At 66.7% G+C, this 55627-nt stretch carries 51 protein-coding genes, 7 tRNA genes and 2 pseudogenes (1 of these 60 cut by a window edge); 28 read left to right on the forward strand and 32 right to left on the reverse strand.

What is annotated here, in order from left to right; genetic code table 11:
* The first annotated feature begins 297 nt into the window (after positions 1 to 297).
* The 4 genes from imuA (at position 298) to ACM0PB_RS00185 (ending at position 6036) form a co-directional block, all read left to right on the forward strand.
* A complete protein-coding gene (gene imuA / locus ACM0PB_RS00170) occupies positions 298 to 912 on the forward strand; it encodes a translesion DNA synthesis-associated protein ImuA (RefSeq protein ID WP_053499642.1) in 615 nt (204 codons plus the stop codon).
* Between the two features lie 9 nt (positions 913 to 921).
* Positions 922 to 2331, forward strand: a complete 1410-nt coding sequence (locus tag ACM0PB_RS00175; RefSeq protein WP_005417086.1) for a Y-family DNA polymerase — start codon at positions 922 to 924, stop codon at positions 2329 to 2331.
* A gap of 6 nt (positions 2332 to 2337) precedes the next feature.
* Positions 2338 to 5448 (forward strand): error-prone DNA polymerase, encoded by a 3111-nt coding sequence (locus ACM0PB_RS00180; RefSeq protein WP_171955499.1) that lies wholly within the window; start codon positions 2338 to 2340, stop codon positions 5446 to 5448.
* A gap of 81 nt (positions 5449 to 5529) precedes the next feature.
* Positions 5530 to 6036: a hypothetical protein gene (locus tag ACM0PB_RS00185; RefSeq protein WP_005417089.1), complete on the forward strand. Its 507-nt coding sequence runs from the start codon at positions 5530 to 5532 to the stop codon at positions 6034 to 6036.
* A 30-nt stretch (positions 6037 to 6066) separates the two neighbouring features.
* Here the strand turns inward: ACM0PB_RS00185 and ptsJ are convergent, their stop codons facing one another.
* On the reverse strand, positions 6067 to 7353 hold the full coding sequence (ptsJ, locus tag ACM0PB_RS00190) for a MocR-like B6 salvage transcription factor PtsJ (protein ID WP_053499651.1): 1287 nt from the start codon (positions 7351 to 7353) through the stop codon (positions 6067 to 6069).
* A 76-nt stretch (positions 7354 to 7429) separates the two neighbouring features.
* On the opposite strand from ptsJ, the gene ACM0PB_RS00195 reads away from it, so the two are divergent.
* The 7 genes and pseudogenes from ACM0PB_RS00195 to ACM0PB_RS00225 all read left to right on the forward strand — a co-directional run bounded on the left by ACM0PB_RS00195 (position 7430) and on the right by ACM0PB_RS00225 (position 10947).
* Entirely contained in the window at positions 7430 to 8203 is a 774-nt protein-coding gene (locus tag ACM0PB_RS00195; protein ID WP_065185754.1) for a YggS family pyridoxal phosphate-dependent enzyme, read from the forward strand.
* The gene (locus tag ACM0PB_RS00200; protein WP_005417093.1) at positions 8200 to 8901 is read left to right on the forward strand and encodes a glutamine amidotransferase; all 702 of its coding nucleotides are present in this window, start codon (positions 8200 to 8202) and stop codon (positions 8899 to 8901) included. The genes ACM0PB_RS00195 and ACM0PB_RS00200 overlap by 4 nt, the downstream gene beginning before the upstream one ends.
* Complete coding sequence (locus tag ACM0PB_RS00205) at positions 8898 to 9122, forward strand: hypothetical protein (RefSeq protein WP_005417095.1); 225 nt, start codon at positions 8898 to 8900, stop codon at positions 9120 to 9122. The genes ACM0PB_RS00200 and ACM0PB_RS00205 overlap by 4 nt, the downstream gene beginning before the upstream one ends.
* A gap of 108 nt (positions 9123 to 9230) precedes the next feature.
* Positions 9231 to 9737: a hypothetical protein gene (locus ACM0PB_RS00210; protein ID WP_005417100.1), complete on the forward strand. Its 507-nt coding sequence runs from the start codon at positions 9231 to 9233 to the stop codon at positions 9735 to 9737.
* A gap of 125 nt (positions 9738 to 9862) precedes the next feature.
* Positions 9863 to 10069 (forward strand): annotated as a pseudogene (locus ACM0PB_RS00215) (RNA polymerase sigma factor); the annotation flags it as partial.
* A gap of 1 nt (position 10070) precedes the next feature.
* Positions 10071 to 10241 (forward strand): annotated as a pseudogene (locus ACM0PB_RS00220) (ChaN family lipoprotein); the annotation flags it as partial.
* A complete protein-coding gene (locus ACM0PB_RS00225) occupies positions 10234 to 10947 on the forward strand; it encodes an energy transducer TonB family protein (protein ID WP_005417103.1) in 714 nt (237 codons plus the stop codon). The pseudogene ACM0PB_RS00220 and the gene ACM0PB_RS00225, both read left to right, overlap by 8 nt.
* 216 nt (positions 10948 to 11163) lie before the next feature.
* On the opposite strand, the gene ACM0PB_RS00230 is transcribed toward ACM0PB_RS00225, so the two are convergent.
* The 7 genes from ACM0PB_RS00230 to ACM0PB_RS00260 all read right to left on the reverse strand — a co-directional run bounded on the left by ACM0PB_RS00230 (position 11164) and on the right by ACM0PB_RS00260 (position 20604).
* Entirely contained in the window at positions 11164 to 12066 is a 903-nt protein-coding gene (locus ACM0PB_RS00230) for a cation diffusion facilitator family transporter (protein ID WP_005417104.1), read from the reverse strand.
* Positions 12067 to 12094: 28 nt separating this feature from the next.
* On the reverse strand, positions 12095 to 14383 hold the full coding sequence (locus ACM0PB_RS00235; protein WP_053499657.1) for an Orn/Lys/Arg family decarboxylase: 2289 nt from the start codon (positions 14381 to 14383) through the stop codon (positions 12095 to 12097).
* Between the two features lie 20 nt (positions 14384 to 14403).
* Positions 14404 to 15756 carry an arginine/agmatine antiporter gene (gene adiC / locus ACM0PB_RS00240; RefSeq protein WP_414604882.1) on the reverse strand — a complete coding sequence of 451 codons (1353 nt, stop codon included), beginning with the start codon at positions 15754 to 15756 and terminating at the stop codon, positions 14404 to 14406.
* A 76-nt stretch (positions 15757 to 15832) separates the two neighbouring features.
* Positions 15833 to 17263, reverse strand: a complete 1431-nt coding sequence (locus ACM0PB_RS00245; RefSeq protein WP_065196105.1) for a DcaP family trimeric outer membrane transporter — start codon at positions 17261 to 17263, stop codon at positions 15833 to 15835.
* Positions 17264 to 17777: 514 nt separating this feature from the next.
* Positions 17778 to 18620, reverse strand: a complete 843-nt coding sequence (gene dsbG / locus ACM0PB_RS00250; RefSeq protein WP_065178513.1) for a thiol:disulfide interchange protein DsbG — start codon at positions 18618 to 18620, stop codon at positions 17778 to 17780.
* 30 nt (positions 18621 to 18650) lie between these two features.
* A complete protein-coding gene (locus ACM0PB_RS00255) occupies positions 18651 to 19454 on the reverse strand; it encodes a TlpA disulfide reductase family protein (RefSeq protein ID WP_065185759.1) in 804 nt (267 codons plus the stop codon).
* A gap of 82 nt (positions 19455 to 19536) precedes the next feature.
* Positions 19537 to 20604: a GlxA family transcriptional regulator gene (locus tag ACM0PB_RS00260; RefSeq protein ID WP_414604883.1), complete on the reverse strand. Its 1068-nt coding sequence runs from the start codon at positions 20602 to 20604 to the stop codon at positions 19537 to 19539.
* A gap of 186 nt (positions 20605 to 20790) precedes the next feature.
* Here ACM0PB_RS00260 and ACM0PB_RS00265 point away from each other — a divergent pair, with 186 nt between their 5' ends.
* From ACM0PB_RS00265 to ACM0PB_RS00295, 7 genes are all read left to right on the forward strand, one after another.
* Positions 20791 to 21189 (forward strand): heavy metal-responsive transcriptional regulator, encoded by a 399-nt coding sequence (locus tag ACM0PB_RS00265; RefSeq protein ID WP_049415383.1) that lies wholly within the window; start codon positions 20791 to 20793, stop codon positions 21187 to 21189.
* 103 nt (positions 21190 to 21292) lie between these two features.
* Positions 21293 to 21368: transfer RNA gene (locus tag ACM0PB_RS00270), tRNA-Ala, on the forward strand.
* A 54-nt stretch (positions 21369 to 21422) separates the two neighbouring features.
* Positions 21423 to 21498, forward strand: a tRNA-Glu gene (locus ACM0PB_RS00275).
* Between the two features lie 185 nt (positions 21499 to 21683).
* Positions 21684 to 21759 (forward strand) — tRNA-Ala (locus ACM0PB_RS00280).
* 49 nt (positions 21760 to 21808) lie between these two features.
* A tRNA-Glu gene (locus ACM0PB_RS00285) sits at positions 21809 to 21884 on the forward strand.
* A gap of 44 nt (positions 21885 to 21928) precedes the next feature.
* Positions 21929 to 22004: transfer RNA gene (locus ACM0PB_RS00290), tRNA-Ala, on the forward strand.
* 47 nt (positions 22005 to 22051) lie between these two features.
* A tRNA-Glu gene (locus ACM0PB_RS00295) sits at positions 22052 to 22127 on the forward strand.
* Between the two features lie 95 nt (positions 22128 to 22222).
* On the opposite strand, the gene ACM0PB_RS00300 is transcribed toward ACM0PB_RS00295, so the two are convergent.
* Positions 22223 to 22639, reverse strand: coding sequence for a GNAT family N-acetyltransferase (locus tag ACM0PB_RS00300; RefSeq protein WP_053500686.1), 417 nt, complete (start codon positions 22637 to 22639; stop codon positions 22223 to 22225).
* A 76-nt stretch (positions 22640 to 22715) separates the two neighbouring features.
* Between ACM0PB_RS00300 and ACM0PB_RS00305 the strand changes: the two genes are divergently transcribed.
* Positions 22716 to 23672 carry an SOS response-associated peptidase family protein gene (locus tag ACM0PB_RS00305; RefSeq protein ID WP_065178515.1) on the forward strand — a complete coding sequence of 319 codons (957 nt, stop codon included), beginning with the start codon at positions 22716 to 22718 and terminating at the stop codon, positions 23670 to 23672.
* 123 nt (positions 23673 to 23795) lie between these two features.
* Here the strand turns inward: ACM0PB_RS00305 and ACM0PB_RS00310 are convergent, their stop codons facing one another.
* Positions 23796 to 24176, reverse strand: a complete 381-nt coding sequence (locus ACM0PB_RS00310; protein WP_005417125.1) for a response regulator — start codon at positions 24174 to 24176, stop codon at positions 23796 to 23798.
* A 132-nt stretch (positions 24177 to 24308) separates the two neighbouring features.
* Here ACM0PB_RS00310 and ACM0PB_RS00315 point away from each other — a divergent pair.
* Positions 24309 to 24394: transfer RNA gene (locus ACM0PB_RS00315), tRNA-Leu, on the forward strand.
* A gap of 504 nt (positions 24395 to 24898) precedes the next feature.
* Here ACM0PB_RS00315 and ACM0PB_RS00320 read toward each other — a convergent pair.
* Complete coding sequence (locus tag ACM0PB_RS00320; protein ID WP_279946192.1) at positions 24899 to 26725, reverse strand: methyl-accepting chemotaxis protein; 1827 nt, start codon at positions 26723 to 26725, stop codon at positions 24899 to 24901.
* Positions 26726 to 27257: 532 nt separating this feature from the next.
* On the opposite strand from ACM0PB_RS00320, the gene ACM0PB_RS00325 reads away from it, so the two are divergent.
* Together ACM0PB_RS00325 and ACM0PB_RS00330 are read left to right on the forward strand one after the other, a co-directional pair.
* Positions 27258 to 28346 carry a DUF5694 domain-containing protein gene (locus ACM0PB_RS00325; protein ID WP_065185760.1) on the forward strand — a complete coding sequence of 363 codons (1089 nt, stop codon included), beginning with the start codon at positions 27258 to 27260 and terminating at the stop codon, positions 28344 to 28346.
* Positions 28347 to 28407: 61 nt separating this feature from the next.
* Positions 28408 to 28698 carry a putative quinol monooxygenase gene (locus ACM0PB_RS00330; RefSeq protein ID WP_065185761.1) on the forward strand — a complete coding sequence of 97 codons (291 nt, stop codon included), beginning with the start codon at positions 28408 to 28410 and terminating at the stop codon, positions 28696 to 28698.
* Here ACM0PB_RS00330 and ACM0PB_RS00335 read toward each other — a convergent pair.
* The 15 genes from ACM0PB_RS00335 to ppsR form a co-directional block, all read right to left on the reverse strand.
* On the reverse strand, positions 28640 to 28942 hold the full coding sequence (locus ACM0PB_RS00335) for a hypothetical protein (protein ID WP_032954271.1): 303 nt from the start codon (positions 28940 to 28942) through the stop codon (positions 28640 to 28642). The two genes, ACM0PB_RS00330 and ACM0PB_RS00335, sit on opposite strands and share 59 nt — an antisense overlap.
* A gap of 62 nt (positions 28943 to 29004) precedes the next feature.
* Positions 29005 to 31194, reverse strand: a complete 2190-nt coding sequence (locus tag ACM0PB_RS00340) for a PAS domain S-box protein (protein ID WP_065178518.1) — start codon at positions 31192 to 31194, stop codon at positions 29005 to 29007.
* Positions 31195 to 31402: 208 nt separating this feature from the next.
* Positions 31403 to 33790 carry a Tex family protein gene (locus tag ACM0PB_RS00345; RefSeq protein ID WP_414604899.1) on the reverse strand — a complete coding sequence of 796 codons (2388 nt, stop codon included), beginning with the start codon at positions 33788 to 33790 and terminating at the stop codon, positions 31403 to 31405.
* 207 nt (positions 33791 to 33997) lie between these two features.
* A complete protein-coding gene (locus tag ACM0PB_RS00350; RefSeq protein ID WP_005417149.1) occupies positions 33998 to 34213 on the reverse strand; it encodes a hypothetical protein in 216 nt (71 codons plus the stop codon).
* 385 nt (positions 34214 to 34598) lie between these two features.
* Entirely contained in the window at positions 34599 to 35003 is a 405-nt protein-coding gene (locus ACM0PB_RS00355) for a hypothetical protein (RefSeq protein ID WP_088123871.1), read from the reverse strand.
* Positions 35004 to 35047: 44 nt separating this feature from the next.
* A complete protein-coding gene (locus ACM0PB_RS00360; protein WP_194430536.1) occupies positions 35048 to 35206 on the reverse strand; it encodes a PspC domain-containing protein in 159 nt (52 codons plus the stop codon).
* Between the two features lie 112 nt (positions 35207 to 35318).
* Positions 35319 to 35687, reverse strand: a complete 369-nt coding sequence (locus tag ACM0PB_RS00365; RefSeq protein WP_065178532.1) for a YfeK family protein — start codon at positions 35685 to 35687, stop codon at positions 35319 to 35321.
* Positions 35688 to 35721: 34 nt separating this feature from the next.
* Positions 35722 to 36789 (reverse strand): class III poly(R)-hydroxyalkanoic acid synthase subunit PhaC, encoded by a 1068-nt coding sequence (phaC, locus tag ACM0PB_RS00370; RefSeq protein ID WP_005417157.1) that lies wholly within the window; start codon positions 36787 to 36789, stop codon positions 35722 to 35724.
* Positions 36786 to 37835 (reverse strand): class III poly(R)-hydroxyalkanoic acid synthase subunit PhaE, encoded by a 1050-nt coding sequence (gene phaE / locus ACM0PB_RS00375; protein WP_065178521.1) that lies wholly within the window; start codon positions 37833 to 37835, stop codon positions 36786 to 36788. The genes phaC and phaE overlap by 4 nt, the downstream gene beginning before the upstream one ends.
* 22 nt (positions 37836 to 37857) lie before the next feature.
* Positions 37858 to 38472: a CDP-alcohol phosphatidyltransferase family protein gene (locus ACM0PB_RS00380; protein WP_019660264.1), complete on the reverse strand. Its 615-nt coding sequence runs from the start codon at positions 38470 to 38472 to the stop codon at positions 37858 to 37860.
* A gap of 529 nt (positions 38473 to 39001) precedes the next feature.
* Positions 39002 to 40363: an MATE family efflux transporter gene (locus tag ACM0PB_RS00385; protein ID WP_065178522.1), complete on the reverse strand. Its 1362-nt coding sequence runs from the start codon at positions 40361 to 40363 to the stop codon at positions 39002 to 39004.
* 117 nt (positions 40364 to 40480) lie between these two features.
* The gene (locus ACM0PB_RS00390; protein WP_065185766.1) at positions 40481 to 41095 is read right to left on the reverse strand and encodes a DUF2239 family protein; all 615 of its coding nucleotides are present in this window, start codon (positions 41093 to 41095) and stop codon (positions 40481 to 40483) included.
* 143 nt (positions 41096 to 41238) lie between these two features.
* Complete coding sequence (locus tag ACM0PB_RS00395) at positions 41239 to 41727, reverse strand: NUDIX hydrolase (protein WP_005417168.1); 489 nt, start codon at positions 41725 to 41727, stop codon at positions 41239 to 41241.
* Between the two features lie 42 nt (positions 41728 to 41769).
* Positions 41770 to 42279, reverse strand: coding sequence for a DUF1249 domain-containing protein (locus ACM0PB_RS00400; RefSeq protein WP_032954273.1), 510 nt, complete (start codon positions 42277 to 42279; stop codon positions 41770 to 41772).
* A 177-nt stretch (positions 42280 to 42456) separates the two neighbouring features.
* Positions 42457 to 43278, reverse strand: coding sequence for a posphoenolpyruvate synthetase regulatory kinase/phosphorylase PpsR (gene ppsR, locus ACM0PB_RS00405; RefSeq protein WP_005417170.1), 822 nt, complete (start codon positions 43276 to 43278; stop codon positions 42457 to 42459).
* Positions 43279 to 43422: 144 nt separating this feature from the next.
* On the opposite strand from ppsR, the gene ppsA reads away from it, so the two are divergent.
* Both ppsA and ACM0PB_RS00415 read left to right on the forward strand, forming a co-directional pair.
* Positions 43423 to 45801: a phosphoenolpyruvate synthase gene (ppsA, locus tag ACM0PB_RS00410; protein ID WP_053499806.1), complete on the forward strand. Its 2379-nt coding sequence runs from the start codon at positions 43423 to 43425 to the stop codon at positions 45799 to 45801.
* Positions 45802 to 45946: 145 nt separating this feature from the next.
* Positions 45947 to 46846, forward strand: coding sequence for a mechanosensitive ion channel family protein (locus tag ACM0PB_RS00415; protein WP_065186198.1), 900 nt, complete (start codon positions 45947 to 45949; stop codon positions 46844 to 46846).
* A 132-nt stretch (positions 46847 to 46978) separates the two neighbouring features.
* Here the strand turns inward: ACM0PB_RS00415 and ACM0PB_RS00420 are convergent, their stop codons facing one another.
* The 4 genes from ACM0PB_RS00420 to tadA all read right to left on the reverse strand — a co-directional run bounded on the left by ACM0PB_RS00420 (position 46979) and on the right by tadA (position 50492).
* The gene (locus ACM0PB_RS00420) at positions 46979 to 48094 is read right to left on the reverse strand and encodes an alkene reductase (RefSeq protein ID WP_065178524.1); all 1116 of its coding nucleotides are present in this window, start codon (positions 48092 to 48094) and stop codon (positions 46979 to 46981) included.
* A gap of 208 nt (positions 48095 to 48302) precedes the next feature.
* Positions 48303 to 49175, reverse strand: a complete 873-nt coding sequence (locus ACM0PB_RS00425; protein WP_005417175.1) for an EcsC family protein — start codon at positions 49173 to 49175, stop codon at positions 48303 to 48305.
* 144 nt (positions 49176 to 49319) lie between these two features.
* On the reverse strand, positions 49320 to 49892 hold the full coding sequence (orn, locus tag ACM0PB_RS00430) for an oligoribonuclease (protein ID WP_065178525.1): 573 nt from the start codon (positions 49890 to 49892) through the stop codon (positions 49320 to 49322).
* 75 nt (positions 49893 to 49967) lie between these two features.
* Positions 49968 to 50492, reverse strand: a complete 525-nt coding sequence (tadA, locus tag ACM0PB_RS00435) for a tRNA adenosine(34) deaminase TadA (protein WP_005417177.1) — start codon at positions 50490 to 50492, stop codon at positions 49968 to 49970.
* A 184-nt stretch (positions 50493 to 50676) separates the two neighbouring features.
* Here tadA and ACM0PB_RS00440 point away from each other — a divergent pair, with 184 nt between their 5' ends.
* The gene (locus tag ACM0PB_RS00440; RefSeq protein ID WP_065186149.1) at positions 50677 to 51114 is read left to right on the forward strand and encodes an acetyltransferase; all 438 of its coding nucleotides are present in this window, start codon (positions 50677 to 50679) and stop codon (positions 51112 to 51114) included.
* Positions 51115 to 51148: 34 nt separating this feature from the next.
* On the opposite strand, the gene ACM0PB_RS00445 is transcribed toward ACM0PB_RS00440, so the two are convergent.
* Positions 51149 to 51655, reverse strand: coding sequence for a GNAT family N-acetyltransferase (locus tag ACM0PB_RS00445; protein ID WP_065186199.1), 507 nt, complete (start codon positions 51653 to 51655; stop codon positions 51149 to 51151).
* Positions 51656 to 51901: 246 nt separating this feature from the next.
* Here ACM0PB_RS00445 and ACM0PB_RS00450 point away from each other — a divergent pair, with 246 nt between their 5' ends.
* The 3 genes from ACM0PB_RS00450 to ACM0PB_RS00460 are packed head-to-tail and all read left to right on the forward strand — an operon-like array spanning position 51902 to position 54595.
* The gene (locus ACM0PB_RS00450) at positions 51902 to 52573 is read left to right on the forward strand and encodes a hypothetical protein (protein WP_262219862.1); all 672 of its coding nucleotides are present in this window, start codon (positions 51902 to 51904) and stop codon (positions 52571 to 52573) included.
* 43 nt (positions 52574 to 52616) lie between these two features.
* Positions 52617 to 53270, forward strand: coding sequence for a hypothetical protein (locus ACM0PB_RS00455; protein WP_065196095.1), 654 nt, complete (start codon positions 52617 to 52619; stop codon positions 53268 to 53270).
* On the forward strand, positions 53267 to 54595 hold the full coding sequence (locus tag ACM0PB_RS00460; RefSeq protein WP_414604870.1) for an XVIPCD domain-containing protein: 1329 nt from the start codon (positions 53267 to 53269) through the stop codon (positions 54593 to 54595). The genes ACM0PB_RS00455 and ACM0PB_RS00460 overlap by 4 nt, the downstream gene beginning before the upstream one ends.
* 54 nt (positions 54596 to 54649) lie before the next feature.
* Here the strand turns inward: ACM0PB_RS00460 and ACM0PB_RS00465 are convergent, their stop codons facing one another.
* Positions 54650 to 55627, reverse strand: the 3' portion of a protein-coding gene (locus tag ACM0PB_RS00465) for a hypothetical protein (protein ID WP_414604871.1). It continues 291 nt past the right edge of the window; 978 of the gene's 1269 nt are visible here — the last part of the coding sequence; its start codon lies off the right edge, out of view; its stop codon occupies positions 54650 to 54652.

The following is a 55627-nucleotide window of genomic DNA, read 5'->3' on the forward strand; positions in this document are numbered from 1 at the left end:
TGCCGACCTTGGTCGGCACCGCGCTTTACCGCTATCCACGCATGGCGTGGATCTACCAGGCTGCGGCATGGATTTGCCGTGGCTCTCCAGTAGATCCACGCCATGCGTGGATGCTTTCCCCCTTCAGCAACCTGAAACCGGACCCTCCGATTTCATTAGTAATTCTACTTACAACGCGAGTAGCATGTCTGGTCTCAGCCCCTGATACCGGCCCGTCGATACTCGCGCCATGCCTGCCGTTTCCGCCCGTTCCTGCCGCTTCCAGCCCACCCGGCGCCTCCCCTGGAGGGCTGACTGATGGGTGCCGTCGTCGCCCTCGACCGGCTGCTGGACGGGCGCCAGCTGTGGCGTGGCCCGGCCCGCCAGGGCCCCGCCAGCGACCATCTGGCCAGCGGCCATCCGGCACTGGATGCACGCCTGCCCGGCGGCGGCTGGCCGGCCAGCGGGCTGTGCGAGGTACTGCAGGCGGCGCCCGGCGTTGGCGAACTGGCGCTGGTCTGGCCGGCACTGGCCAGGCTGAGCCAGCGCGACCGCCCGATCGTGCTGGTCGCTCCGCCCTATCGCCCGCACGCTCCGGCCTGGGCAGCGGCCGGGCTGGAACTGGCCCAGCTGCAGGTCATCCAGGCCACGCCGAAGCAGGCACTGTGGGCCGCCGAACAGTGCCTGCGCTCTGCGGCCTGCGCGGCGGTACTGTGCTGGCCGCATCAAGCCGACGACCGCGCCCTGCGCCGCCTGCAGGTGGCCGCCGACAGCGGCCAGTGCCTGGGCTTCGTGTTCCGCGAGGCGCAGGCCGCGCGCAATCCCTCCCCGGCCAGCCTGCGCCTGCAGCTCGACCACGGCCAGGTGCGGGTGCTGAAGTGCCGTGGCGGCCTGCCGCCGGCACAACCGTTGCCGCTGGCCATCGCCCACTGAGGACGCGCCATGCACTGGGCCTGCCTGTTGTTGCCGCAGTTGGCGCTGGACAGCGTGCTGCGCCTGCAGCCCGACCCACAGCGGCCCTTGGTGCTGCTGCAGGGGCCGGCACAGCGACGCGTAGTGCGTGCAGTCAGCCCGTCAGCACGCGCCGCGGGGTTGCGCCCGGGCATGCTGCTGTCGGCTGCACAGGTACTGGTGCAGGACATGCACCTGCACGACTACGACCCCAATGCCGAACAGCACACCCGGCAGCTGCTGGCCAGCTGGGCCTATGCCTACAGCTCGCAGGTCAGCCTCGATTTTCCGCATGCGCTGGTGCTGGAAATCGGTGCCAGCCGCGCCCTGTTCGGTGACTGGCTGACGATCCAGCAGCGCCTGCGCAACGAACTGCACGAACTCGGCTTCCGCCACCGCCTGGTGGCCGCGCCTACCCCACATGCCGCGCGCGTGCTGGCCAACGTCCACGATGGCCTCGGCCTTGATGCGCAGCAGCTGCCGGCGGCGCTGGCGCAGCTGCCCCTGGCGCGCTGCGGCCTGCCCAGCGAGGCGGTGACGGTGCTTGGCCGTTCCGGCCTGCGCACGTTGGGCGCGGTGCTCAAGCTGCCGCGCGACAGCCTGGCCCGGCGCTTCGCCCCCGAGGTCCTGCAGCAGCTGGATGCATTGCGCGGGCTGCCCACCGCGCCATTGCGCTACTACCAGCCACCGGACCGTTTCGATGCGCGCATCGAATTCGAATACGAGATCGAATCCAGCCAGGCCCTGCTGTTCCCGCTGCGCCGCCTGCTGCTCGACCTGGCCGCGTTCCTGTGTTCGCGCGATGGCGGCGTGCAGCGCTTCGACCTGCATTTCGAGCATGACCTGTTGCCGGCCAGCGTGCTGACCATCGGCCTGTTGGCGCCCGAACGCGATCCCGCGTTGCTGTTCGAGATCGCGCGCAACCGCATGGAAGCGTTCGCCCTGCCGGCCGGCAGCCGCGCACTGCGCCTGCAGGCCGAACAGCTGCCGCCGTTCGTGCCCGCCGCGCGTGACCTGTTCGATACCCGTCCGGCGCAGGCGATGCCGTGGAACCAGCTGCGTGAGCGCCTGCGCGCGCGGCTCGGCGATGACGCCGTGCAGCCGCTGGCAGTGCAGGCCGACCATCGCCCCGAACGCGCCAGCGGCACCCAGCCAGCAGCCAGGCCACCGGCATACTGGCCACTGCGCCCCGGTTGGCTGCTGGACGCTCCACAGCCGCTGCGTGACCCGCGCCTGCGCATCATCGCCGGGCCGGAGCGGATCGAATCGGGCTGGTGGGACCAGGCTGACGCGCGCCGCGACTACTACGTGGTGGAAACCGCGCATGGCCAGCGCGGCTGGGCCTTCCGCGCGCGCAACGATCCGCATGCGCCGTGGATGCTGCACGGCTGGTTCGGCTGAGCCGCCATGCGCAGCGAACTGCCCGGCTACGCCGAACTGCACTGCCTGTCGGCCTTCAGTTTCCAGCGCGGTGCTTCGATCGCCGAAGAGTTGTTCGCGCGCGCCGCTGGCCAGGGCTACCGCGCGTTGGCGATCACCGACGAATGCTCGCTGGCCGGCATCGTGCGTGCCTGGCAAGCGGCGAAGGCGCATGGCGTGGCGCTGATCGTCGGTGCCGAATTCCAGGTCGAGGACGGGCCGAAGCTGGCCCTGCTGTGCACCGACCAGGCCGCCTATGCCGGGCTCTGCCAGTTGATCACGACCTGCCGGCGGCGGGCTGCCAAGGGCGAGTACCTCTGCCTGCGCGAGGACCTGCTCGGCCTGCCCAACGGCCTGCTCTGTCTATGGCTGGACCGGCAACCGGCCGCTACCGACCTGGAACTGCTGCGCACCGGCTTCAATGATCGGCTGTGGCTGGCGGTGGAACTGCACCGCGAACACGATGACGCACGCCGCCTGCAGCAGCTGCAGGCCTTCGGCGAACGCCACCGCCTGCCCCTGGTCGCCAGTGGCGACGTGCACATGCACGTGCGACGCCGCCGCGCCCTGCAGGATACGCTGACCGCGATCCGCCACCGCTGCAGCGTGGCCGAGGCCGGCTGGCGCCTGTTTCCCAATGGCGAGCGCCACCTGCGCCCGCGTACCGCGCTGGCCCAGCTGTATCCGCCCGAACTGCTGGCTGAAACCCTGCGCATCGCCGAGCGCTGCCACTTCACCCTGGAACAGCTGCAGTACACCTATCCGCGCGAGCTGGTGCCCGAAGGACACGATCCGGACAGCTGGCTGCGCGTGCTGGTCGAGCGCGGCATCCAGTGGCGCTGGAAAGGCGGCATCGAAGCGAAGCAACGCACGCAGATCGAGCACGAACTGGCGCTGATCAAGCAGAAGAACTACGCCTCCTACTTCCTCACCGTGCAGGACATCGTGCGCTTTGCGCGCAGCCAGGACATCCTCTGCCAGGGCCGTGGCTCAGCGGCCAACTCAGCGGTGTGCTTCGTGCTGGGCGTGACCGAGATCGACCCGGCACGCAGCAACCTGCTGTTCGAGCGCTTCATCTCCGCCGAGCGCGACGAACCACCGGATATCGACATCGACTTCGAGCACGAGCGGCGCGAGGAGGTGCTGCAGTACGTGTTCAAGCGCTACGGCCGCGAGCGCGCCGCACTGACCGCGGTGGCGATCAGCTACCGTGGCCGCAGCGCGATCCGCGACGTGGCCCGCGCGCTGGGCCTGCCGATGGACCAGGTCAACGAACTGGGCGCGGCGATGGACCACTGGGGCGGCAACATCCCGCTGCCGGAAACCCTGCGCGAGCGTGGCTTCGATCCGGACACGCCGTTGATGCGGCGCCTGCTGGCACTCACCGCAGAGCTGATCGATTTTCCGCGCCACCTGTCGCAGCACCCGGGCGGTTTCGTGATTTCCGAGCATCCACTGTCGACCCTGGTACCGGTGGAGAACGCGGCGATGGCCGACCGCACCGTCATCCAGTGGGACAAGGATGACCTGGATGCCACCGGCCTGATGAAGGTCGACTGCCTGGCATTGGGCATGCTCACGGCCATCCGCAAATGCCTGGCGATGCTGAAACAGCATGGCCTGCACAGCGGGCGCATGGATGCGATCCCCGACGAAGACACCCCCACCTACGACATGATCAGCGCCGCCGACACCATCGGCGTGTTCCAGATCGAGTCGCGCGCACAGATGGCGATGCTGCCGCGCATGCAGCCACGCAACTTCTACGATCTGGTGATCGAAGTGGCGATCGTGCGTCCCGGCCCGATCCAGGGCGACATGGTGCATCCCTACCTGGAGCGGCGCCGGATCCTGCGCGAACAAGGCCCGGACGCGTTGAACGACCCGGACAACCCGCTCTACCCACCGCAGCTGGAACGCGTGTTCGCGCGTACGCTGGGCGTGCCATTGTTCCAGGAGCAGGTGATGCAGCTGGCGGTGGATGCGGCCGGCTACACCCCGGGCGAGGCCGATGCCCTGCGCCGTTCGATGGCGGCCTGGAAGCGCCGCGGTGGGCTGGAACCACATCGCGAGAAACTGCTGGCCGGCATGCTGAGAAACAACTTCAGCCGCGAATACGGCGAGCACCTGTTCGAGCAGATCAAGGGATTCGGCGATTACGGTTTCCCGGAAAGTCATGCCGCCAGCTTCGCCCTGCTGACCTATGCCAGCTGCTGGCTGAAGTGCCATCATCCCGCCGCGTTCACTGCCAGCCTGATCAACAGCCAGCCGCTGGGTTTCTACAGCCCTGACCAGCTGCTGCAGGACGCGCGGCGGCATGGCATTACCGTTCTTCCCGTGGACGTACGCCACAGCGACTGGGACTGCACGCTGGACTTCAGCAGGGGGCCGGCGGCGATCCGTCTGGGCCTGCGTCTGATCGACGGCTGCAACGAAGATGCCGTGCAGGCCATCATGCGCGAGCGCGCGCGGCGCCCGTTCGACGACGTCGGCGACCTGTGCCAGCGCACCGCGCTGGACCGCCGCCAGCAGGGCCTGCTGGCCGATGCCGGCGCACTGCGCGGGCTCAGTGGCCATCGCCATCGTGCACGCTGGGATATCTCGGGCGTAGAGAACCGGCTGCCGCTGTTCGACCAGGCCCGTGCCACTGCCGAAGCCCGCGTGCCCCTGCCACTGCCCAGCGCCTGGGAGGACATGCAGGCCGACTACCGCAGCACCGGCACCACCCTCGGCCGCCACCCGATCTCGTTCCTGCGCGCGCAGCTGCGCAGCCGCGGCTGCCTGGATGCCGCGCAGCTGGCCGGGCACGGCCATGGCCGCCGCGTGCGCATCGCCGGACTGGTGCGCATGCGCCAGCGCCCGCAGACCGCCAGTGGCGTTACCTTCCTCACCCTTGAAGACGAGACCGGGATGGTCAACGCCGTGGTCTGGCGCCACCTGGCCGACCGCCAGCACCGGGTGCTGGTCGACACCCAGCTGATGCAGATCGATGGCCGCCTGGAGCGCGTTGATGGCGTGCAGCATGTCATCGTGCAGCGCATGCACTGCCTGGATGAGCTGCTGCAGGGACTGCGCAGCCACAGCCGCGATTTCCACTGACGATACAGATCGTCACACAACGAACTGGCCTTTGCCCGCTGGCATCCGCTATCGTCGGCCTATCCAAGGAAGGACGACCCGATGCCCCGTGTGCTGCTGCTGACCACCCTGGTGGTATCGACCCTTGCCCTGCTCGTTTCCGGCTGGACCGCCTGGAGCCTGCATCGCAGCCAATCGCCTGAGCGGATCATCGAAGCGCGCGGCCTGGTCATCCACGATGGCACTGGCCAACCACGGCTGATCCTCGGTGCGCCGGTGCCGGACCCCCTCAGCAGGGGCCGCACCCAAGGACCGCGTGCAACCGCGCTGTCCGGCCTGATCCTGCTTGGCCCCGACGGTTCCGAGCGCGGCGGTTATGGCACCAGCGACCGCGGGGGCGAAGCCCTACTCACTCTGGACGATGCCACCGGCACCACCGAAGTCTTCAAGGTCGTCGCCAATCCGGACCGTGGCGCCAGCCTGATGGTCAAGCACCAGAACAATACCGGCGCCATGCTCACGTCCTGGCAGGGCAAGCCGGAGCTGATGTTCGTCGATGACAGTGGCCAGTCCTACTACGTGCGCCCCAACGCCAACGCCGCGCCCTGATCTGCTTCTAGCGTCGAGCATGGCTGGGCGCTATACCCCACACACCGCCGCCAGGTCATCGGCCAGCTGCCGCAGCTGCGCCGCCCCCAGCGCCGCGCAGGTGATGCGCAGGCCATGCGCTGGTGCAGCCACCGCAAACACTTCGCCAGCACGCACATGCCATCCGCGCGCAGCCAGCGCCAGCACCTGTGGATGGCTGTCGGCCGGCAACGGCAGCCACAGGTTCAATCCCTCCATCGGCAACGGCGTCGGCACGCCACGCACGCGCAGCAGTTCCTGTAGCGACTGCAGGCGCTGCTGATACCGCTCGCCTGCCGAGGCGATCTTTGCCCGCTGCGGCGCCGATGCCAGCACCGAAGTGGCGGCATCCTGCAGCAGATGACTGACCCAACCGATGCCGGACGCCAACCGCAACCGCAACCGCATCGCGGTCTCGTCATCACAGGCCAGCCAGGCCAGGCGCAGGTCGGGGCCGAGCGGCTTGGACAGCGAACGCAGCAGCGCCCAGCGCCGGCCATCCAGCGGCAGTACCGAGTGGTAGGCCTGCTGCGAGAGCAGTGCGTAGTGGTCATCGATCAGCACCGCCACCTGCGGATAGGCCGCCAGCAGCTGGCGCAACGCCCGTGCCCGCTTCGCATCCAGGCTGGCCCCGGTCGGATTGTGCGCCCGTGGTGTCAACAGCACCGCGCGTGCACCGGCCTCCAGCGCCTGTCGCAGCGATTCGACCTGCATGCCATGCGCATCCATCGTCACCGGCAACGGCGCATGGCCGACGGCATTGAGCACATTGAGGCTACCGAGGAAGCATGGATCCTCCACCGCGATGCGATCGCCCGGCAGCAGCCATGCCGCCAACAGGCGCTCGATGCCATCGACCGCGCCATGGGTCAGCTCCAGCGCGTACCCCTCGGGGCAATCCGCATCCAGCGAGGCGCGTGCCAACGCCTGCAACCTCGGGTCGACCGTGCCCACGCCATACAACCGCGGTGCCGCCGCGGCCAGGCGCAGGCTGGGCAACAGGCGCGGATCCGGGTTGCCACCGGCCAGGTCCTGCAGCGCCAACCCCGGCGTACTGCCCTCGCGCGCCAGCATCGGCGGCAGGCCACGCACCACCGTGCCGCGCCGGCCTGCGGTGCTGGCCAGGCCGGCCGCGTCCAATCGCTTGTAGGCGGCGGCCACGGTGTTGCGATTGACCCCCAACTGATCGGCCAGATCGCGAACCGGCGGCAGCACGCTGCCGGCCGGCAGACGGCCTTTGCCGATGCCATCGCGGATGCTGTCGAAGATCGACTCGGCGCTATGCCCGGTGATTTTCATTTTGTCCTATGCCAAAATAATTCTTGTCCTGTGCCAGTGTATCCCACCCTGGCCGCCCTGCATTGGAGGTGCCCGCATGCCCCTTGCCGCCGCCGACTGGCCCGTCGCCCAGTCTGTTGAACAGATCGCCGCCAACCTGGTCACGGTGCGCCAACGCATCGCCGATGCGTGTGCCCGCGTCGGCCGGGACCCGGCCAGCGTGCGCCTGCTGCCGGTCAGCAAGACCGTCGATGACGCCCGCATCCGCATGGCGGTGGCCGCCGGTTGCCGCGAGCTGGGCGAGAACAAGGTGCAGGAGGCGCAACGCAAGGCCGAGACGATGGCCGATCTGGGCGTGCACTGGTCGGTGATCGGGCATCTGCAGACCAACAAGGCGCGCTACGTGGCGCGCTTCGCCAGCGAGTTCCAGGCGCTTGACAGCCTGCGCGTGGCCGAAGCGCTGCAGCAGCGCCTGCAGCTGGAAGACCGCACGCTGGATGTTTTCGTGCAGGTCAACACCTCCGCCGAACCCAGCAAGTACGGACTGGAACCCGCTGCCGTCGAGGCATTCGTGCAGCAGCTGCCAGTCTTCGACCGGCTACGCGTGCGTGGCCTGATGACTCTGGCCATCTTCACTCCCGAAGTCGAACGTGTGCGCGCGTGCTTCGTGCGCCTGCGCGAACTGCGCGAGCAGCTGCAGCGTACCGCCCCACCCGGCATCGACCTGTCGCAGCTGTCGATGGGCATGTCCGGCGACTTCGAAGTGGCCATCGAGGAAGGCGCCACCGTGGTCCGTGTCGGCCAGGCCATCTTCGGCGCACGCGCCACCCCGGACAGTTTCTACTGGCCCAGCAATGGAGCCCCGGCATGAAGCACGCGGTTGTCCTGCAACACGTTGCCTTCGAGGACCTTGGCACCCTGCAACCGTTGCTGCTGGCCCAGAGCTGGCAGCTGCAGGTGCTGCAGGCGGGTGTAGATGCACTCGATCCGGCCGAAGCGGCTGACCTGCTGGTGGTGCTGGGTGGCCCGATCAGCGTCAACGATGTTGATGTTTACCCGTTCCTCAACGATAGCATCGCGCTGTTGCAAGGGCGTTTGCAGCAGCAGCGGCCCACGCTGGGCATCTGCCTGGGCGCGCAGCTGATGGCACGTGCACTCGGTGCCGATGTCGCCGCCAGTGGTGGCAAGGAGATCGGCTTTGCGCCACTGCTGCTCACCGATGACGGTCAGCGCTCGCCACTGCAGGCCCTGCAGGGCATTCCGGTACTGCATTGGCATGGCGAGGCGTTCGAACTCCCAGCGGGTGCACGCCGCCTGGCCAGCACGCCGGCCTGCCGCCACCAGGCCTTTGCCATCGGTAACCATGCGTTGGCACTGCAATGCCATCCGGAGCTGGACGCGCGCCAGTTCGAGCGCTGGCTGATCGGTCACACCCTGGAACTGGCGCAGGCCGGCATCGATCCGAACGACCTGCGCACGCAGGCGCGTCGCTATGGCGCGCCACTGGCCGCGGCCGCCACCGCGATGTTCGACCATTGGCTGCAGGACCTGCCGGAGCTACCGCGATGAACTACCGATTGCAGATCCACCGCGATGGCGCCTACTGGGGCCACTTCGACTGCAGCGGCCCCGATGCCATGCAACGCATGGACGCCATCGCCGCACAGCTGCCTGCAGACCAGGGCTTCCAGCTGAAACGGCAGAAAGGCATCGGCGAAGAGCGCATCCTGTCCAGCAATGCCGATGGCCTGCGCGTACTGGCTTCGCAGATCCAGTACCGCGACCTCTGACGATCGTCACGGTAGTGCCGGCCGCTGGCCGGCACCTGACGGGCAACAGATTTGCCGGCCAGCGGCCGGCACTACCCCGGCTGTTCGCCCGCGTGCGAAGCTTCACCCATGCTGACCCTGCAACGCGGCAGCCACCACGGACTGCTCATCGCACCGCGCTGGCCCTCTACCCGCATCCAGCTGGAAGAAGAAGTGCTGCAACGTTTGCTCGACGCGCAGGCATTGCTGCCTGCCGGGCTGGGCCTGCTCGTCACGCGCGGCTTCGAACCCAGCCACAGCCGGCTCGGCGGCTTCCGTCGTGGCGTGCGCTGGCTCGGCATCGCGGTGTTCCGCGCCTGCTATCCGCAGCGCCATGATGAAGTCGATGCCATCTTCGGCGCCAACGGCCACGACATCGATGGCCGTCATATCGATGTCTCAGTGGTATTGCACGGCAAGCGGCTGCGGCTGCTGCCACTGGGCGTGTTCACCCCGCCGCGCTGGCAGCAGCGTCGCACCGCCCGCCATGCCGAAGCGATCGCCCGGGTGAAGCGCAGCCTCCAGCACTGCGGTTTCGAGCTGCATCACAACCCCACCGAAGCCCTGCAGATCCACTGCGACTTTCGTCCGCGCTGACCTCGCAGTCGGCCACGCATGCCGCGCCTCGCGCCCATGGATGCAAATGATTCTCTTTTGCTGTAAGGTGTAGCCGCTGCCCTTGCCGCCGCGGGCTGTTCCCTTTCCCAGTTGTCGCCCGCCCCGTGTCCACGCCTGTCGAACCGACGGATGTCGCGCAGCTGTGCGCGGCCCACTACCAGCCGCTGCACGCCCATGTCCGCCGTAAGCTCCCGCAACGCAGCGACGCCGATGATGTCGTCCAGGAGACCTGGCTGGGCGTCGTCAGAATCGCCGCCAGTGGCCTGCTGAGCAATGGCCGCGCCTACCTGTACCGCGTCGCCCACAACCTGAGCCGCGGCACCCGCGCTGCTGGTGGCCGGTCGCTGGCATGTACTGCGCGGTACTGGCATGCCGGGCTACCTGCCAGCGGGCACACCAGCGCTGGTGATCGCGCTCGCTTCAGTCGGTGCATCCGTCGATGCGACCGACGCCGACCTGCTATGGGTGCTGGACGATGAGTGAGCGCGGCCAACACTGGCAGGCGATCGCCATCAGCATCGGGCTTCACCTGTTGCCCCTGCTGCTGTTGGTGCACTGGGTGGCCGCGCCGCCATTGCTGCCGCCGCCCGAGCAGGACGTGCGCATCAGCCTGCGCCTGCTGGCACCGGCGACGCCGCCGCAGCCAGTGGAAGAACGCCAGGCCGACACCCCCAGCCAGGCGCAGCAGGCGCGCGCATCCCAACCCACGAAGTCGCCCCCTCCACCGAAGCCCACCGCCGCACGCGAGGGCGAAGTGGCCGCCAGCGAACGCAGTGGCGCTGGCCGGCAAGCCCTGCCGGTCGCCCCGCCTGCGGCCGCGACCGATGCAAGTCCCGCACCGGCATCGATCACGGCCGCGCCGCCCGCTCCCGACGCCCCACCGGCGGACTTCCAGGCCGGCGCCGCCAGCGACCAGTGGGAAGCCCGCCTGATGGCGCGGCTGGAGCGCTATCGCTACTACCCTGCTGCGGCCCGCTCACGGCGCCAGCAGGGCACTGCCTGGGTCAGGGCCAGCATCGATCGCCAGGGACGCCTGCTGGCCCTGCGGTTGGAGCAGTCCAGTGGCCAGCCGATGCTTGACGGCGCCGCACTGCAGACCTTCCGCCGCGCGCAGCCGCTGCCGCCCATTCCCGATGAACTGAAGGCACCACAGGAACTGGTGGTGCCGGTGGAGTACTACCTGCGCTAGGCGTTGTGGAACTGTGCTGCAGTCTGCAACCTCAACCCAGGTTCAGGTCAAACACATCCGGCGCAACAGAGCAGTCCGCCGTGTGCAACGATCGCAGCGTGCTGTATCGCCGGGCCCATGCCCGGCTGCTCCATGCGAACGGCAGCCGAGCATGGGCTCGGCTCTACAGGGGAACAGAACCTGGCCGGGCGAGGCCCCGGCGCGAAAGAGGCAGGGCTACGTCCACGCCGGATCCGCAGTGAAATCGATGGTCAACCAGAACGTGCTGCCCCGCGCATCCAGCCGCACGGCGATCTCATCGCGCATCGCATCGACCTCGCCCACCGAGCCCAATGGCGTACCGGGGTCTGCCAGCACATGGATCTCGATGAAGCGCATCCGCCCCATCTTCGCCACGTGGCTGGTGAAACCGGCATAGCCACGCTCGGACACGAATGCCTGCATTACCTGCTGCACGCGCCGGTCCAGGTCATCCGGCGCCACCTGCAGCACTTCGCGCATGGCCTTCCATGCACTGCGCGCCGGCACTGGCAGTACCGCCAGGCTGATCAACGCCAGCACGATCGAATCCAGGTACGGGACCCAGTGGTGCCACTTGCCGCCATGCAGGACAAGGGCCAGCACGAAGGCCAGCACCACCGCCAGGCTCATCAATCCACCCAGCAGCCAGCCTCTTACATCCAGCCACAACAACGCCGAGCGCAGGCGCCGCGCACGCTGCGCGACGAACGTCGCCATTGCCAGGTTGCAGGCACTCAGCAGCGCCGCCCACCACAGCGCGGGCCCGAATTTCACTTCGTGCCCGCCCGTGGTCAAGCCGATGACCGCGTTGGCCAGCGCGTACACGCAGGCCAGCGACAGGATCACCCCACCGAGTGCCTCGACCATCGGCTCCAGGTGCCAATAGCCATACTGGAAGCGCGGGCTCTGCTCCCGCGCCACCAGCCGCAGTACCGACAACGAAACCAGAGTCAAGGCAACGTCGACCAGGCTGTACACGCCGTCGAACAGGATGGCCTGCGATCCCACCAGCAGGCCACCGATGAAGCCGACCGCGCTCACCGCGATGGTCACCCCGATGGAGAACTTCAGGATGCGTTGCTCGCGCGCGGTATCCATCGCTCGCCGAAGGGCCGACCGTCCCCGGTCAGGCCTTCAGCACCTCCACCCTGTACGAGGTCACATCGCCATCGTGCTCGATGATGAGCCCGTGCACATCCGACTCGAAGCCCGGGAAACGCGCATTCTGTTCACGGGCAATACGCAGTGACTGGATGATCGGTTCGTCGCTGTCGCCGAATCGCTCGCCCGGCATGATGGTCGGAATGCCCGGCGGATACGGCACCAGCATGGTCGCCGCGACGCGACCACTGAGCTGCTCGATGTCGACCCGCTCGATCTCGCCCTTCACCAGGTGGTTGTAGGCATCGGCCGGGGTCATCACCGGCGTCGGCAGATCCACGTACATCTCGCGCATCACCTTGGCGACCTCGAATTCCTGGTTGAACGCGTGCAATGCATCGCACAGGTCACGCAGTCCCCAGCCAGCGTAGGCAATCGGATAGTCCGCCGCCAGCGTCGGCAATGCCTGGCTCAACGGCGCGTTGCAGTCGTACAGCTCCTTGAAGGCCATCAGCTCGGTGACCAGCGTGCTCCACTTGCCCTTGGTGATGCCCATCGAGAACAGGAACAGCACCGAATACAGGTTGGTCTTCTCCACAGTGATGCCGCGGCCCCACAGGAACTTGCTCAGCACCGCCGCCGGAATGCCCAGCTTGCCCATGCTGCCGTCCATCGCCAGGCCCGGGGTCAGCAGGGTCACTTTGATCGGGTCGATCAGCACGTAGTCATCGACCAGATTCTCGAAGCCGTGCCAGTGCGCATCCGGCTGCAGGTACCACTCCTCGCGCTTGGCCACCAGCGGAGCCGGCGTATCGCCCTTGTCCAGGCTGCGCTCGACCTTGGTCGGCTGCCAGACACTGAACCACCAATCGTCGCGCCCGAGGTCGTCACGCACGTGCAGCATCGCGCGGCGGAAGGCGATCGCCTCGTCATGCATTTCCTGCACCAGCGAACGGCCGGCCTCGCCCTCCATCATTTTCGAGGCCACGTCACAGGCCGCGATCACCCCATAATGCGGGCTGGTCGAGGTGTGCATCATGAACGACTCGTTGAAGCGCTCGGCATCCAGGTCGCGCTGCGCCGAGTTGCGTACGTGGATCATCGACGCCTGCGAGAACGCGGCCAGCAACTTGTGGGTGGAATGCGTGGTGAAGATGATCGCATCCTGCTCGCGCGGCTTGCCCTTGGCCATGCCGTAGTGGTTCTCATAGAACGGATGGAACGCGGCGTAGGCGTACCAGGCTTCGTCGAAGTGCAGGAAGTCGACCGCGCTGCCGATTTCGTCGGCGATCTTCTCGGCGTTGTAGCACAGGCCGTCGTAGGTCGAGTTGGTCACCACCGCAATGCGCGGCTTGGAACCGGCCTTGTAGGCCTGGCTGGCCAGCGGGTTGGCGGCGATGCGCTGCTGCAGCGATTCCGGTGTGAACTGATCCAGGCTGATCGGGCCGATGATGCCGTGTGCGTTGCGGCTTGGGGTGAAATACACCGGCACCGCGCCGGTCATGATCAGCGCGTGCAGCAGCGACTTGTGGCAGTTGCGGTCGACGAACACCACGTCGCCGCGGGCCACCGTGCCATGCCAGACGATCTTGTTGGCGGTGGAGGTGCCATTGGTGACGAAGAAGGTATGGTCGGCACCGAAGTTGCGCGCCGCCTCTTCCTCGGCATCCTTGATCGGGCCGGTGTGATCCAGCAGTGAGCCCAGCTCCGGCACCGAGATCGACAGATCGCTGCGCAGGGTGTTCTCACCGTAGAACTGGTGGAACGCACGGCCGACCGGCGACTTGGTGAATGCCACGCCGCCTGCATGGCCCGGCGTATGCCAGGAGTAGTTCGACTCTGCCGCATGATGGATCAGCGCCTTGAAGAACGGCGGCAAGAGATTCTTCATGTAGTCTTCGGCCGCGCGCATCACCTGCCGCGAGATGAAGCTCTTGGTGTCTTCAAACAGGAAGATGAAGCCGTGGATGTACTTGAGCAGCTTGCTCGGCACCTTTTCGATGGTGCGACGCTCGCCGTACAGGAACACCGGCAGGTTGGCGCGGCGCGCACTCTGCTCGCGCAGGAAGGCGGTGAGGCGTTGGAACTCGCCATCCACCTCTTCGCTGCCATCGATCGAGATCAGCACCGCCGAGGCCGCCACGTAGGTACGGGCTCCGGCACGCGCATCATCCAGGTTCAGCCCGCACAGCACCCGCTGGTCGTTGCTGCGCAGCTCTTCCACCAGGGCGCGGATCAGGATGCCGCCGATGCGCGGCGACTCGTAGTCGTTGTCGATGACAATGACCGGGTAGTCCAGGGACTTGAAGTACACGTTGATTCTCCTTGTCGAACTCAGGAACGCTGGGCGCCGGCGCTGATGGCCGATGCCTCGCGGGCGCGCTGCCGCTGCTGGCGGCGCTCCTCGCTGAAGAAGGGATAGAACACGGTGATGAACAGCACGAACAGGAAGGCGTACTGCACGATGGTTCCCGACGAGCCGTAGATCGCCCACAGGCAGTACACGACGGTCAGGCTGGTGAGGGTCCAGAACGCACCGGTATGGACCAGGGTGTGCGAACGCTCGACCACGAAGTAGCAGGCCACGCACGAGTAGATGTAGGGCAGCAGGGTCAGCACCACGGCCGCCGACGTGATCACGTCGAACTGGGCCGACGCGGTTTCCGAGGTGGACGTCACCAGCACCGCCAGGGTCATCAGCACCGCCACGATCAGCACGCCCTTGACCGGCACGTCGTCCTTGTTGGTCTTGCTGAAGATGCTCGGGAACAGGCCATCATCCGAGGCCGCCTTGGCACTCTGCGCGGTCAGCAGGATCCAGCCGCCCAGCGAACCGGCGGCGCCGATGAAGGCGCACAGGCTGACCAGCGCGCCGCCCCAGCCGCCGACCGCCTTGGCCGCCGCCAGCGCGAACGGCGCGTCGGAGGTCTGCAGCTCGCCATTGGGCACCATGCCCATGATCACTGAGGAACTGGCGATGTAGGCGATGGCAGCCAGGAACACACCGGCCAGAGTGGCACGGGCCACGTTCTTCTCCGGGTTCTCGACCACGCCAGCCGTGACCGAAGCCGATTCGACACCGATGAAAGCCCACAGGGTCAGTGCCGCGGCACTGGAGATCGCACCGAAGTTGGACTCACCGGACACGTTGTAGGCGCCCTTGAAAATTTCGGCATCGAAGAAGAACCAGCCGAAAATGGCGATGCCCAGGATCGGCACCAGCGCGAAACTGGTGGTGACCGTCTGCACACGGCTGACGAAGGCCGGGCCGATCACGTTGGCAAAGCTCAGCGCCCACACCAGGATCAGCACCGCGATGCAGCGCACCAGCGGCTCGGACAGGATCGGGAAGAAGTAGCTGAAGTAGCCCACCGCGGCGATCGGTATGGCAACGTTGCCGATCCAGTTGGCGAACCAGTAGATGGTATTGGTCTGGAAGCCCATGTAAGGCCCGAACCAGTCACGCGCATAGGCATACGGACCGCCCGCCTTCGGCGCCAGCTTGCCCAGCTTGGCGAATACGAAGGCCAGCAACAGCGCACCGGCCGTGGTGATCAGCCAGCCCCAGATCGATGCGGTACCGATCTTGGCCAGGCTGGACGGCAACAGGAACACGCCTGAGCCCATCATGTTGCCAGCGACGAGGAAGGTGGCTCCGACCACCCCGATTTTCTTTGCTTCTGCCATGACAATCTCCTGTACTGGCATGAGCCCGGTGCGGCCGGGCGTGGGGACGGTTGCGCTGGCGTAACGCCGCTGGCGCTTACTTGATGAAGTTGTATTGCAGGCTGCCCTGCACCCGGACCGTGTCGCCGCGCGCGCCGCCCTGCTGTTCCAGGCGGCCGTACAGCAGCTCCATGCCCATCGTCCACGACGGCGCCGGGCTCCAGATCAGGTTGAACACGCCGTATCGGCTCTGCCGGAAGGCGTCGGCAGCGAGTGCCGCGTTCCGCTCCAGGGTCAGCTGGCCGAAGATCAGGTTCGAACGCCACAGCTCGGACCAGTAATGCGTGTAGCCGACGAAGCCGCCGTGCAGGTCCAGCGCGTCGAGACGGCCATCGGCACCGACCACCGCGTCCAGCCCGGAGCCGGTCAGGTCCGCGGTGTAGCGGCTGAGGCCGCGCCCGCCGAGCGCGCCGAACAGCAACAGATCGCGCTCGCCTACCGATGCCGAGCCACTGAACTGCAGGCCGCCGGCCATGCGCCGGTCGCGCTCGCCCTCGCCGTCATAGGCCAGGCTGCGCGCCACCGCGCCCAGCTGAAGATGGCCCCAGTCACGCTCCATGCGTGCGGTCACGGTCACATCCGGCAGCCGGTTCACTGCGGCCCGTTCATCACTGGCACCGGCCAGTTCGGTCTTGGGGTCTTCGGCGGCCAGCGTCAGGGTGTTGCCCTTGCCCATCGCGAAGCTGTGGTGGATGCCGGCCACCAGCAGATAGCCGGCGCCGCCGGGACCGGCGAAGTCGAGCGTGTCGGGCAGGCTGTCCGGGTCCATGAAACTGGAGTAACCGTAGCCGGCATAGGTATTGCCAAGCTGGCCATACGCGTGGCGCAGGCGGAACGCGTAGCCATCGCTGCTGCCGAAGAAATCATTCTCCAGGTAGAAGCGCAGGTTGCCGTGCGTGGTCGGGCGCCGCGCCTCGAAGCTGAAGCGGGTCTGCTTGGCGTGGATGTTGAAATTGGAAACATCGCGATGGCTGCCGCCCACCGGCATCGACGAAGGGATGAACTGATCCTCGTCACCGGCCGCACGCGAATCTGCAATCGCATCGAGCTTGGCATAGCCGCCAATGCGGATCACCGTGTCAGTACCTGGAATGGCAAAGAAGCCCTTCAGATCCGGGTCGGTCGGCCCAGCAGCGCTGTCGGGACGCGAGGCCGCCGTTGAGGGATCGGCCACCGATTCGCGCTGCGGCAGCACCGGTTGCGCCACACCCGGCACCTGGGTGGGATGCAGCAGGTTGGCGCTGCTGCCAGGTGGTGTCACCGGCGCCGCTACCTGCGCAGCGGCCGCGACAGCGCCCTCGCGTTGTTCGAGCTGATCCAGGCGCTTCTGCATGCCCTCCAGTGCCTGCCGCATGGCAGCGATTTCCTGGCGCAATGCGTGCGCATCCTCCTGGCCATTCTGCTGCGCATATGCTGGCGTGACCGCCAGCGCGGTCAGGCAGGCCAGACTCAGTACCGCAAAGCGCATTGCATCCTCCCTGGACGAACATTCGCAGCGCACTGACGGCGCGCGCGCAGGCGCAGCTCCGACGTTGCGTTGCCGTTGCTGGAAATGCGGGTACTGCGTCGACGACACCGGCCAGCCTGCGCGTGGCAGGCAACAGGACGATGACACTGCCCCGCCCGTACCGATATCGACGCCATCAGGGCCGCACTGCCGGAGAGGTGGCGACCGCAGCAGTCTGGGTAACAACCAAGGAGTGAGAACGTCGTGAATGGCTGTGCCGACTGCCCCGGTTCAGGGCGTGTCAGGCGCGGCATCCCTGGCGCGTTGACGCTGTATTCCATGCGTCACAGGCTAGTCCGCCTGTCGTTTTTGGCCTTGATTGGAATCAAGGCGCGATGCTTGATGTCAGTCACGATTCAGACGTGACGACGAACAGGTGGTGCGCAGCCTGCATCACCCGCACAAGTGACGAAACGCAACAGGCCCGCATGCTGCCATGCGGGCCTGTGGTGTCGCATCACGACATGGGTGCCGATCAGCGTGGGCCCAGCACTGTCTGCAGGTCAGCGCCCTGTGGCAGGCCGGCGCGACGCTGCACCTGGCCCTGTGCATCCTGGAACAGGATGCCCGGCGTGCCCTGGAAGCCCATTTCAATCATCAGCACCTGGTTGGCGTCGAGCTTGGCGGCGATCTCGCGGCTGATGCTCGGCAGGGCCTTGATGCCACCACGGTCGAACTGGTGTTCGTTTTCCAGCAAGGCCGCACTCGGGTCACGCGCAGACAGGATGGCCGCAGCCTTGGCCGGGCTGTCCTCGCGAATCACGCCGACCATGATGTGGCGCAACTGCACCTTGCCGGCGTCGACCCACGGACGCGCTGCTTCCCAGAACTTGTGGCAGTACGGGCAGTTGGCATCACTGAAGGTATAGACCACGCGCGGCGCATCGGCCTTGCCGTCACGCACCCAGGCACTGGCCTCCAGCTTGGTCCACATCCTGGCCGACATCGGTGCTGAAACCAGCTTCTCCACCGCCTCGGCGGCCACGTCGTTGCCCTCGGCATCGAACAGGCTGCCTACCAGCACATGCTTGCCGTCGGCGGTGACATAGGCTGCGGCCGGTTGCTGCCCACCCACCACGCCAGCGAATCCACGCAGGCCACCCGGTGCATCGAACTCGGCAACGACTTCAAAACCGTGCTTCTCGATGCCTTTCAGCACTGCGGGGCGCTCGCCCTTGGCCGCTGGGGCCTGAGCGCTCGCTGCCGGCGCTGCCGTTGCCTTGCCTGGCGGGGTCTGGGCCTGACTGCAGGCGGCCAATGCCAGCATGACCGGCAGCAACAGCACCGCCGAAGCGATGCGCAGGGAAGTCGACAACATGGGAACTCCGTAGTGAGATGCCCGCGCAGGCTACCGCAGCCGGCGCAGTTTGTGTTCAAGACCCGCCGCCGTCAGTTCGCCAAGGTGCAGTTCACGCAGGCGGCCTTCGGCGTCGAAGAACAGCGTCGATGGATAGGCCTGTACACCCAGCACGGTTGACGCCGAGGCGGTATCGTCCAGCAATACATTGCCCAGCCGGAGCTGTTCGGATGCGATGAAACCCTTCACTTTGTCCAGGGTTTCTCCCTGGTTGAGGAACACGAACTGCACGTCAGTGTGGGTCTGCTGTGCGGATGCCAGTACCGGCATCTCGCGACGGCAGGGACCACACCAGCTGGCCCAGAGATTCAGCACCACCGGTTTGCCACGGAATTGCTGCAGGTCGATCCTGCGCCCCTGCAGATCGGCCACCTGGACCGCCGGCAGCGGCATTCGCCGCTCCTGCCATGTTGCCAGCAGGTGGCTGCCCGCCGCCCACAGCACCACACCCACCAGCGCCCCCGCCAGCACCGGCGCACGCAACGCGCGCCACAGCCGCAGCCGCCAGGTGCCCCACGCCAGGCCCGCAACCAGCACGACGGCAAGGTGATACCCACCGTCGGCGATCTGCAGGATGCTCCAGGGGGCCTCACGGTAGAGCGCGAAGTTCAAGGCCACGAAGCTGATGCGTCCACACAGCAGGCCGATCAGCAACATGTCCAGGACCAGGCTGGCCGCGGAAGGCACTGCCATCCCGTCCTTCGGCCGCGGCCACAGGTGGGCCACCGCCATGGCCATAAGCACGCACATCAGGATCAGCACCACCGGTATCGGCACCGGTCCAACACTCGACATCAACCCACCTGTCACATCATCTCGTTGCCTGCATGGTCAAAGCGTCGCGCCCAGGTTGCAAGTGCGACGCCCACCGCAGGCTTCAGGCCGCGCTGCGCGGCATCTGCATGCCAGGCGCCGGTTGCAGCCCGCGCAGGCTGCCCGCCACCGACGACAACAGCGGCCGTTCGCGCCGTTTGTTGTTGACCTGCCGCCGATAGTTGGCCGGCGTCATTCCAACAATGCGCAGGAACAGGCGGCGGAATGCGCTCTGGTCTGCATAGCCCACACCCCAGGCCACTTCATCGATACCCGCCCCCTGTTGCAGCAATGTCTGTGCCTTGGCGATACGCAACCGCTGGCAATACTCGATCGGACGCAGGCCGGTGGCCTTCAGGAAGCGCCGCTGCAGAGTCCGTGGCTCCAGTCCGGAAACCTCGCAGATCGCTCCGAGCGTGGCCCCACGCGCAGCGGTGGTATGCAGCCAGCGTTGCGCCTTCAGTACGTCGCGATCGCCGTGGGCGAAGTTGGCACTGAAACGCTCCAGATCCTGCTGGATCGCCGCGGGCACCGTGATCCCCAACTGCTGCGCCACGGAACTCGCTACGCCCTGGCCGTGCAGCCGGTACAGCAGCCGCAGGGCGAGGAAGCGCCAGGCCTGGGAACCGGCCACTGTCAGCAGATCACCGTCGTCGACCAGCGCGCGCTCACTGGGCACCCAGCTGGCCGACTGCCCCTGCAGGCCCGGATGGCGCCCGAGGTCCGGCCCACTGACGGTGCGCCCGGCAAGCAGACCCGCGCGTGCCAGCATGCTGACACCATCGCTGGCAGCTGCCAGCAGACTGCCGCCATCGTAATGCGCGCGCAGCCAATCCAGCAGGACCTCATCGGCGCGCAGGCAGACGCCTTGACTGATCTGGCCAGGCACGGCGATCACGGCGGGAATGTCCGCCTCGAGCATCTCCGCGCCGGCAATGCGATGCACGCCGGTCTGGCTGGCTGGCACGCCCCAGCGGGTCACCAGGACACGCTTGAACGGGCGACGCTGCTGCTGGGCAAGCCGGTTGGCGACGTGTGCCATTTCGGTCAGCACCGAGGCCGCCGACGGGTCCCCTCCCGGGTACTCGACCACCGCGACCTCTACGAATCCCTCGTTCCTGAATCCTTCCACAGAGCATCTCCTCGGTTCGTTGCAGGCCATCCAGCGGCCGGTTCAGGCGCAGGGTAGGAACTGCCACGACGGCGGGGCTATGAAGAAAGTTGCAAAGTGCGCTGAATGCGCCGTCAGCGACGGGAGCTTGACCCTGGACCTGACTCCAGGCTTCAGAATGACCGGCAGCATCCGCAGGAATCCGCCATGAACATTGGTCAACTGGCGCGCCAGGCCGGCGTACCGATCGATACCGTGCGCTACTACGAGCGCCAGCAGTTGCTGCCCACCGCGGCACGCTCGGCCGGGGGCTACCGCATCTTCGGTGAGCAGGACCTGCGCCGGCTGCGCTTCATCCGCCGCGCCAAGACGCTGGGCTTCAGCCTGGAACAAATCGCCGAACTGCTGGCACTCAGTGATCGCCACCCGCAGGACATGGGCAGCGTGCGCGACGCGGCACAGGCCCGCCTACAGGACATCGCGCAGCGCATGGCTGAACTGCAACGCATGCACAGCGCGCTCTCGCAGCTGGTCGACGCCTGCCCCGGCCACGGCACCCTGGATCAGTGCCCGATCCTGGCGGCGCTGACCGACGGCGCCGACTGAGTACGTGCGATCGTCGCCCCCCTCGCAACGCACGTGAAGAAAAGTGCAACAAATGCTTGCCAACCCTCTGGGGCAAGGCTATTATTTCGCTCCTCAGCGACGTGGGGCCATAGCTCAGCTGGGAGAGCGCCTGCATGGCATGCAGGAGGTCAGCGGTTCGATCCCGCTTGGCTCCACCAATCTTTCGGCATTAGGCCGTCGAAAGGTCGCTAAAGAACATTGATGAGAATTGCGTCCCCATCGTCTAGAGGCCTAGGACATCACCCTTTCACGGTGGCGACCGGGGTTCGAATCCCCGTGGGGACGCCACTCATCACGAACAACGAGGACCCGGCCGATAACCGGGTCTTTTTTGTTCACCGCCTACTGGCATTCAGGTTGTGGCGTTGCGGTTCCCCTGCCCTTGGTGGCGAAGGTTGAACCGGGACGAAAAAAGTTCGAAAAAAGCTTCCACAAACGTGAACACGCAGGTATGATAGGCGGCTCGGTAACACGGGGCCATAGCTCAGCTGGGAGAGCGCCTGCATGGCATGCAGGAGGTCAGCGGTTCGATCCCGCTTGGCTCCACCACTTTCGACATTAGGCCGTCGAAAGTTCTACAACTTGAAGTTTTTCGTGCGTCCCCATCGTCTAGAGGCCTAGGACATCACCCTTTCACGGTGGCGACCGGGGTTCGAATCCCCGTGGGGACGCCAGTTTCAAGACGGACTCTGCTCCTGGCAGATATCCAGAGTTTCATGGGGCCATAGCTCAGCTGGGAGAGCGCCTGCATGGCATGCAGGAGGTCAGCGGTTCGATCCCGCTTGGCTCCACCACTTCGACATTAGGCCGTCGAAGGATCTACAACTTGAAGTTTTCGTGCGTCCCCATCGTCTAGAGGCCTAGGACATCACCCTTTCACGGTGGCGACCGGGGTTCGAATCCCCGTGGGGACGCCAATTCTTGAAAACCCCGGCTTCGGCCGGGGTTTTTCTTTGCCCGCGATCTGCCATCAAACCGCCCTGCGCGTAGATGACTTCACCCCGCCCACGGCTCAGAACCGCCGATACATCCCGATCGATGCCGGCGCAGTCGGTGCGAAACCAAACTGTGCATACAGCCGATGCGCCTCGCCATCGGCCAGCAGGCTGACGTAAGCCGACGGCGGCAGGTTGGCCTGCATCCAGCCGTCCAGCCGCCGCATCACTTCCTTGCCCAGGCCCTGCCCCTGCAAACGCGGCAGCACCGCGATATCACAGACCTGCAGGTGGCAGCCGCCATCGCCGACGATACGGCCCATCGCCACAAGTTCTGCACCCTGGTAAGCGCACACGCCGAACAACGTATTGGGCAGCGCGCGGGCGGCTGCTTCGCGGGACTTGGCGCTGAGGCCTGCGAGCACGCGCAACTGGCAGTAGTCCTCGACCGTGGGTACGGCTTCGCGGAACTGGCAGGTGATGGAACCATTCATGCGGCATCTCCGGATGGGTCGGGCTATCCTGCCGCATCCACGTCGCAGCCGCTGCGACCCAGGCCCAAAGAGTCCCATGTGCTATTCCGCCCTGATCCGCGCTGACTACGCCAAGCTGGTACGCGAGTTCGGCGCCATCCTGTCGCTGGAGGACTTCGCCGAGCTGTACGCACACGATCCGGGCAAGAAGCGGCCGAAGACCCCGAAGGCGATGGATGACGGATTCGCCGGTGCGCGTACCGAACAGGGGCGGGACATCGTGGCGAAGATCCAGCAATGGCATGCGCAGGAGCAACAGGCACTGGAGGCCGAACTGGCCCGGCAACGCGAACGACGCGATATTGCCCATGCCACGCTGGCCACCCGGCCCACGCAGAAGGCGCGCAACGACCTGCGCGTGGCCGGCAACCGCATCGAGCGCGCACAGGCCCGGCTGGAAGACCTGCATCGGGTGCAGCTGCTGCCGCGTGACAACCGCATTTTCCCCGGCACCTACGCACCGGTGATGGTCAGCGAGAACGGCCAGCGCGTGATCAGGCCGATGCGCTACCAGTGCCGGCTGCCGGACAAGCCGGCGCGCAACGACGTGCTTTACCCCGGCACCTACAATGCGCGGCGCGACAGCCTGGAAGGTTACTGGCGGGGTGCGTTCGGACTGCGCCATGGCGTGGTGGTGGTACAGGCGTTCTACGAGCACGTGCCCCGCCACGCCATCGCCGGCCGCACCCTCGGTGCCGACGAAAAGGAACAGGACGTGGTACTCGAATTCCGTCCCGATCCGCCGCGCGACCTGCTGCTGGCCTGCCTCTGGGCAGAATGGGAAGGACCGGAAGGCCGCCTGCTGTCGTTTGCCACGATCACCGACGCACCGCCCAGCGACGTCGCCGCTGCCGGGCATGACCGCGGCGTAGTGCCGATCCGCAAGGAACACCTCGACGCCTGGCTCAACCCCGAACCGGATGACCTGGCGCGCCAGTACCGCATCCTCGACGACCGCGAGGAGATCCGTTACGTGTACAAGGAAGCGGGCTGAGCGCCGGACGCAATTGAAAAACCCCGCCTGGGCGGGGTTCCTGGATCAGGGGTTGCCGCCGAACATCGCAGACGCGAGCATTCACCCCCCGGCAGTATCCCCTGCAGGTCCGTGGCGGACGGCTCAGGCCTTGACGCTGGAGCGACCCACCGCACGCGCCAGCGCGCGTGACAGATCGGCCGACAGGTAGGGCTTGACCAGCAACAGGCCGGCCAACATCGGTGTTGGCAGCTGCTCGGCCAGCGTTCCGGTGGCCAGCACGAACGGAATGCCACGTGCCGAAAGCGCTGCAGCCACCGGTTCACTGGTCTCGTTGCGGGCCAGCCGGTAGTCCAGCAGGGCCACGTCCGGGGTGCTCTGCTCCAGCAGCTGCAGGGCTTCGGACACGCTCGCTGCAAGCCCGACCACAGTCGCGCCGGCATGCACCAACTGCATCTGCAGCAGGGCCGCACTCATTTCGTCGTTCTCGACCACCAGCACCCTCAGGTCCTGCAACACTGTCATCGGCTACCGCTCCTGGAGGCAATTGCACGCTGGGAGTATAGCTATCAAGGGGCCAATGCCGACAGGAACCGCCCTCATAGGCCCTCCTACTATGCATCGCCTGCCGACCTCGGTTACACTCGCACGCTGCCTGCCGGTGTGGCGGAATGGTATACGCAGCTGACTCAAAATCAGCCGGGGGTGACCCCATGAAGGTTCGAGTCCTTTCACCGGCACCACTGCATCAAAGGCCAGGTCCATGACCTGGCTTTTTGCATTTCCCGGGTCCGAGCGCCCGACACTGGCAAGCATGCCCCAGCATGCCCTGCCCGCGCGCTGCCCCTCCTGCGGGCGTCCGACGCCGTCGCCCGGTCCCACTACTTCTCGCTGCCAGGCGTGATCGAGCACACCAGCTGGGGCGACGTTTCCGAACGGGCGATGGCGCTGCAGATCGCCCGCCATCTGCCTGACGCATCCGATCAGCGCCGGGCGCTGGGACGCCAACAACCTGCAGGCGGCTGCCGCGATCCTCGACGGCTGCCCGCAACGCGGTGATGACCTGCTGGCCCGCGACGGCGGCGAGGAATTCATCGCCGCCCTGCGAGCGCCTGCGCGCCGCCGTGGAAGCCACCGCGCTGCCCGCCGCTGAGGCCCATGTGACCATCAGCATCGGCGTAGCCTGGCAGGTTGCACATGAGCAGGCCGCCCAACAAGGCCGGGGAACAGCACTCCGACCGCCGGGCCTAGACCGCGCGCAGCACCGCCCCACCGTGCAGGTGCCCGGCCCCGCCCTGCACCCGGAAGCTGGCCACCGTCTGCAGCAGCTGCGCCGACTGCTCTTCCATGCTGCGCGCTGCGGCCGAGGCTTCCTCGACCAGCGCGGCGTTCTGCTGGGTGCCCTGATCGATCAGATCGACGGCATGATTCATCTGCTGAATGTCGTCGCTCTGCTGCTGCGCGGCCGTGCTGATCTCGGACATCAGATCACTGACACGGCGCACATTGACCACGATCTCGTCCATGGTGCGTCCGGCGCTCTCAACCTGCGCGGTACCGGCGCCGACATTGGCCACCGACGCATCGATCAGCTGCTTGATCTCCTTCGCGGCACTGGCCGAGCGCTGCGACAGTTCGCGGATCTCGGTGGCGACCACGGCGAAGCCACGCCCGTGTTCGCCCGCACGCGCTGCTTCCACCGCCGCGTTCAACGCAAGGATGTTGGTCTGGAAAGCAATGCCGTCGATCACGCCGATGATGTCGACGATGCGCCGCGAGGACGCGTTGATCACGACCATGGTCTCGACCACTTCGTGCACCACGTTGCCACCGCGGGCAGCGACATCAGCAGCACCACCGGCCAGCTGACTGGCCTGCCGTGCGTTGGTCGCGGTGCGCTGCACGGTCTCGGCCAGGCCCTTCATCGACACCGCGGTCTCCTCCAGCGACGCGGCCTGCTGCTCGGTGCGCTGCGACAGATCGCTGTTGCCCTGCGCGATCTCGGTGGCACCGACGGCGATGGTGTCGGCGGCGAACTTGATCTGGGCGATGATCGCGGCCATCGCCTCCACCAACGAATTCACGCCTTCGCACAGCTCGGCGATCGGCCCGTTCTTGTCGGCAGTGGCCACGCGCCGGGTCAGGTCGCCCTCCTTCGCGGCCGCCACCACTTCACGGGTCTGCGCCACGGCACGTTGCATGGCCTGGTTCTCATGCACCTGCGCGGTGATGTCGGTGGCGTACTTGACCACCTTGAACGGCTTTCCGTTGAGATCCAGGATCGGGTTGTAGGACGCCTGGATCCAGACCTCGCGCCCGCCCTTGCCGAGGCGCCGGTACTGGCCGGCATCGTATTCGCCACGGCCGAGCTTCTCCCAGAACTGGCGATACTCGGCACTGCCACGATACTCGGGCTCGACGAACAGCGAGTGGTGCTGGCCACGCACGTCGTCCAGGCTGTAGCCGGTGGCGGCCAGGAAGTTGTCGTTGGCCGAAAGGATGCGGCCGTCCATGCCGAACTCGATCACCGCCTGCGACTTGTCGATCGCCGCCAGCTGCCCGGCCGAGTCGGCTGCCTGCAGCTTCTGCGCAGTGATGTCGGTGGCGAACTTGACCACCTTGTAAGGCCGCCCCTGCCGGTCCAGCACCGGGTTGTACGAGGCCTGGATCCAGATCTCGCGCTGGCCCTTGCCGAAGCGCCGGTACTGGCCAGCGTCATATTCGCCACGCCCCAGCCGCGCCCAGAACTCGCGGTACTCGGCGCTGCGCGCCTGCTCGGGATCGACGAACAGGGAATGATGCTTTCCCTGGATCTCCTCCAGCCGGTAGCCCATCGCCTGCAGGAAGTTGTCATTGGCCTGCAGGATGGTGCCATCGAGGGCGAACTCGATGACCGCCTGGACCCGGTGCAGCGCCGCGACCTGGGCTTCCAGCTCGGCACGGCCATCGGACACGGCCTCGGCGCCGGTGCGGTGCTGGGGAGCCAGCGCGCCCAGCAGGGCACGCCACGGCGACCAACGGGTATGCAGCTCGGCCGGCGCCTGCGCGCCCGCCGTGAAGCCTGGAATGAGCATTGTCTGATCCTCGGTGTCCGGTAAGCGGTTGCGACCCGACGGGCGGGATGCCCGGCGGCAACTTCAGGTGCCAGGGACTACAGGTGCCAACCGGCACCTCTCGAGCGACTGCCACGAACGTCTGCTGCGGGTGCGATCGGCATCTGGGAGCGGCGGAACACACAGCGCGGGCCGCCCATCGGGGACGGCCTGGGGTCCTGCGGCGGGTGACCGGAGCGGGATCCAGAGGGAGTATCGGCGAGGCGATCGGTGGCTTTAGCCGGATTACGCGACGTCCGTCGCAACTTCAGATGCGGCTGCAGGGACGCGGTAGACAATCGCGATGTACTTCACATTCTGCTCACGCTCGGCGGGGCACGGGGTGTCGTCACGGAACATATCGCGCGTTGCCGCCGTCACTGGGCATAGCCTTGCCCGGCACGCCGATGCAGTTCAAGCCCAAAAGGTTTGCATGACCAACGGGCGATTCCATGGCAGGTGAAAATGGCCAGCATGCAGCGAACCGCAGGACGCTCACTGACACGGAGATCGCATGTTCCCACGCTTGGCCAGCTTCCTGATCCTGGGCCTGTGCAGTACCGGCGCCCTCGCTGCCGATGCCACCTATCGGCCCGCCTTCCAGCCGGACCAGCTGAAGGGGCCGCCTGCAGGGCGACCGAACGAGGTACTGGTACTGGGCACCGCCCACCTGTCCGGCCTGCCCAAGTCCTTCCAGCCCGCCTTGCTTGAACCGTTGCTGCAGCGACTGGTCGCCTGGAAGCCCGGGCTGATCGCCACCGAAGACCTGTCCGGCCTCCAGTGCGATTCCATGCGTCGCTACCCGGAACGCTATGCGGAGAGCGTGGCCACCTACTGCTTCGACACCACCGCTGCGCAGGCTGCCACCGGCCTGGACGTGCCTTCAGCGAACGCCCAGGCCGAGCGCCTGCTTGCGACCTGGCCGGACGAGCCGACGCCCGCCCAGCGTCGTCGGCTCGCCGCATTGTTCCTGGCTGCGGGCGAACGCGGCTCGGCGCAGGTGCAATGGCTGCGCCTGCCTGCGTCCGAGCGCAAAGCCGGCGATGGGCTGACGCCGGCCCTGGTCGAGATCCTCGGCAAAGGCCTGGTCCGCCGCAATGAAACCAGCCTGATCGCCGCCGTCGTTGCCGCCCGCCTCGGGCATGAACGGCTGTGGGCCGTGGACGACCACACGGCCGATTCTCCCACACCGGCGGAGGATAAGGCGGCGGCCAGTGCAGCCATCACCGGTGCCTGGAACAATACGTACTTGCGGGCGCGACGGGAGGCCGATGAACGCCTCGTGGCCAATCTGGACAAGCCCGGTGGCGTCATGGCGCTGTATCAGGATTACAACAGCCCGGCGGCAGCGATGGCAGCGTACCAGAGCGACTTCGGCGCGACGCTCGTCGAGCCGTCCTCCAAGGCGTTCGGCCGGATGTATGTCGGTTACTGGGAAACCCGCAACCTGCGCATGGTCGCCAACATCCGCGACGTGCTGGGCCTGCACCCTGGCAGCCGAATGCTGGCCATCGTCGGTGCCTCGCACAAGGGCTACTACGAGGCCTACCTCAATCAGATGCACGACGTGCAGCTGGTCAGTACGGACGCAGTACTGCGTTGACCAGGATAGGTGCCGGCCATGCGCTGGCACTATCCTGCAAGGCCCGTCTGCAGGTGCCGACATGCTGAAAGTGATCGCCGAGGATTTCATCCATCCCGATGCCGTGGATACCGTGCTTCCCCTGTACCGCGAGCTGGTCGCATGCACGCAGCGAGAGCCGCTCTGCCTCGGCTATGAACTGTTCGTCGACCAGAAGGACCCCGGGCATTTCGTCTTCATCGAGCAATGGCCGGACCGCGACGCACTGGATATCCATTGCGCCAGCGAGCACTTCCAGCGTCTGGTGCCTCAGATCAACGCGTTCCAGCGCGCACCGTGCCGGGTCCTGCTGATGGACGCCGCACGGGTGTAGTGCCGGAAGCGAGACGCCCGCCGACGCTGCGGCCATGCCGCCACAGCAACAGGCAGGCTGCAACCGTGCACGCCAGGCTCAGGACCAGCAGCGCGACCGCGCCTTGCTGCAGCACGGGCAACAACGCCTGCGCGTACGGGTCGCCGCGCAGCTGTTCGGCGCGCAGGCAGGTGGCCAGCGCCAGGCACCAGCCGATCAGGGCCGGAATGAACATGCGCACCGCAACCGGGTTCCAGGCATTCATGGGTTCACCTGCTTGAGTGGAGATGCGCGCAGTATTCGCGCGCGTCCTCTCACAGGCTGAGATCAGTCCTGGGCGGCATCGGCATCGTCGCCTGGAAGCCCCGACAGCTCGCCCTGCACCTGCACGTTGTTGCGCCCCAGCGCCTTGGCCCGGTAGCACTGTGCATCGGCAGCGGCCACTGCCTGGTCCACGCTCATGCCCCCCGCCAGGGGCGCGATGCCGATGCTGGCACCGACCCGCAGCCGGTGCTGATCCCATGGAATGGACAGCGCTGACAGGGTCTGCAGGAGCTCACCGCCGATCCGTGCGGCACGACGCGGCGTACACCCGGACAGGATCACCGCGAACTCGTCGCCGCCCAGCCGCGCCACCACGTCCGAATCACGCACACCATGTCGCAGCACACTGGCCACCGCCCACAGCACGGCATCGCCGGCCAGGTGGCCCCAGGTGTCGTTGACCGGCTTGAAGCGGTCCAGATCGATGTACATCAGCGAGGCGGCCTGCCCGGTGCGCTCGACGCGGGTGATCGCCTGCTGCAGGTGCACCTCGAAACCGCGGCGGTTGCTCAGTTCGGTGAGTGGATCGATCTCGGCCAGGTGGCGGGCTTCGCGCTGCCGCGCCCGCTGCTGGGTGTCGTCGCGCAGCACCCACACCGCGCCGCGCACATGGCCTTCGTCATCGCGCAGCCAGGCCCGCGTCAGATCCACCGGCACCGTTGCCGTGCCCAGGCGCAGCAGCAGGTCGGCATGCAGGTCCACCGCGTTGCTTTCCGGGTCCAGGAGTACCTGCACATCCAGCACCGAGCCGGGCGCGTACTCGGTGGTCAGCGCCAGCACGTCCTGCACCCTGTGCCCGGCCAGCGACAGCGCGCCATCACCGGCCAGGGTGCGTACCGCGGCCGCGTTGGCATAGTCGATGCGGCCGTCAAGGTTGACGCTGAGCACCAGGTCGGCCACCGCATCCAGGGTGATGCGACTGCGCTGTTCGCTCTCGAACAGGCGTTGCTCACTGCTGCGCTGGGCGGTGATGTCCTGGATCTGCGACACGAAATGCAGTGGCTGGCCATGCTCGCTGCGCACCAGCGACACTGACAGCCGCGCCCAGATGATGCGGCCGTCGCGGTCGAGATAGCGCTTTTCAAGGTGGTAATGGCTGCGCCGTCCGGCCAGCAGGTCCTGCACCAGGGCCAGGTCGGTCTGCAGGTCATCGGGATGGGTCAGGCGCTGGAAGTCGACCTGCAGCAGCTCTTCGCGCGGGTAACCCAGGATCCGGCACAGCGCATCATTGACGTCCAGCCAACGCCCCTCCAGCGACACCAGCGCCATGCCCAACGCCGCCGACGTGAATGCACCGGCGAACTTCTCCGCCGACAGCCGCGCCTCAGCCCGTGCCTGCAGGATCTCGGTGATGTCGATGGCCATGCCGACGTAGCCGATGCGTGCGCCATCGGCACCTTCCATGCGGCTGATCGACAGGCGCACCTGGCGTGGCAGGCCCTCCTTGCGCAGCAACGTCCACTGCCGCGAGTAGGTCTGCCCGTCAGCGCGAGCACTGAGCGCTTCGAACACGTCGGGAAGGTTGCCCTCGGCATCGGCCAGCGGCTCCAGCCAGGCTTTCAGTTCCTCCGGATCGTGGAACGCATCGAGCCGGCGCTGGCCGACCACCTCCGCTGCGCTGTAGCCCAGCAGGCGCTCCGCACCCGTGTTGAACAGGGTGATGGTGCCATCGGTATCGGTGGCGATCACCGCTACCTCATCGGACGCATCGACCACGGCCTGCAGGCGTTGCCGGGTCTCGGCCGCGTCCTGCCTCGCCTGCTGCAGCTCGGTGACGTCAGCATGCGCGCCGGCCATCCACAGCGGCTTGCCCTGCCCATCCCATTCGAAGACCCGCCCGCGGTCCTGGATCCAGATCCACTGCCCGTTCTTGTGGCGCATGCGCAGCAGGCAGGCGTAGTTGTCGCTGCGGCCTTCGAAATGCTCATCCAGCGCCGCATCGGACAGCGCGATGTCATCGGGATGGACCAGCTTCAGGAACGTCTTCTGGCAGATGGGTTGCAGCTCTTCCAGGCGGTAGCCGACGATCTCAGCCCAGCGCGCGTTGACCCGCATCTCGCCGGTCTGCACGTTCCATTCCCAGGTTCCCGCGGCGGTACCGTCGATGATCATCGCCAGGCGGCGACGCTCTTCCGCCAGCTCCTGCAGGCGGCGCTCCAGCAGTCCATTGCCGTGGGTGCCCTGGCCCGGCATCAATCCGGTCCCCTGCCGGCACGGGCAGGCGCCGACCGCAGCGGAACGCTGCGACCGCCGGTACGAGCAACGGGTGGTGCTGGCGTCATGGCCCTCCCCAGCAACAGCGGGGTGGCCGGACGCCTCCCCTCAAGCGCAAGTGTGCGCAATCACGGGGAAAATCGACAAGTCCCCCGCCACGAATCAAGTGTGACGGGGAACGCGGTCCTCAACTGCGCTTGGCGCGCGCGAAGGCCTCGGCCAGGGCGTTGTTGGCCGGGGCCGCGGACGCGGCGGGACGGCCGCCATTGCCTTGGCCCCGGTTCAGCCCGCGGTTCTGGCCGCCTGCATCGCGGCGCGGACCCTGCCCATGGCCGCGCTCATCACGCTGTCCCGGGCGGCTGGTGGCTTGCCCGGGGGTATCGTCCAGGCGCCGGGTCAGGGCGATGCGCTTGCGCGCCACGTCCACCTCCAGCACCTTCACCTTGACGATATCACCGGCCTTGACCACGTCGCGCGGGTCCTTCACGAACGTATCGGAAAGCGCCGAGATGTGGATCAGGCCGTCCTGGTGCACACCGATATCGACGAAGGCACCGAAGGCCGCCACGTTGCTGACCACACCCTCGAGCACCATGCCCTCGCGCAGGTCCTTGATGTCCTCGACGCCCTCGGCGAAGCGTGCCGCCTTGAACTCGGGGCGTGGGTCTCGGCCCGGCTTCTCCAGTTCCTTGAGAATGTCACGCACGGTCGGCACGCCGAAGGTGGCATCGGTGAACTGCTCGGCCTTCAGGCCGCGCAGGAAGCTGCCATCACCGATCAGCGCCTTGATCGGGCGCGCGGTGCTGGCCACGATGCGCTCGACCACCGGGTAGGCTTCCGGGTGTACCGCCGAAGCATCCAGCGGTTCATCACCGTCGGCAATGCGCAGGAAGCCCGCGCACTGTTCAAAGGTCTTCTCGCCCAGGCGCGCGACCTTCAGCAGGTCCTTGCGGCGTTTGAACGGGCCGTTCGCATCACGGTGGCGCACGATGTTCTCGGCCACCGTGGCCGACAGGCCGGACACCCGCGACAACAGTGCAGCCGAAGCGGTGTTCACGTACACGCCCACCGCGTTCACGCAGTCCTCCACGCGGGCATCCAGCGCGCGCGCCAGGCGGTACTGGTCCACATCGTGCTGGTACTGGCCGACACCGATCGCCTTGGGTTCGATCTTCACCAGTTCGGCCAGCGGGTCCTGCAGGCGGCGGGCGATCGACACTGCCCCACGTAGCGACACGTCCAGCTCCGGGAACTCCCTGGCCGCGAACTCGGACGCCGAGTACACCGACGCGCCCGCCTCGCTGACCACTGCCTTCTGCAGCTTCGGGTTGCCAGCGACCTTGATCGCTTCGCCGGCCAGCTTGTCGGTTTCGCGGCTGGCAGTGCCGTTGCCGATCGCGATCAGTTCCACGTTGTGCTTGGCGCACAGCTGCTTGATCGTCTGCAGCGACTGCTCCCACTGGCGACGCGGCTCGTGCGGGTAGATGGTGTCGGTGGCGACCAGCTTGCCTGTCGCATCGACCACCGCAATCTTGCAGCCGGTGCGGATGCCCGGGTCCAGTCCGAGCACGGTCTTCGGGCCGGCGGGTGCCGCCAGCAACAGGTCCTTCAGGTTGTCGCCGAACACCGCGATGGCTTCGGCTTCGGCCTTTTCGCGGGCCTGGTTGAACAGGTCCAGCAGCAGATGGGTGTGCAGCTTGGCGCGCCAGGTCAGCCGGCACGCATCCAGCAGCCAGCGGTCGGCGGCGCGGCCCTGGTCGGCGATGCCGGCCTTGCGCGCCACGCGTCCTTCGGCGTACTGATGGCCAGCCTCGGCATCGCTGCCCGGGTCCAGTTCCAGGAACAGGATCTCCTCGCGGCGCGCACGGAACAGTGCCAGCAAGCGATGCGACGGAATCTTCGCCAGCGCCTCGGCATGCTCGAAGTAGTCGCGGTACTTGGCGCCCTCGGTTTCCTTGCCCTCGGCGACGCGGGCACGGATCACCCCGGTCTCGCCCAGCCAGGTGCGCAGTTCACCGACCAGCGCGGCGTCTTCACCCCAGCGCTCCATCAGGATCGCGCGCGCGCCTTCCAACGCGGCCTTGGTGTCGGCTACGCCCTTGTCGGCGTCGACGAAGGTGGCCGCGAACGTCTGCGGGTCCTGCGTCGGGTCGGCCAGCAGGCCATCGGCCAACGACTCCAGGCCGGCCTCGCGGGCGATCTGCGCACGGGTGCGGCGCTTGGGCTTGTACGGCAGGTACAGGTCTTCCAGCCGGCTCTTGGTATCGGCGGCCAGGATGTCATTGCGCAGCTCGTCACTGAGCTTGCCCTGCTCGCCGATGCTGGCCAGCACCGCCGCGCGACGGTCCTCCAGCTCGCGCAGGTAGGTCAGCCGGGTTTCCAGGTTGCGCAGCTGGGTGTCGTCCAGGCCACCGGTCACTTCCTTGCGGTAGCGCGCGATGAACGGAACGCTGGCGCCTTCGTCGAGCAGGCCGACGGCGGCGCGTACCTGGGCGGACTGGGCACCGATTTCGTCGGCGATGGTCTGGGCGATCTGCTGGGCGAGCGCGCTCTGGGCGTTCTTGGCGTCGTGCATTGCTTCAGGTCTGTGCCGCGTTTCGGGAAGCCCCCATTCTGGCAACCCACGACGGAGCCGGACAAGGCATTGACAGGCGGCGAGGTTCAGCGGCGAAGCCGGATTGGACGCCGGCATCCTGGCAAAGAGCGGGCTCGGACTGGCCCGGGGCTGGGATGCCGGCGCGGGCGCGCGATGGTGGGCGCGCCCTGCCGCGTGTTGCGACGGTCAGCGGTAGTGGCGGGCGGCGCGCTGCATGACGATGTCGTCACGCATGCCTTCCAGGGCCATCAGGCGGACCTTGCCGACACCCTGCAGTTCCATGAACCGCTCCGTGTAGAACTCCGGCCCCAGCGCGGTGTCGGCGCGGGATTTGCTGAAGCCGTAGGGCACCACGCCCTTCTCGCCATCCTTGCTACCACCGACATAAAGAACGATTGCCATGTGATGTATTCCTCCAAATTGCTACTGCGTACTGCGTTCGATGAGCGATGCTGCGAGCTCATCGAGGGAGAGCTTACCGCGTCGAACCTGACTGGAACGTCACGAAGGCTAATGACGATCGGTTGCATGCAGATGACTGCGGGATCGCAGCAGAATGCTTACGGATCTTTAACTTCCGGCTAACGAATCGGTGGGGGATTCCCGCCAACGGCGCAGCCCCTCGTGGGTGGTTTGGTTGGTCGCGGAAAGCCGGTTTCCTGTGGGCTGGCCGGGAGGGTGGGTAGGCCGGGGACGCCGTGAACCCAACCCGACCGACCAGCGCGAGGGTTTTGCATTTGACAACCAGGCATCACCACCCACGAGGGGCTGCGCCGTTGGCTGGAAACTACGGCCACCAACCACGCCCGAACCGGGCGAAATGATCGGCCGCGCGTTCGAACGGATTGCGTGCACTCACCCCGCCGCACAGCAGGTACACCGGCAGGTACAGCGGCCCCAGCACCATGTACTGGTAAACGTGCGCGCGCTCGTGGTCGTCCAGCCGGATCAGCGGCTCCACGCCCCACCCCGCCTGATGCGCATAGGTCCGGCAGCAGATGCCGAGGTCATGGCCGGTATGCAGGATCACGTTGCCCAGGGTGATCGCACCGCCCGGCCCCCACGGCCAGTGATCGAACACCACGGCGCAGTCCCGCCCGCTCCATCGCAGCGTCGCGCCGCCAAGCATGCCGGCCAAGCCGCCGATCAGGCCGATCAGTGTGTTGGGCAGCGTCCATGCGGCGCCCAGCATCTGCAGCGCGCGCAGCCAGAGCGGCCAGGATCGAGCGGCGGTGTTCAATCCGCCTCGTTCGGAATCAGCAGCCACAGGATCAGGTAGATCAGAATGCCGGGGAAGGCGGCCGAGCCGATCGATACCAGCACGAACACGATCCGCACCAGGGTGGGGTTCCAGCCGAAGCGATGGGCAATGCCGCCCATCACGCCGGCAATCATGCGGTCGTTCAATGAACGCGACAGCGTCTTGGGCGTGGTGTTCACGGCGGTGTCTCCTCGGCTTGCTGGCAGAATCAGTCGAGCACGCCGCGACTCTACACCGCCTCCGTGTCTACGGCGTGCGGAGACGCAGCGCCTGCAGGCGCGCACCGAACCAGGCGGCCGCGGTCTGTTCAGGCTGCCCCGGGCACTGGATGCGGTAAGGCTTCCCGCTCATGCTGCTCTGGCTGGCGGCGCGCTCGATGAACTGCTCGGCGCTGTCCACCATGTCCTTCTTCAGCAGGTAGTCGTACTTGCGCTGCAGATGAGCGCGCGCATCGCCGCCGTCGTACCAGCTGCCATTGCGCTGGAAACGGCACTGCGAGCCGTCCAGGCTGGAAATCAGCTGGGCGATCTCCCGGCGTGCATCGGCACTGGGTACGGCGTGGGCAAATTGTGCTGCCAGCAGTGCCGCAAGAATCAACGAAATCCGGTACGTCATCATCCCCCCCAGGTCAATCGAGCATGGCTCGACTCTACAGGTCACGCGCCTTCAACCAGCCATCGATCGTGGCCGGCACTTCGCGCTGGGCGCGGCCGGACACATAGATACCAATGTGGCCACCGCGGAAACTGGACTCGGTGTAGTCGTCCGTGCCCAGGCGCCCACGCATCGCGCGCGAGGCGTCCGGCGGTACCAGATGGTCCTGCTCGGCATAGATGTTCAGCACCGGCAAGGTCACCTGCGACAGATCCACGGCTTCCTCGCCGATCCGCACCGTACCGTTCACCAGTCCGTTGCCCTGGTAGAACTGCTTGATGAAGTCACGGAACGCCTCGCCCGCCAGGTCCGGCGAATCGAAGATCCATTTTTCCATGCGCAGGAAATCCTCCAGCGCCGCCTTGTCGTCGAGGATATCGAGCAGACCGACGTACTTCTGCACGTTCAGGCGGAATGGCTTGAGCATCAGGTAGCTGGCATTCATCAGGTCAGCCGGTATGTTGCCCAGCGTATCCACCAGCAGATCCACGTCCACCTGCCGCGCCCAGTGCGAGAGCATGTTGTCGGCCGTCTGGAAATCGACCGGGGTGACCATGGTGATCAGCTTGCCCAGCTTCTCCCGGCGCAGCGCGGCATAGCACAGCGCGAACACACCGCCCTGGCAGATGCCGAGCAGGTCGATCGGGCCGCCACTGCGCACGCGCAGTGCATCCACCGCACCATCGATATAGCGCAGCAGATAGTCCTCCAGCGTCTGGAAGCGCTCCGAACGATCCGGGTAGCCCCAGTCCAGCACGTACACGTCCTGCCCGAGCGCCAACAGCTTCTGCACCAGGGAGCGGTCGGCCTGCAGGTCGACCATGTACGGCCGGTTGACCAGCGCGTAGACGATCAGCAGCGGCGTGCGCCGGGTCGGCGCCTGTTCGCCGACGAAGCGGTAGAGCACCACCTTGCCGTCGCGCCACACTTCCTCGCGGGCGGTCACGCCATAGTCAACGTCTTCCACCTGCGGCAGCAGCTTCAGCCCTTCCATCAGCTTGCGCTGCATCGCCAGGGTTTCCTGCATCAGGTCATCGGCGTTGAAGCCCAGCGGTCCCTTCATCGGTCACGTGCCCGTGAGGTGGTGCGAGATTCGGACTTTTTGGCAGCCGCCTTCTTTGCCGGCGCGGCCCTCTTCGCGGCCTTGCGGGCGGCTGGCTTCACCTTCGCCGGCGTCGGCTGCGCCACCGGATCGACCGCAGCGGTTCCAGCCAGCACCGCCACTTGTGCCTGCAGCCGGCGCAGGCTGCGCTCCAGCTCGGCGATGCGGCGGTGTGCGGCATCCATCTCGCTGCGGGTCGGCAGGCCGATACGTTCACTCATCTGTTCCACCTCGCGCTGCAGGCCGGCGCGCAGACGCATCTGCGCGTTGCCCAGCGAGGCGTACACCTGCTGGAACGGTTCGGACATGGCGACCTTGGCGTAGGCCTCCTCGGCCACTTCGATCCACAGGTCGAACATCGCGCGGGCGCTGGTCAGCTGGCTGCCGGGCTGCTCGTGCTCGGCCAGGCGCTGCTCGAACAGCGCGAAGGCCTCGTCCAGTGCCTGCTTGATCTGATCGACATAGGCGCGCGAATGCTGCTGGTATTCCTCCTGCGCACGCAGCAGGGCCTGCCAACGCGCCTGGTGCTCGCGGCCGGGGCCGAATGCCGGGCTCTGCAGCCACGGGCCCGCCTGCAGCTGGAACTGCTGCAGCCAGGCGGCGAACTCCGGAACCGCGGCGCCGGCGTGGGTGCTGCCACGGGCGCCCTGCAGCATCCATTGCAGCATGCCGTCGCCCTGCCCCTGCACCGCCTCGCGCCAGGCCTGGGCGACGTCGGCACTGCTGGCGTCGCGGCCGGCAAACCGTGCGGCGACCTCCTGCATGGTGCCGTACCAGCTGCCCGCCTGTTCGCGGAACCGGCGCACGGCATCTTCCGGCGCGCCGGGCGCCTGTTCGGGCAGCAATTGGCCCCACCAGTCAAACAACCGTTGCCAGCTGCCGGGGTCGTCACCGGCAGGTGCAGCGGGCGCGCCCGCATGGCGCAGAGCATCACCCCAGGCGCCGAAGTACTGCCGGGCCAGCGTCTCGAAATCGCTACTGCCGGCATCGTGGGCCGAGCTGGTCATCGCAGGCCTCCGCAGGGCTGGCTCATGGCTTGGGGATACGCAGGGTCTTGCTGATCATCAGCGACCCGGACAGGGCGAACAACAGCACCATCGGGTGCAGCTGCCACGGTCCGATCTGCCACTGGCCGAACCAGATGTTCTGGCCGATGGCATCGGTGCCCGCGGCGATCGCCAGTACGATCACCAGCACCAGGCTGGTCGGGATCGGGGTGCCCTCGAAATACGTGACCTTGCCCTCATCGCCGGTCATTGCCTCGGCTGTGACGTTGTAGCGTGCCAGGCGGCTGACGCCGCAGCAGACGAAGTAGCTCAGCACCAGCCAGTCCCAGCCACCCTGCATGCCGCAGGCATAGGCCAGCGCCGCTGGGGCCACCCCGAAGGAGATCACGTCGGACAGCGAGTCCAGCTCGCGGCCCAGGGTGGAGCTGGACTTGCGCCAGCGCGCGATGCGCCCATCAAGGGCGTCGAAGATGAAGGCCAACGGGATCAGCGCCATGCCGAACAGCAGGTAGCCACGCTCGCCGTCCTGCAGGAAGCGCATGGCGGCAAATACCGCACCGGTGCCGCAGAAAGCATTGGCCAGGGTGAACCAGTCGGCCAGCTGGAACTCGCGCAGCATCGAGAAGTGACGTTTCATGGGGACTCACGGAGCATCAAGGCCCACAGGTTACCGCGAGCGCCGTCGCTGGTGACAGCGCTGACGGGGTCCACCCTTCACCGCCCCCTCACCCGCCCTCACCGGCGGTGAATTTTTCGCCACCCATCTTGACAGCCTAGGGGGGTGGCGCCTGTCGCGGCTTATCCACAAAGTTGCCCACGCGTAATCCACACCCCCTGTGGACAACCAGATCTCACCGACTGCGACGGTGGACATTTCCTCATCACCCTGACGCGGGGTTTCCCTACTTCCCAAGCCGCGAGGTCGGCGCTATGGTCACCGGCGGGCCCGCCGCCGCCACGCCCGATTCCTGGTGACGGGCGATGATGATGCCGGATGCTTCCACCCTGGCCGCGCAGCTGCGAAGGCCCCGCCGCAGCGCCGCACTGGCGGTCAACACCCTGTGCTTGTACTTCCGCCTGCTGCTGGCGCAGCGGCGCTGAAGTGGTAGAGCCGGCCGCTGGCCGGCTGCCCCTGCCATTCCGGGGTGCCGGACGGCGGCAGGCAACTACCCAGCCTGCACCCGCCGCCAACGCGCGAAGCACAACACCTGCAGCACCAGCATGGCCAGCAACCCCAGCGGCCACGCCCACCACACGCCGGCCAGCCCGTGCTGCGCCTGCATCCACATCGCCAGCGGCAGTTCCACCAGCAGCACCGCTGCCATACCCAGCAACGCTGGCAACCATACCGTGCCGCTGCCGCGCATCACCCCGACAAGCACCGCGCTGATTCCCATCGCCAGCACGCCCCACACCACAGTGCGCAGCTGCAACGCAGCCAGCTCGCGCACGTCGGCTGCCGCCAGGATCAGCCCGGTCAGCCCGCGCGCCAGCGCCACAACCAGCACCACCACCACGCTCAGCGTCGCCAGCGCCACCAGCACACCAGTCCGGGCGATGGCCGGCAGCCGTGCTGTACGCCCGGCGCCCATCGCATGCGCCGCGAGGATGGTGGCGGTGATCCCCAACGACATTGCCGGCAACTGCACCCAGTTCATCAGCTGGTTGACCGCACCGTAGGCGGCCGTAGCGGTGTAGCCGTAACGGTTGATCCAGCCCAGCAACACGATTTCGGCGACGGCCAGGCTGAGCATCTGCAGCGAGGAGGGTATGCCGATGCGCAGCATCGATCGGATGATCGCGCCATCGAAACGAATGGCATGCAACAACTCAGGGCCCGGTGCCAGGGGATGTCCTGCCCGATGCCAACGCAACAACAGCCAGCCCAGGGCCAACAGCGAGGCAAACGCCGCCGACACCGCCGCACTGGCCGATCCCAGCCGCGGCAGGCCGGCCCAGCCCAGAATCAGCAGCGGCGTGCACAGCAGGCCGACCGCCGTGGCCAGCAGCAGCGCATGCAGCGGCGTCTTCGCATCGCCTACTGCGCGGCTCACGGCAGTGGCCAGCCACAGGAGGAAGAACGCCGGCGCCGCCAGCAGCAGCACGCGCGCGTAGACGATGGACTCACCGAGGATCGGTGCCGGTGTACCCAGTGACATCAGAAGCTGTGGTGCGAAACCGCTCCCCAGAGCCATCACCAGCACCGACAGCACAAGGATCAGCGCCACCGCACTGCCAGCCACCGCGCGCACCTGCTGCGGCCGACCCGCGCCCCAGGCGTGCCCGATCAGCACCATCGCGCCGGTCGCCAGGCCCATCACCAGGGCCAGCAGCAGGAAGAAGACCGGGAAGAACGCAGCGGCCACGGCCACCGCCTGGGTACCGAGCAGATGGCCGAGGTAGATGTTGTCCAGCGTGCCTGCGGCCAGCTGCAGCGCATTGGTCAGCAGCATCGGCAGCAGCAGGGCCAGGTAGGTGCGCCACAGAGGCGGCGCGACCAGGGGCGTGGGATGTACAGGGGAGTTCATGGGGTTCTCTGGGCAAGGCGCTGCCCTGCCCGGCGTTTCCACCAGCAAAGCAAGCACAGGGGACCGGGCCGTGGCCCGCGATCAGGTGGCGCCGCCGTTCAACGACGGCGCGATGGATCAGCCGTCAGCGCTGTCGAACGCCAGACGCAGGGCGTGGTCGCGCACATCCCTGGGCCAGGAATGCAGCACCGCTTCCAGGCCCGCACGGTCGTGCGCGAACAGCACGCGGATGGCCTCCTCGAAGCCCGGCAGGTCGCCGACGATGGTCTGCAGGAAGTGATAGGCGCGTTCGGCATCGCGACGCCGGCGGTCCTTGTCCGCACCGGCGCGGCTGGCCGTCTCCACCAGTTTTCGCAATGCCACCGAGGCGCCGCCCGGCTGCTCGGCCAGCCAGGCCCAATGGCGCGGCAGCAAGGTCACTTCACGGGCGACCACGCCCAGCTTGGGGCGGCCACGGCCACGCGGGGTCGCAGCGTCTTCGGCAGTGATTTCGGCATCCGCCTCGTCAGAGGGGGGAAACGCTTCGGTTACCCGCGCCAGCAGTTCCTCGTCACTGCCGCGCGTATCGAAATCGCGGGTGCGACCGGTGGCGTTGTCGAACACCAGCAATGGTCCGGCAGCGTTGTCGGCGCGCAGCCGCTTGAGCGCCAGTGCCGCCACTTCCGGGCTGCCGCAGGCAACGAGGCGATGGCCGTCGAAACAACTGAAGGGAGGGAGTCGGGACGCAGGCATGGCAATGGCATCAGAGGTGATGCGCGAATATTGCCCGGGTAATTTATGGCTGTCAATATTGCCCGGGCATTAATCGACCAAAAGAGCGTGCCAACCCAGATTGGCACTCCCCGGAATGGTTGGCACCTCCCCGATTCACCGGGTCACAGCCGGCTGTAGGACCAACTGACCATGCGCCCGTCCTTGTACGGCATCACGCCGTGGAACGGGCGCGGGTCGGCGTCGAACACCAGCGGCAGGAAGTTGCGGTCGCCTTCCCACATCGGCAGCGTGTCCAGCTTGTCCAGATCTACCCACTCCAGCGTGCCTTCGTGGTTGCCGCCGTGCGGGGTACCTTCGAAGCTGTCGATGACGAACACGAAGCCCAGCCAGTCTTCGCCGTGCTTGCCGAAACCGGGCCAGCTGAGAGTGCCGCGCAGGCGCATGCCGGTGCAGTCGATGCCGGCTTCCTCGGCAATCTCGCGGCGCATGCTGGCCGCCACGTCCTCGTCCGCTTCGATCTTGCCACCCAGGCCGTTGTACTTGCCGAGGTGATGGTCACCGGGGCGCGTATTGCGATGGATCATCAGCACCTGGCGACGATCGGGCGACAGCACATAGCCCAGAGTGGCGACGATCGGGGTGTACGGCATGGGGCGGCATCCAGCGGCAGGTCAGCCCTGGATTATGGCCGATCAGCGCACGAGCGACAGGCGGCGCTCGGCAGGCGCGCCGGCGCCATCGGGGTCACGGCGCAGCGTTGCGACGCCGTGGCCGCGCTCGGCCAGGTATTCCAGCCACTTGCCGAGGAAGGTGTTCATCCGCATGCGATGACTGATCAACTCCGCCGGCGGCGGGTACAGGCCCATGGTGTCCTGCCAGCGGCGGCCGACGTAGCAATGGGTGGTCTCGGCCTGGCGCGCGTCACGGTACAGGCGAACATAGGCCGAGGGATCCGGCTCGCCGGTGACCGGGTCGGCAATGTCGTAGGTCAGCCGCAGTTCCACCGTATAGCGGTGGCACTCGATCACGTCCAGGCGGACATCCAGGCCGTCGCCGATCGAGGAAATGTAGCTGCCCGCCGCCAGTCCCGCCGGTTCGAACAGGCGCACCAGATGGCGGTAGTTCTCCGCGTACAGGCCCATCAGCCAGCTCAGCCGGCTCAGGCGGGGAATGCGTTCGGTACGGGGCAAGGCTCGGGCCATGGGTCGATCCTACACGTTGGTGCTTCAACGTGGGGGCGCCTCAAGCCACAGCCAACCCGACGACGACGATCCCCCTGCAGGGCCGAGCCCACGCTCGGCTGCGCTTCGGCCAGAACCCGGTGGCCCAGCCGAGCGTGGGCTCGGCTCTACGGGCGCAGCCAGGCGCGCCGGAAAGGATCAATACAGCTCGCGCTGCAGCCCCAATGTGGCCAGCACCTTGCTGGAAATCTCCTCGATCGAGGTGTGGGTGGTGCTCAGGGTCGGGATCCGCTCCATGCGGAACATGGTCTCGGCCGCGGCCACCTCCCGCTTGCAGGTGTCCAGGTTCGCGTAGCGCGAGTTCGGACGGCGCTCCTGGCGGATCTGCTGCAGGCGGTCCGGATCGATGGTCAACCCGAACAGCTTGCGCCGGTAGTTGCGCAGGCGCGGCGGCAGGCGGTCGCTTTCCAGGTCCTCGTCGGTCAGCGGGTAGTTGGCCGCGCGCACTCCGTAATGCAGAGCCAGGTAGATGCAGGTGGGCGTCTTGCCGGCGCGCGACACCGCCACCAGGATCACGTCGGCATCGTCATAGTTCACTGCGATGCCGTCGTCATGGGTCAGGGCGAAGTTCATCGCGTTGATGCGGCGGTGGTACGTGTCGAAATCGACCATGCCGTGGGCCTGGCCGACCCGGGCCAGGCGAGGGCTGGCCAGTTCGCGCTCCAGTGGCTCGATGAACGGCGCGAACACATCCAGCATCAGGGCACCGCTGTCGGCCAGGATCAGACTCAGGCTCTGGTCCACGCAGGAGTTCACCACGATCGGCCGGACCTGGTACCGCTCCCCCGCCGCCTGGATCCGGGCGCAGGCTTCACGCGCTTTTTCAGGGTCATCGACAAACGACATCCGATCGGTAATGAAGCTGAACCCGGAGAACTGGGTCAGCAGGCTATGCCCAATGGTTTCAGCGGTGATACCGGTTCCATCGGAAACGTAGAACACCGGACGGATGGTCGACATGCGCGCTTTTACCCCCTACGAAGCTTAAAAAGGCCGCCAGCACAAGCTTGTGCCGACGGTGCTCTGCCCGGCATCATATCGGCTTCTTCCTACGGACGCGGCCACTCAGCCCGCCTCGGGCGATGGCCAAACGGAGCATCGCGCTTGAACGAGAACATCCTGTGGTTGCACGAACTGCGTCTGGCCGATCTGGCCCGCGTAGGCGGCAAGAATTCGTCCCTGGGCGAGATGATCGGCAACCTGGCCGGTCTGGGCGTTTCGGTGCCGGGCGGTTATGCCACCACCGCTGAAGCCTTCAAGGACTTCATCGCGCACAACGACCTGTCCAAGCGCATCTTCGACAGGCTGGCCACGCTGGACGTCGAGGACGTCAACGCGCTGACCGCCGCCGGCAAGGAAATCCGCGGCTGGGTAATCGACGCCCCGCTGCAGCCGCAGCTGGACCAGGACATCCGCACCGCCTACGCCAAGCTGAGCGCCGAGAATGGCGGCGGCGACGTGGCCGTGGCCGTGCGTTCGTCTGCCACTGCCGAGGATCTGCCGGATGCGTCCTTCGCCGGCCAGCAGGAAACCTTCCTCAACGTGACCGGTGCCGACGACGTCGTGCACAAGGTCAAGGAAGTGTTCGCCTCGCTGTACAACGACCGCGCCATCGCCTACCGCGTGCACCACGGCTTCAAGCATGAGGACGTGTTCCTGTCCGCCGGCGTGCAGCTGATGGTGCGTTCGGGCGTCGGTTCCTCCGGCGTGCTGTTCACCCTGGACACCGAGTCCGGCTTCCGCGACGTGGTGTTCGTCACCTCCTCGTTCGGCCTGGGCGAGATGGTCGTGCAGGGCGCGGTCAATCCGGACGAATACTACGTCTACAAGCCCACCCTGCAGGCCGGCAAGCCGGCGATCCTGCGCCGCTCGCTCGGCAGCAAGGCGATCCGCATGGTGTATTCGGATGTCCCCGGTGAGCGCGTCCGTATCGAAGACACGCCGGCCGAACTGCGCACCACCTTCTCGATCAGCGACGAGGACGTGCAGGAACTGGCCAAGCAGGCGCTGGTCATCGAAAAGCACTACGGCCGCCCGATGGACATCGAGTGGGCCAAGGACGGTGTCAGCGGCAAGCTGTTCATCGTGCAGGCGCGCCCGGAAACGGTGAAGTCGCGCAGCCACGCCACCCAGATCGAGCGCTTCGCGCTGACCGAGAAGGGCGGCAAGGTGCTGGCCGAGGGCCGTGCCGTCGGCGCCAAGATTGGTTCGGGCGTAGCCCGCGTGGTGAAGACGCTGGACGACATGAACCGCGTGCAGCCGGGCGACGTGCTGATCGCCGACATGACCGATCCCGATTGGGAACCGGTGATGAAGCGCGCCTCGGCCATCGTCACCAACCGCGGTGGCCGCACCTGCCACGCCGCGATCATCGCGCGCGAGCTGGGCGTGCCGGCCGTGGTTGGTTCGGGCAACGCGACCCAGGTCATCGAAGATGGCCAGCTGGTCACCGTCAGCTGCGCTGAAGGCGATACCGGCTTCATCTACGAAGGCAAGCTCGGCTTTGAACGCACCACCACCGATCTGGGCAACATGCCGCCGGCGCCGCTGAAGATCATGATGAACGTGGCCAACCCGGAACGTGCCTTCGACTTCGGCCAGCTGCCGAACGCCGGCATCGGCCTGGCCCGCCTGGAAATGATCATCGCCAGCCACATCGGCATCCATCCGAATGCGCTGCTGGAATACGACCGCCAGGATGCGGCGACCAAGAAGAAGATCGACGAGAAGATCGCCGGCTACGGTGATCCGGTCAGCTTCTACGTCGACCGCCTGGCCGAAGGCATCGCCACCCTCACCGCCTCGGTCGCCCCGAACGCCGTGATCGTGCGCCTGTCGGACTTCAAGTCCAACGAGTACGCCAACCTGATCGGCGGCAGCAACTACGAGCCGCACGAAGAGAACCCGATGATCGGCTTCCGCGGCGCCAGCCGTTACGTCGATCCGAGCTTCTCGGCCGCCTTCGCGCTGGAGTGTAAGGCCGTGCTGCGCGTGCGCAACGAAATGGGCCTGGACAACCTGTGGGTCATGATTCCGTTCGTGCGCACCCTGGAAGAAGGCCGCAAGGTCATCGAGGTGCTGGAACAGAACGGCCTGAAGCAGGGCGAGAACGGCCTGAAGATCATCATGATGTGCGAAGTGCCGTCCAACGCACTGCTCGCCGATGAATTCCTGGAAATCTTCGACGGCTTCTCGATCGGCTCCAACGACCTGACCCAGCTGAGCCTGGGCCTGGACCGCGACTCGTCGATCGTCGCGCACCTGTTCGACGAACGTAACCCGGCGGTGAAAAAACTGCTGTCGATGGCGATCAAGTCGGCACGTGCCAAGGGCAAGTACGTTGGCATCTGCGGCCAGGGCCCGTCCGATCACCCGGATCTGGCCGAATGGCTGATGCAGGAAGGCATCGAGTCGGTGTCGCTGAACCCGGACACCGTGGTTGATACCTGGCTGCGCCTGGCCAAGCTCAAGGCCAACGGCTGATGCCGTGATGGGCTGACGTCGCTTTCATCGACGTCCGCCCATACTGCTGCTGCACGCAAGCCCCGCCTCTGCGGGGCTTGCTGTTTCTGGCGTCCACGCACGCCCGGCCCCACGCAGACATCGCTACGCAGCAAAGGACTTCCGCATGATCGCCGCCGCACCTCCCACCCCCGCCCCCGCCGCAACGCCCTGGTTCCACTCGCTCAACTGGGAGCGCCTGCTGGAAACCTACGGTGTGCCGTTACTGGCCGCCATCGTGGTGCTGCTGGTGGGCCTGTGGGTGGCGCGTCGCCTGTCCAACGCGATGCCGCGCGCCACTGCGCGCATGGGCGTGGACCCGATGCTGGGCAGCTTCCTGCGCAACGTGGTGTACGCCGCATCGCTGGTGATCGTGGTGGTGCTGGCCATCGGCACGCTGGGCGTGCAGATCACGCCGCTGCTGGCCGTGCTCGGCACCGCCGGCCTGGCCGTTGGCCTTGCCCTTAAGGATTCGCTGTCCAACATCGCCTCGGGCGTGATGCTGGTGACACTGCGGCCGTTCCGCGTCGGCGATGTGGTCACCGTGGCCGGACAGACCGGCACGGTGCGCGAAGTGCGCATTTTCCAGACCGTCATCACCGGTGCCGACAACCAGCACACCACCATTCCGAACACGCTGATCACCGCCGCACCGATCATCAACCTGACCGCCGAGCCGACCCGCCGCGTCGAACTGGTGATCGGCATCGGCTACGAGGACAACATCCAGCTGGCGCGCGATACCGCGCTGGCGTTGATGAAGGCCGACCCGCGCGTGCTGCAGACGCCGGCACCGGACGTGGTGGTGTACGAGTTGGGGGCGCACGCGATCAACCTCGGCATCCGCTGCTACGTGAAGTCAGCCGACTGGTTCGGCACCAAGGTCACGCTGCTGGAGCAGCTGAAGCTGGGCTTTGACAGGGCCGGCATCAACATCCCGTACCCGCAGCAGGACATGCACCTGTACCTGCATGGGAAGGATGGCGGTGTGGTCGAGGCGGACGCGCTGGTGCGCGACAAGCCCTGATCCCAAACAGAAATGCCGGCCAGCGGCCGGCACTATCCTGCCCCGCGCCCCCCTGGTAGTGCCGGCCGCTGGCCGGCACCCACCCATCTCCATGCACCGGTAGTGCCGGCCGCTGGCCGGCAGCCTTCAGGATCAGGCCGCGACGATCTCTTCCAGCGCCGGGTAGTCGATGAAGCCCACCGCACCACCGCCAAAGAACGTCGCCCGATCCGGCGGGTTCAATTCCGCCCCCAGACGCAGACGCTCCGGCAAATCCGGGTTGGCGATGAACGGGCGACCGAAGCCGATCAAGTCGGCCCAGCCTTCAGCCAGTGCCTGCTCGGCGCGCTCGGCGGTGTACTTGCCGGCGTAGATCAGCGTGCCCGGGTAGACCATGCGCAGCGCCTGCTTGAACGCCACCGGCATCAGCGGTGCATCGTCCCAGTCAGCTTCGGCGATATGCAGGTAACCCACGCCCAGCTCACCCAGCAGGTGCGCCGCGGCCAGATAGGTGGCCTGCGGCGTATCGTCAACCGCGCCCTGCAACGTCGTCAGCGGCGCCAGACGAACACCGACGCGGTCACCACCGGCTACCGCGGTCACCGCCTGCACTACCTCGCGCAGGAAACGCAGCCGGTTCTGCAGCGAGCCGCCATAGCCGTCGGTGCGCTGGTTGGCCTGCGAGTCGATGAACTGGTTGATCAGGTAGCCATTGGCACCGTGCAACTCCACGCCATCGAAGCCTGCGTCCAGCGCGTTGCGTGCCGCCTGGGCGTAGTCGGCGACGATGCCCGGAATCTCGTCTTCGCGCAGCGCGCGCGGCATCGAATGCTGGATCATTTCGCCCACCCCGGCTTCGGGACCTGCCCCGGTCGGGTCGACGAACACCTTCACGCCTTCCGCCAACAACGCCGACGACGACACCGGCGCGGCGCCACCCGGCTGCAGCGCCACGTGCGAGACCCGGCCGACATGCCACAGCTGGGCGTAGATGCGACCACCGGCAGCGTGCACGGCATCGGTCACCCGGCGCCAGCCCTGCACCTGGTCCGGGCTATGGATGCCCGGGGTCCAGGCATAGCCCTGGCCCTGAGGGCTGATCTGGGTGCCTTCGCTGACGATCAGGCCGGCGCTGGCGCGCTGCGCGTAATAGGCGGCCATTTCGGCAGTGGGCACGTTGCCGGCCGACGAGCGCGAGCGGGTCATCGGCGGCATCACGATGCGGTTGGGCAGGGTCAAGGCGCCCAAGCGGTGGGGAGTGAACAACATGGCGGCGATCTCTTGCGGGGGGGACTGCCGCAAAGGATGGGGATGCCAGCTGCCAGGCAACAGGCATGCACTGGCAAAACAATTGTTCCCCGAAGGCAAGGATGGCCCGCCGGGGGGCAGAGCCCCTTCCTGCGGAACGGGATCCGGCCCCGCGCGCAACCGGGGTCGGATCCCTTTGCACCGCAAAGGGCTCCGACCCCGAAGCCGGTTACAGCGTGGGTTCGATCAGCACGCCGCCATGCGCCACCCGGTCATAGCAGGCGCGCACCACATCTTCCCCATACTTCAACTCCAGCCGGCGCACGATGAAGTGACCACGCGCCATGTCCTGGTAGTAATCGGTGAACATGGTATTCAGTGTTGCACCCGCGGCCGCACCAACGATCGGCACCGCCTGCGCAGCGAATTTCTCGGTAACAACCACGCCGAAGCGCGCCGCCACCTTCTCCACCATCTTCGCCAGCAGCTTGCCGGCTTCCTTCGGCGCCACGCCCAGCGTCAGGTCGCGGCCGGTCACCACCCGCCCGGCCAGCTCGGCCGACAGGTGGCGCATCACATCGGTGGTGAAGCCGCGGGCCAGGTAATAGCCCGTCTCGCTGGCGTCATCACGCGGCGAGTTGCCGCCCAGCGCGAACACTTCCAGGCACGCCTGGCGGGTGCTGAACTCGGACAGGTCAAACCCCTCGCTGCGGGCGACGTCGGCCACCGCACGCATCATGATCGTGGTCGACACCGGCAACTCGATGAGCAGGGCGGCAAAGCCGAAGGCACCGCCGACCGCACCGGAGGTGGCTGCCGCCAATTTGTGCCAGCGGGTCGACGCTCCCTTGCCGGGCGAGTTGTCCATGCTCCACAGGGCTGCCTGCGCCGACTTGGACAGTGCCGCCTGCACCGCACCGTGGATGCGGTTGGAGACCGAACTGGGCAGCGCCTTCACCGCGAACTCCAGCGGCGTACCGACCAGGTTCGCCATGCGCGCGGTCAGGGTCGGCGCTTCCAGCAGGGCCACCGCGCGCTGCAGGTCGGACCAGTCGCGGGCGTCATGGGCGATGTCGCGGGGAAGCAGGATGGGCTCGTTCATGGCGCCGATGTTAGCGCCCGGAAGTTGAACGGTTCGTCGCGGGTCACGACAGTAAGGCGCGGATCCCGCGCCTTGCCGGCCAGCGGCCGGCACTACCCGTTGGTGTGTCACCCGGTAGCGCCGGGCCATGCCCGACGGCGTCGTTCAGGCAGCCGGCAACCCCGACAGCGCGCCCATGAACTGGCGGTAGTGGCGCAGCTCGGCGATCGAATCGTGCACATCGCTCAACGCGGTATGGTTGCTGTTCTTGCCGACGCCGGCGGCCACGCTCGGCGCCCAGCGCTTGGCCAGTTCCTTCACCGTGGACACGTCCAGGTTGCGGTAGTGGAAGTACTTCTCCAGCCTCGGCATCTGGCGATGCAGGAAGCGGCGATCCTGGCAGATCGAGTTGCCGCACATCGGCGAAAGACCGGCCGGAATCCACTGCGCCAGGAAGTTCACCGTCTGCGCTTCGGCCTGGCCCAGGGTGGTGGTGCTGTCCACCACGCGCTGCCACAGGCCGGAACGACGGTGCTGGTTGCGGTTCCACTCATCCATCGCTTCCAGCGTTTGCAGCGGATGGTGGATGGCAAACTCGGGGCCTTCAGCCAGCACATTGAGCTGGGCATCGGTGACCACGGTGGCGATCTCGATGATCGAATCGTTGTCGGTATCCAACCCGGTCATCTCCAGGTCGATCCAGATCAGTCGCTCGTTGGCCGCGCCGGTGTCCGCCATTGTGTCGCCTCGTTGCTGGGCAGGCGCGCGGCCTACCGGTGAAGGAAAGAGGCGCCCATCATACCCGTTCGCCCCTCAGCCCTCGCCCGCATGGTCTTCCAGCAGCAACGGCGGCTTGCCGCGCTTGGCGCGGAAATAATTGGTCAGGCGCATGCTGGCCTCCTTGGCCAGCACCCCACCGTGGATTTCCACCCGGTGATTGTGCCGGGCATCACCCAGCAGGTCGAACACGCTGCCGCAGGCGCCGGTCTTGGGGTCGCTGGCGCCGTAGACCAAGCGGGCGACGCGTGCATGCACGATGGCCATCGCGCACATCGCGCAGGGTTCGAGGGTCACGTACAGGGTGCTGCCGAGCAGCCGATGATTGGCCAGCCGCGTGCCGCCGGCGCGCATGGCCACGATCTCGGCATGCGCACTGGGATCGTGCGAGGCGATGTTGAGGTTCCAGCCCTCGCCCAGCAGTTGGCCATCGGCGCCCACCAGTACCGCACCGACCGGAATCTCGTCGAACTCGCGCTGCGCACGCTCGGCCAGCGCCAGCGCATGGCGCATCCAGTGTTCATCGGCGTCGTGCACCGGTACACCCAGGGCATCGGTCATGGCGGTTCTCGCGTGTCTGCAGGGCCAGGATGGCCGCCGGGGCCGCATTGTACGCCCGCGGCCGTGCAGGCGGCGCGGGTATCGGCGGTGCCATTGCGCGCGACCGGCGGTCCAAGCAGCGAGCGCGCTGAAGCCAGGCTGCAGGCCTCATACTGAGCCCTTCCGCAAGCACCTTGGTGAACCCATGACCACCCTCCGTCCCTCGCGCGCCGATGACGGCGCCGCCCTCGTCGACCTCTGGCGCCGTGCCGTCGACGCCACCCACGACTTCCTCAGCGCCGAAGACCGGCAGGCCATCGATGCCGAAGTCGCCAGCTTCCTGCCGCAGGCGCCGATGACCGTTGCGGTCGATGCACAGGATCGGCCACTGGGCTTCATGCTGATCGACGGCACGCACATGGAAGCGCTGTTCATCGATCCGGACGTGCGCGGCACTGGTATCGGCCGGCAACTGCTGCAGCACGCGCTGGCCCGGCATCCGCAGTTGAGTACCGACGTCAATGAGCAGAACGCACAGGCCGTCGGCTTCTACCTGCGCATGGGCTTCGTCGAAACCGGCCGCTCACCGCTCGATTCGCAAGGCCGTCCGTATCCTCTGATCCATCTCCGGCACGACGGCTGACATTGGACGGATATTCGAGGCCCGCCCCCGATCATCAGGCCGTGGCTTCGAATGCCGGTGAGTACTGCACCTCTCCCTGCGCCATCGACGGCCTCAGGTGCAGCGCCTGGAAGTACTCTGGCGGAACACCCGGCAGCACCAGGCCGGGCTCGGCGCGGAATCCGAATCGACCGTAGTACGCGGGTTCTCCCAGCACTACACACCCCTGCGCGTCCTGCTCACGCAAAGCGTCGAGCACTGCGTGCATCAGCGCCGCGCCAATGCCCTGCCCCTGCCATCCGGGCAGCACCGAGATTGGTCCCAGGCCAAACCAGCCCGTACTGCCATCGCTGATCGTCACCGGCGACAAGGCAACATGCCCGACGACCTGCCCGTCCTTCTCGGCGACCAGCGAGAGACTCAGCTCTCCACGCGAACGCAGTGCATCCACAATGAACTGCTCGGTGTGGCTGCTGTGCGGGGCTTCGCGGAAGGCTGCCTCGGTGAGTGCGTGGATGACAGCGCGGTCTTCGCGGATTTCAGGGCGGATCGTGCAGTTCAAGGAGGGCGCCTTCAATGAAGTGATGGACATGTGAATGATTGATTTCAGTCACGGATTCAGCAGCAGACCTGCCTCCGGCAGCAATGCCAACGTGATGATCGCGAGCCTTGTGCGGCAAGCGATCCGCCCGGGCAATGCCTCGCCGGGGCGTCAAAAATCCGTCTCCAAGGGTGGCACAGCGCTCCCGGCACGTTCCATAATCGAGAAACCTGCCACCCAGGAAGGACAGATGGACATGGACGCACGATGCAGGCTCGCGCCATGCGTGTAGCTCGCCCCGAACCCAAGGGGCGGCCGCTCCTGGCATTGCTCGCCCTCGTCCCGCTGGCGGCATGTTCGCCCTACGCCGACGCCGAGCGTGACGTCGCCGCGGGTGGACGCGGCCTGGCCAAACTCAACCCGGCGCCGAAGCAGGCCTACGAACTGGTGCTGACACTGAAGGACGCGCCGGGCCCGTTCGCGATCGTGGAGGGCGTGGCCCAGTATGACGTCAGCAACTACGAAGACTGCGGGCGGATACTGCCTGCAACAGGCACTGCGGGCCGCATCACCAGCCAAGAGCCCGTCACCCTGCACAAGGTCAGCGAGAACGAGTACCGCGGTACGTTCTACCTGGACCGCATGCTGGATGAGGACTACTACGGGCGCGGCGCCTGCGTTTGGACGCTGACGGGCGTCGGTGCGATGTTGCGCGCCACGACCAGCAAGGCGGATACGCGATTCCTGACGTTCGTCGACAAGAAGCGCATGGAGAACGACTCGCCTCTGACGCTTTATTACCCGAACCTTGTCTATCCGCGCGCCGACACTGTCGCCAATTTTGGTGCCAGTGGCGAGGAAGCTCCGTCGGGGTACAGCGAAGATCTGCGCGACGCGCTGTTCTCAACCACCACCACTGTGCAGAAGCTCACGCCATGAGCTGCCAGTGCCTCATTCACCCCTATCCCCAAGGAGGCCGACATTGCGCCACAAGATGATTCCGTGCCTTGCTCTGCTTCTGTTGACCGCCTGCCATCCGGAGACCGCCATGAACCAGGAACGTGCCGCTGCTGAAGCCGATGTCGCCCAGGGTGGGCGCGGCCTCGCCAAGCTCAACCCCAGCCCGCGCAAGGCCTATGAACTGGTGCTGCGCCTGAAGGACGCCCCGGGTGATTTCGCTGTGGTTGAAGGCGTGGCCCAGTACGACGTCACCAACGAAGACCAGTGCGGCCACATCGAGCCGGCCACCGGCACGGCTGCTCGCATCACCAGCCAAGAGCCGGTGGAACTGCGCAAGGTCGCTGATGGCGAGTACCGCGGCACGCTGTATGTGGACCGGATGCTGGACGAGGACTACTACGGCCGTGGCGTGTGCCATTGGGAGTTCACTGGCGCTGGGGCGATGTTGAAGGCGACGGGCGCTGAAGGCGAGACGCGCTTCCTGTCATTTATTGAAGCCTCGGCCCTTATCGAAGGCCACGTCGAGACCCGCCACTATCCGCGTGCCGACTATCCCCGAGTCAGCGAGATTCCGGACTACGGTGCAAGCGGCCAAAAGGATCCGACAAAGTTTCGCCCTGAACTGCGGAATGCGCTGTTCTCCGCTTCGCTTGAAGCCAGCGAGGTCCGCCAATGAGCCTCAACAGCCAAGACTACGCTGCGCTATCCGAAGATGCATACAAGGATTACGCGGTCGGTCGTCGAGCACCGGGCCAAGAAGAAATCGTTCCAATCAACGGGCACAAGTACAAGATCCTAGAGCACGTTGATAATCGGCTGAACGGTTATCAGGGAACGATCTACCAGCGAGTCGACACCAATGAAATTGTCGTCGCACATCGCGGAACCGAACAAATCGCACGCGATGCGATTCTGACCGATGGTGGCATGGTCGTCGCCCGTACCAATGTGCAGGCGCCAGACGCAATCGCGCTGACCCAACGCGCCCTCGCTTACGCCAAGAAGGAGGGGCAGGATCTCGGCCAACGTCCGCCGGAGGTCACCGTCACCGGCCACTCCCTCGGCGGCGCGCTGGCCCAGATCACCTCGCACCATTTCAACGTCAAGGGCGAAACCTTCAACGCCTACGGCGCGGTCAGCCTCGGCTACCGCATCCCGGAAGGCGGCAACACCATGATCAATCATGTCATGGCCTCCGATCCGGTCAGCGCCGCCTCGCCGCACTTCGGCCAGGTGCGCATCTATGCCAAGCCGGAGGAGATCAGGACGCTGTCTGCTGCCGGTTTCAGCAACCACTCGTTGCGCGCCCTGATTCCAGACTACCCGGTCATCGCGGCAGCCAGTTCTTTGGGCTCCCACAAACTGGGTAACTTCCTCGATCAAGGCTCGGTGCTGAAGCACCCGGAAACCCAGACGCTGGCGAAAGACAACGCCAGGATGATCGAGGAGTACCGCGACAACCTGGAATCGCTGCGCAGCGGTATCACCCGTGCGGCGCGGGGCATTCCAGGCGGCGCCGTCGACCTGTACGACCACATCCGCGGCCCGCTGCAGCCCGGTGAGCCGGCACGCCGCGAAGCGGAGAAGAACGGCCATCACACCAGCATGCTGCGAATGGACGATGCCAACCATGTGGGCAACCCACTGTTCAACGACGCGATCCGTGGCGTGCACGCGCAGGATGTCCGCGTCGGCCGGGTACCAGACGTGATGAGCACGCAACTGGCAGGCAGCCTGGCCGCCGAAATGCACGCAGCAGGCGGCAAGCGCATCGACGAAGTGGTCATGAATGCCGATGCCTCGCGCAGCTTTGCCGTGCAGGGCCAGGGCGGTGACCCGGCCCACCTTCGCGTGTCAGTGGATACGGCGGTGGCGATGAACACACCGCTGGAACAGAGCAGCCAGCGCATCGACCAGCAGGCCGCAGGTCAGCGCCTTGCACTGGAGCGCGACCAGCAGCTGGAACAGCAGCAGAACCAGACCCGCAGCCTGCAGGCCTGATGGACAGCACGGGAGCCGGTCTTTCCGGCTCCCGTTGTACATCGGCACTCTGGTTCAGGGGCTGGAGGCCGCCACCGGCAGCGATGCTCCGGCCGTCACGAACAGATCCGGCCCGGAATCCGGGAATCCGCCGCAGGCGCGATCGCCGGGTGCCACCGGGTCACAGGGCCACTGCGCGCGCGCGACCTTCTCGCGCAGCTCGAAGCGATCGCCGGTCCAGACCACGAACGCGATGTGTTCACGGTTCCAGTCACTGTAGGCGCGCGGACCACCCTTCTGCGCCGACTCCGGGTATTGCACGAACCAACGCATGGCCGGGCCGTACTGCAGCTTGCTGTGGTCCAGGCTGATCCGGCCCTCACGCGACAGCTGGCGCGCACGATCGGCCTCCGTGACCGGGGGCATCGTCGGCATGGCATCGGCGGTCACATCCCTCGGCGCCGCATCCCCGCGGACCTGGTACACACGCTGGGCTACATAAGCCTCGCGGCAATCACCTGCGGGTACGCGGACCGGCTCCGCGCCGTACTCATCACGGTTGGCGACTTGGTCGCTGCAGGTGAACGGCGCCGACACCAGATAGAACGTGCTGTCGGCGTCGCGCCCTTCCAGCGAACGCACCCAGATGTCGCCCATCCGCACGATGAAGTCCGGGCGCTGGCCATAGCCCGGCACAGCCTTGAACCAGGCCTTCTGCCGCACCTCACGCTCGCGCCAGCTGCGCGGCAGGTGGATGTCCTGCACGGGCAGCGCGACCAGCAACGCGGCCAGATGCGCCGGCATGGTGCCCTGGCAGGCGCCAATCAGCAGGTCGCCCTGGGTCGCCAGCCGCCCGGCCAGATCCACCGGGCAGCGGGCACCGAGCGCCCGCTCGGTCGCCTGCTCTGGCGGCAACGGCACGATGGCCAATGCGGGCGGAGCGGGGGCTACCGCGGGAACGGTTGGCTCGACGGCGGCAGGCGGTGCAGCCACAGGTGCCGCCGCTGCGGGCGCAACGGGCGCCGGCGCCGGATCCGCAGTCGGCGCCGGCTG

The sequence above is a fragment of the Stenotrophomonas sp. AR029 genome (genome assembly GCF_047520695.2).
GTDB lineage: Bacteria > Pseudomonadota > Gammaproteobacteria > Xanthomonadales > Xanthomonadaceae > Stenotrophomonas > Stenotrophomonas sepilia.

Coding starts and splice junctions, on each gene's coding strand:
- imuA (WP_053499642.1), top strand. CDS start 298: ATGGGTGCCGTCGTCGCCCTCGACCGGCTGCTGGACGGGCGCCAGCTG.
- ACM0PB_RS00175 (WP_005417086.1), top strand. CDS start 922: ATGCACTGGGCCTGCCTGTTGTTGCCGCAGTTGGCGCTGGACAGCGTG.
- ACM0PB_RS00180 (WP_171955499.1), top strand. CDS start 2,338: ATGCGCAGCGAACTGCCCGGCTACGCCGAACTGCACTGCCTGTCGGCC.
- ACM0PB_RS00185 (WP_005417089.1), top strand. CDS start 5,530: ATGCCCCGTGTGCTGCTGCTGACCACCCTGGTGGTATCGACCCTTGCC.
- ptsJ (WP_053499651.1), bottom strand. CDS start 7,353: ATGAAAATCACCGGGCATAGCGCCGAGTCGATCTTCGACAGCATCCGC.
- ACM0PB_RS00195 (WP_065185754.1), top strand. CDS start 7,430: ATGCCCCTTGCCGCCGCCGACTGGCCCGTCGCCCAGTCTGTTGAACAG.
- ACM0PB_RS00200 (WP_005417093.1), top strand. CDS start 8,200: ATGAAGCACGCGGTTGTCCTGCAACACGTTGCCTTCGAGGACCTTGGC.
- ACM0PB_RS00205 (WP_005417095.1), top strand. CDS start 8,898: ATGAACTACCGATTGCAGATCCACCGCGATGGCGCCTACTGGGGCCAC.
- ACM0PB_RS00210 (WP_005417100.1), top strand. CDS start 9,231: ATGCTGACCCTGCAACGCGGCAGCCACCACGGACTGCTCATCGCACCG.
- ACM0PB_RS00225 (WP_005417103.1), top strand. CDS start 10,234: ATGAGTGAGCGCGGCCAACACTGGCAGGCGATCGCCATCAGCATCGGG.
- ACM0PB_RS00230 (WP_005417104.1), bottom strand. CDS start 12,066: ATGGATACCGCGCGCGAGCAACGCATCCTGAAGTTCTCCATCGGGGTG.
- adiC (WP_414604882.1), bottom strand. CDS start 15,756: ATGGCAGAAGCAAAGAAAATCGGGGTGGTCGGAGCCACCTTCCTCGTC.
- ACM0PB_RS00245 (WP_065196105.1), bottom strand. CDS start 17,263: ATGCGCTTTGCGGTACTGAGTCTGGCCTGCCTGACCGCGCTGGCGGTC.
- dsbG (WP_065178513.1), bottom strand. CDS start 18,620: ATGTTGTCGACTTCCCTGCGCATCGCTTCGGCGGTGCTGTTGCTGCCG.
- ACM0PB_RS00255 (WP_065185759.1), bottom strand. CDS start 19,454: ATGTCGAGTGTTGGACCGGTGCCGATACCGGTGGTGCTGATCCTGATG.
- ACM0PB_RS00265 (WP_049415383.1), top strand. CDS start 20,791: ATGAACATTGGTCAACTGGCGCGCCAGGCCGGCGTACCGATCGATACC.
- ACM0PB_RS00300 (WP_053500686.1), bottom strand. CDS start 22,639: ATGAATGGTTCCATCACCTGCCAGTTCCGCGAAGCCGTACCCACGGTC.
- ACM0PB_RS00305 (WP_065178515.1), top strand. CDS start 22,716: ATGTGCTATTCCGCCCTGATCCGCGCTGACTACGCCAAGCTGGTACGC.
- ACM0PB_RS00310 (WP_005417125.1), bottom strand. CDS start 24,176: ATGACAGTGTTGCAGGACCTGAGGGTGCTGGTGGTCGAGAACGACGAA.
- ACM0PB_RS00320 (WP_279946192.1), bottom strand. CDS start 26,725: ATGCTCATTCCAGGCTTCACGGCGGGCGCGCAGGCGCCGGCCGAGCTG.
- ACM0PB_RS00325 (WP_065185760.1), top strand. CDS start 27,258: ATGTTCCCACGCTTGGCCAGCTTCCTGATCCTGGGCCTGTGCAGTACC.
- ACM0PB_RS00330 (WP_065185761.1), top strand. CDS start 28,408: ATGCTGAAAGTGATCGCCGAGGATTTCATCCATCCCGATGCCGTGGAT.
- ACM0PB_RS00335 (WP_032954271.1), bottom strand. CDS start 28,942: ATGAATGCCTGGAACCCGGTTGCGGTGCGCATGTTCATTCCGGCCCTG.
- ACM0PB_RS00340 (WP_065178518.1), bottom strand. CDS start 31,194: ATGCCGGGCCAGGGCACCCACGGCAATGGACTGCTGGAGCGCCGCCTG.
- ACM0PB_RS00345 (WP_414604899.1), bottom strand. CDS start 33,790: ATGCACGACGCCAAGAACGCCCAGAGCGCGCTCGCCCAGCAGATCGCC.
- ACM0PB_RS00350 (WP_005417149.1), bottom strand. CDS start 34,213: ATGGCAATCGTTCTTTATGTCGGTGGTAGCAAGGATGGCGAGAAGGGC.
- ACM0PB_RS00355 (WP_088123871.1), bottom strand. CDS start 35,003: ATGCTGGGCGCCGCATGGACGCTGCCCAACACACTGATCGGCCTGATC.
- ACM0PB_RS00360 (WP_194430536.1), bottom strand. CDS start 35,206: ATGATTGCCGGCGTGATGGGCGGCATTGCCCATCGCTTCGGCTGGAAC.
- ACM0PB_RS00365 (WP_065178532.1), bottom strand. CDS start 35,687: ATGACGTACCGGATTTCGTTGATTCTTGCGGCACTGCTGGCAGCACAA.
- phaC (WP_005417157.1), bottom strand. CDS start 36,789: ATGAAGGGACCGCTGGGCTTCAACGCCGATGACCTGATGCAGGAAACC.
- phaE (WP_065178521.1), bottom strand. CDS start 37,835: ATGACCAGCTCGGCCCACGATGCCGGCAGTAGCGATTTCGAGACGCTG.
- ACM0PB_RS00380 (WP_019660264.1), bottom strand. CDS start 38,472: ATGAAACGTCACTTCTCGATGCTGCGCGAGTTCCAGCTGGCCGACTGG.
- ACM0PB_RS00385 (WP_065178522.1), bottom strand. CDS start 40,363: ATGAACTCCCCTGTACATCCCACGCCCCTGGTCGCGCCGCCTCTGTGG.
- ACM0PB_RS00390 (WP_065185766.1), bottom strand. CDS start 41,095: ATGCCTGCGTCCCGACTCCCTCCCTTCAGTTGTTTCGACGGCCATCGC.
- ACM0PB_RS00395 (WP_005417168.1), bottom strand. CDS start 41,727: ATGCCGTACACCCCGATCGTCGCCACTCTGGGCTATGTGCTGTCGCCC.
- ACM0PB_RS00400 (WP_032954273.1), bottom strand. CDS start 42,279: ATGGCCCGAGCCTTGCCCCGTACCGAACGCATTCCCCGCCTGAGCCGG.
- ppsR (WP_005417170.1), bottom strand. CDS start 43,278: ATGTCGACCATCCGTCCGGTGTTCTACGTTTCCGATGGAACCGGTATC.
- ACM0PB_RS00415 (WP_065186198.1), top strand. CDS start 45,947: ATGATCGCCGCCGCACCTCCCACCCCCGCCCCCGCCGCAACGCCCTGG.
- ACM0PB_RS00420 (WP_065178524.1), bottom strand. CDS start 48,094: ATGTTGTTCACTCCCCACCGCTTGGGCGCCTTGACCCTGCCCAACCGC.
- ACM0PB_RS00425 (WP_005417175.1), bottom strand. CDS start 49,175: ATGAACGAGCCCATCCTGCTTCCCCGCGACATCGCCCATGACGCCCGC.
- orn (WP_065178525.1), bottom strand. CDS start 49,892: ATGGCGGACACCGGCGCGGCCAACGAGCGACTGATCTGGATCGACCTG.
- tadA (WP_005417177.1), bottom strand. CDS start 50,492: ATGACCGATGCCCTGGGTGTACCGGTGCACGACGCCGATGAACACTGG.
- ACM0PB_RS00440 (WP_065186149.1), top strand. CDS start 50,677: ATGACCACCCTCCGTCCCTCGCGCGCCGATGACGGCGCCGCCCTCGTC.
- ACM0PB_RS00450 (WP_262219862.1), top strand. CDS start 51,902: ATGCAGGCTCGCGCCATGCGTGTAGCTCGCCCCGAACCCAAGGGGCGG.
- ACM0PB_RS00460 (WP_414604870.1), top strand. CDS start 53,267: ATGAGCCTCAACAGCCAAGACTACGCTGCGCTATCCGAAGATGCATAC.